Origin of the sequence: Tenacibaculum agarivorans (genome assembly GCF_001936575.1) — a bacterium.
Classification (GTDB): Bacteria; Bacteroidota; Bacteroidia; order Flavobacteriales; family Flavobacteriaceae; genus Polaribacter; species Polaribacter agarivorans.
The window spans coordinates 115,343-173,013 of record NZ_MSMP01000003.1; the positions used below are offsets into that span (position 1 = coordinate 115,343).

Here is a 57,671-nt window from a genome sequence, read left to right on the forward strand (position 1 = left end):
GAGTTGAAATCAGCATCTTGGAAGGCTCTGTTAAAATATTGATTATAGGTAGGGGTATCTAAAAAATCTGTAGTAGATCTTCTAGCAGCCAGTTGTAATTCTATCTTTTTATTGATAGGGAAAGTACCTAAAAGATCAAAGCTTAATAAGTTAAATCCCGCATCAACTTCAACTTCATCAGAAATTTTGTTAGGTAATTGCATATCAATTACTCCAGAAGTATTTTCTCCAAATTTAACATCACTAGCACTTTTAGAAATATTAATATTATAGTTTAGATGTGGATTAAAAGCAGTTATTAAACCAAAAAAATGTCCAGATTTGAACATTCTAATACCATCAAAAAGGATTAAATTTTGATCATGAGTTCCACCTCTTATATTTAAATTTGAAATAGATTCACTAGCACTTACTATTCCAGGTAATGCTTGTACAGATTGTAAGATATCAGGTTCTATTAACCCAGGTAAGATTCCTAAATCTTTAGTCTTTAATTGCAGTGATCCATCTTTATTTTTTGATATTCCTGTAGTTAAGTACCCCATTATGGATACTTCATTAAGTTCTTGAAAGTAAACTTTAGGTAAAGGAAGACGCTGTTCTTTTTTTACAGCAATAAATCGATCATTTAAAATTTCAAATATTAACGTGGAATTATACTCTATGATACTTAATACTTCTTCTAATGTGTTTTCCTTTTTAGGAATGTCTGTAAAAATATTTTCAATAGTCTCATCTACAAAAGAAAAACTGACATTGTATCTTTTTTCTAAAATTTTTAAAACTTTGTAAATAGGTAATTTACTCTTACTTTTCTGTTGTGGGAAAAGTAAAATATGTGAGAAAAGAATGCATAGAATTAAAAAAGACTTACTGAAGGGGGGTGTCATTAAATACTATTTTGTTACCACTTTTACTATAATTTACGTTTAATGGTAAAGTTATAGATTTTAAAGCTAAATCTAAATCATTATGAACAAACTTGCCTGTAAATAATTGTTTAGTATCAATAGTATTTGTGATTATTTCAATATTATATTGTCTTTCAAACTCTTTTAGTACATTAATTAAAGGTTCACTTATAAACTCACTTTCGTTAGATGTCCATGATGGTTCCGTTTTTTTTGTACTATTTTTTACAAGATTTCCAGCTCTAAAAGAATCTCCAGGGGAAAGCTTTACAGTCTTATTTTTATGAGAAACACTAACTAATCCTTCATAACAAACTACCTCAAAAACTTCATCCCTAACTTTCACATTAAATTCAGTTCCTAATACTCTTACATTTCCTTGATTAGTAATTACATCAAATGTAGATCCTTTAGCAACTTTAAAAAATGCTTCACCTTTTAAATTTACTTCTCGTTTAGTGTCCCAATTTTTTTTATCAAAACTTATGGTACTAACAGCATTTAAATTAATAGTAGAATTATCTGGTAATTGAGCTAATGTTTTATCTGCATAATCGGATTGAATAGTAGTAATATCATTTTTAATGAATACCTTATAAATACCTAAACTCACTAATAAAACAGCAGCAATTTTTACGCTAAAATTAATAATCTTTCTAATTGGATTTTGTTTTTGTTTCTTCTGTGAAAGAATTGAATCCAATATTTTTCCTTGATCTATAGTTTGTTCAGCCTTAAACTTTTTAAGACTGTTATTTATTTTTATTAGTTTATCATGGTCATCAAGGTCTTTAAAAGCTTCAAGCTCTTGATCATTGAGATCATAATTCAACCATTTTTTTATTAAATCAGATTTTTCCATGTTCTTTATTTCAATACTATAACAACTAAGCGTATTATTTTCCTACCTTAAAATTATATTTTTTTATAATCCCTCTATATCTTCTCTTAATTTTTTAAGAGCTCCATATATTCTTTTTTCTACAGCTTTTACAGAAATATTGAGAATTTCAGCTATTTCTTTAAATCGTTTTCCTTCAACTCGATTTAATAAAAAAGCAACTCTTTGTGCTTCAGTTAAATTAGCTAGAGCATTTTGGATTTTTTCCATGTACTCATCTTCTTCCATTAAAAATTGTGGAGACTCATTTGTGTGCTCTTTTTGAGGAGCAGAAGCATATTTCAATTTTACCTTTTCATGTTTAACCTGGTTCAGCATTAAGTTATTAGCAGTAGTATATAAAAAGCTTTTAGCTTTGTCTAAAGTGATTTTATGACAATTTTGCCAAATCTTTAAAAAAGCTTCTTGCATTTTATCTTCAGGATTCAATTTGTCTCCAAATTTATAATACAAAAAATTGTATAAATCTTTTGAATGTTTATTAAAAAACGAAGAAAAAAGAGTCTCGTTACAAATATCTTTATGTATGTTTTTACTCATTAAATAAATGGCATAATTTTTATAAAATTAATAAAATTTAAATTCAAAGGTAGGATTTTTTGTAAATCAGTTGTTACATATATAGTAATCAATTGTTTGAATATTTGTTATTATTCTTTCACTAAAAGAAACGTTTTATTAGTAAAATTAAGTATAATAGAAATATTTTAACAATTTTGAATTAACAGATGAGTTATTTATAAGTTTAGTATTTTTTAAAAACTTAAATTACTACCTTGTGGTGGTATTTAGATTATGAAAACAAAAGGAATTCAGAATTTCACTAGTAGTGCATTGATCGCAATTATGATGTTGATCAGTCTTTCTTCATGTCAAGAAGAAAAAATTGAAATTAAAGAATCACAAGATACTCTAAAGGCAGATTCTACTATTGTAAATTTAATGGTAAGAACTGTTACTAATGATGGATCTATTGATAATATAATAGACAAAGCAAATTGTTTAGAAATAAAGTTGCCAGTAACTGTTATCGTTAATAACGTAGAATTAATAGTTGAAAATGTAGATGGATATGCTACAATTGAAGGAGTTTTTGATCAGTTCTCTACTGATCAGGATAAATTAGAAGTTCAATTTCCAATTACTGTAATACAAAATGATTATTCTGAATTAAGGGTAAATAATGAATTGGAATTGGAAGAACTTAAGAAATCGTGTAATGGTGAGAATGAAGAAGATGATGATATAGAATGTATTGATTTTGAATATCCGTTAACTGTATCGGTTTTTAATATTTCTAACTCAGTAACAAATACTCAATCTATAGAAGATGACAAACAATTTTATCAATTATTAACTGATATAGATGATCTTACTTCTGCCGCAATAAACTTTCCAATAAATTTAAAATTACATAACGGTGAAAAAATAACTGTAAATAGTAATAAAGAATTAGAAGAAGCCATAGAAGGTGCAATGAATGGGTGTGATGAAGATGATGATTTTGATTTTGATGATGATGATGAGATTTCTGATTATGAAGTTTATTGTAATGCAGCAGCTTTAACAGAAAAATTAAAGCAGGAGTGTGGTTGGTCTGTTTATGAAACCACAGAAAGTTCAATTACAAATTTTGGATTTAAATTTGATTCAAATTTCACATTTAAGATAGTTGATCCTGTTGGTGGTCAAGTAGGTATAGGAACTTGGGAAATCGAAGATTTAGGATTAAATAAAGCTAAAGTCTTAAAATTAAGAACTAATCCTACAAATCAATTTGAAGATTATATTCAAGGAGATTGGGTAGTAGAAGGGTGTTCTCCAAATTCTATGTATCTATATAGAGGAAATGATTTAATCATCATAACAGGAAATTGTGCACCAGATATAAATGCTGTTGCTATTTTACTAATTAATTGTACTTGGGATTTACCATTATTGAAAAAACAAGGTGTAGATTTATCAATACAATTTTCAGATTTCCATTTTGAATTTTTGTCTTCAGGATTATTTATTTTTACTAACGGAGTTGATAGTTACCAAGGAGCTTGGGGAATTGATGATGTAGGAGGAGGAAATATTGTTGTAGCTATTTCGTCAGCTGAGTTACCTCAAATAAGTGATTATTATTTAGTCACTAGTATTAAAGATGATAAAATTGATCTATTAGGAACATTAGATAGTCAAATAATTCTGAGTAAAAGGGAATGCAAGTAAATTTTTACTGAGTTCTGAGAATCGCGTATATCATAATTTTTTTTTATAAAAGCAAATAAGTCTGTATTAGTATACAGACTTATTTTTTAGGGGATTATCAAAATAACAGTAATTCATAGGGAATTACCTGTCAAATTCATCAAAGGTACCATCATTATAAAGTAAAATAACTTTCACTAATAACTTTTTATTTTCTATCAGTGAGTTATCATTCTTTTTTTCGGGCTTTTCAACGTCTTTTGTAAGTATAGATTCTTCTTTACTAGAAGACTTTACAATTCGTTGACTAAATAGAGATGGGGGACTGTCTTTAGTATCGGAATTTTTTGGAAATGATCCTTCTCCATATAATAACCAGTCTAAATCTACTTCTTCAAATGTTTTATCCACTTTTATTATAAAATCCAGACTAGGTTTATTTCTTCCCGATAAAAGGTGTGATATACTAGATCTTGGTACATCTATTTTTTCCGCAAAATTAGATGATGTTAAATTATAATGATCTAATATGATTTTTAATCGGTCTATCATTTCACAAATGTAAACTAATATTTAATGTTTACAGTTGTAAATATATAAAATTATATAGAATGAGCAAGTAAAGTGGAATATTTTAACATTATAAACTAAGATTACTAGGTATTAATACTTTAATTAAATGTATTTAATATATTGATTACAAGTCGATTAACATTGAATAATAAAATTTATTTATACTGCTCAAATTCGGTTAAATTCGAGCTTTATAAGATTGTAAACCTTAAATGACTAGCATAATTATACAAAATTAGGGTTATATATTGTTATTAAATCTTATAGGAGACCATTTTTAAGTTGATAGAAGACTTATAAAGACATTATACATCTGTAACTTTCATGTAAGTTATGTGATTACAAATGTAAATTAGCTAAAACAAATAAGGTTTACATTTGTAACCATTTATCCTGTTCACATTTGTAAATAAAAAAGACACCTAAAAGGTGCCTTCATAATAATATATGTAAAAATTAGATTAGTTATTATTCTTCTGATCAATCCACTTTTTTGCATTTACAAAAGCTTCCAACCAAGGAGAAACTTCATCTTTCCTATTCTCTGGATAATAAGGCCAATTCCATTGGAATGTTGATCTTTCAATATGTGGCATAGTAACTAAATGTCTTCCAGTTTTATCACAAAGCATAGCTACGTTAAAATCTGAACCATTAGGATTATGAGGATACCCTTCATATGCATATTTAGCAATAATATTATAATCACTTTCTTCTTTAGGTAAATTGAATTTCCCTTCTCCGTGTGAAATCCAAACTCCTAAAGTATTTCCTGCTAAACTAGATAACATAACAGAATTATTTTCACCAATTTTTACAGAAGTAAAAGAACTTTCATGCTTTTTTGAATCATTATGAACCATTTTCCCATGAATATCATGTTCTGGATTGATTAATTCTAATTCCATCCATAATTGACAACCATTACAAATTCCAACTGATAATGTATCTTCTCGTTCAAAAAACTTCTTAAGTGCTTTATTAGCTTTTTCATTATATAAGAAAGCTCCAGCCCAACCTTTAGCAGACCCTAAAACATCAGAATTAGAAAAACCTCCTACAGCTCCAATAAATTGAATATCTTCTAAAGTTTCTCTACCTGATATTAAATCAGTCATATGCACATCCTTAACATCAAAACCAGCCAAATACATAGCATTAGCCATTTCACGTTCAGAATTTGAGCCTTTTTCTCTAATTATTGCTGCTTTAGGTTTTGGTTGTGAACTATCAATTTTAGGTAGTTTCCCTGTAAAGCTTTGAGGGAAAATATATTCTAAAGGTTGATTCTTATAATTATTAAATCTGTCTTCTGCTAAATTATTAGCTGTTTGTTTCTGATCTAATAAATAAGAAGTTTTATACCAGGTATCTCTTAATTCACTTACAGACAATGAATATAAATCATCGTTATTCTTGATGTTCAATCTATCAGCTTCTACAACTGAACCAATTTTAAAGAATTCAATTGTATTTTCATTTAAGATAGATTCTATAGAATCATCTTTAGATTGAATGATAATTCCGTTATTCTCAGAGAATAATAATTTAATAGAATCTTCTTCATTTAATCCAGATAAATCAATGTTCGCACCAGTATTCGTATTAGCGAAACATAATTCAAGTAATGTAGTAATGAAACCACCAGAAGCGATATCATGTCCAGCAACAATTTTGTCATCTTTTATTAATTGCTGAATTACATTGAATGTTTTCTTAAAGAATGAAGCGTCTTTGATTGTAGGAGCTTCATTTCCTATTTTATTAATTACTTGCCCGAACGAACTTCCACCTAATTTGAACGTATCTTGAGATAAGTTGATGTAGTAGATACTTCCTGCATTTTGTTGGAAAACGGGTTCTACTACTTTTGTAATATCATTACAATTTGCAGCAGCAGAAATAACAACAGTACCTGGAGAAATTACATCTTCATTTGGATACTTTTGTTTCATTGATAAAGAGTCTTTTCCAGTAGGGACATTAATTCCTAAATCAATAGAAAACTCAGAAACTGCTTTTACTGCTTTATATAATCTAGCATCTTCACCTTCATTTTTACAAGGCCACATCCAGTTAGCAGATAATGAAACTGATTGTAAACCATCTTTCAATGGAGCCCAAACAATATTAGTTAATGCTTCTCCGATTGAGTTTAAACTTCCTGCTGTAGAATCAATTAAACCAGAAATAGGGGAGTGGCCAATAGAAGTAGCGATCCCTTCTTTTCCTTTAAAATCTAAAGCCATAACACCAAGATTGTTTAAAGGAATTTGTAATTGACCAACACATTGTTGTTTAGCAACTTTACCACCAACACAACGGTCTACCTTATTTGTTAACCAATCTTTACAAGCAACCGCTTCTAATTGTAGTACTTGGTTTAAATAATCGTAGAAATTTTCTTTAGAATAATTTACTTCGCTATAGTTTCTAGAAACTGTTACGTCGTTCATTATGGTTTTTGGTGAGCTTCCGAACATATCGTTCAGTGCTAAGTCCATTGGTTTATTACCTTTCGTTTGAGATTCGAATGTAAATCTATGATCATTAGTAACATCACCAACTGTATACATAGGAGATCTTTCTCTTTCAGCAATTCTCTCTAATGTATTAATATTTTCTTCAGAAATAACTAATCCCATTCTTTCTTGAGATTCATTTCCGATAATTTCTTTATCAGATAAAGTTGGATCACCAACAGGTAACTGGTCTAAATCAATTTTACCACCAGTGTCTTCAACCAATTCAGATAAACAGTTTAAATGCCCACCAGCTCCATGATCATGAATAGAAACGATTAAGTTTTCCTCACTTTCTACCATTCCACGCACTGCATTTGCTGCACGTTTTTGCATTTCAGGATTAGAACGTTGAACTGCATTTAATTCAATCCCAGTAGAGAATTCACCAGTATCAGCAGAAGAAACCGCTGCTCCTCCCATACCAATTCTATAATTTTCTCCACCAAGAATTATAATTTTATCGCCATCTTTTGGAGTATCTTTTAATGCTTGTTCAGCTTTACCATATCCGATTCCTCCAGCTTGCATTATTACTTTATCGAAACCTAATTTACGTGCATCTTCTTCATGTTCAAAAGTTAGAACAGATCCACAAATTAAAGGTTGCCCAAATTTATTTCCAAAATCAGAAGCTCCATTTGAAGCTTTAATTAAAATATCTATTGGGGTTTGATATAACCATTTACGTTCATCCATTCCTTTTTCCCAAGGACGATTTTCTTCTAAACGAGAATAAGATGTCATGTAAACAGCAGTCCCTGCTAAAGGAATAGAGCCTTTACCACCTGCCAATCGATCTCTAATTTCTCCTCCAGATCCTGTAGCAGCACCATTAAAAGGTTCAACTGTAGTAGGGAAGTTATGTGTTTCTGCTTTTAAAGAAATTACAGATTCAAATTCTTTTGTTTCGTAAAAATCTGGTTTATCAGCACTTTTAGGAGCAAACTGTTCAACTTTAGGTCCTTTAATAAAAGCTACATTATCTTTGTATGCAGATACGATATCATTAGGGTTTTGTTTTGAAGTTTCTTTGATCATTTTGAATAGGGAAGTAGGTTGTTCTTCACCATCAATGACAAAAGTCCCATTGAAAATTTTATGTCTACAGTGTTCTGAATTCACCTGAGAAAATCCAAAAACTTCTGAATCTGTTAGTTTTCTTCCAATTCTATCAGAAACTTCATTTAAGTATTCTATTTCTTCATTACTCAAAGCCAATCCTTCTTGTTCGTTATATTGAGCGATATTTTCAATTTCTAAAATTGGCTCTGGTGTAATGTCTATGGTATAAATGTCTTGGTTTAAACCATTATATTTTTGAGAAATCATAGGGTCGAAACCTGTAAAGTTTTTCTCTACTGTTTCAAATTCTTCTATCCTAATAATTCCTTCAACCCCCATGTTTTGAGTAATTTCCACAGCATTGGTACTCCAAGGAGTAATCATTGCTGCTCTAGGACCAACAAAAAAGGCGTCAATTGACGCCGCATCTATTTTAGGTTGATTTCCAAATAACCAAGTTAATTTAGATATATCTTCTGAAGAGAATTCTTTTGATGTTTGAACAGCAAATACTTTACTGTTTGTGTTTCCAAAGAAATGAATCATTCTATATAATTTGTGTTGTTATAAACCGCAAATTTACCTTTTTGATCACAAATAGAAATAAAAAAACTCGTAAAAAATTACGAGTTTTAAATGATTTATTAACATTCTATCTTACTTTACTAGCTCGATAAAATTATGATCTATATACATATCTTGAGAAAATTTAGGTTGTCTAGTTTGTATCAACTCAGCTGAGTTATCTACATTTATTAAAGAACTTCTAGCTGTAATTCCCTTAATATCATCTAAAGCAGCTTTTAATAATACTTCATTTTCATCTCCAAAAGGAAGTATATTTCTCCATGATCTAAATTCTTCTACTTTAATATTGGGTTCAAAACCGTCAGCATAATCGCTTTGCCCTAAACTATTATATATCTGAAAAACAATAGGCTGCATTGCATTTTTATGATTTGGATTAGCAGAGTTTACATCTGTGAAATCTGATGTTGGCGAATCGTATAATGTTATAGAACCTTCATTTTTTCCTGTAGTTTTTACTCCTACTACTTTAACATCTATGAAAGGTCTTAAACCGTTTATAATCATTTCACTCGCAGAAGCCGTACTTCCAGAAGCTAAAACATATAATCTAGTTAAACCACTTACTCTATTGATAGTTTCTGTTCCTAAATTATTTCCATCAGCATCGAATTTAGTTAATGTATTAAAGAAAGGTGCTCTAGCATTTCTATCCGTATGTTTACTGTTATATCTAAGTTCTCCAAAAGTAGTGCCTTCAGTAACTTCAGCTGTGATCATACTGGCTAAATATGCAGATGTTAAAACAGATCCACCTCCGTTAATTCTTAAATCTAATACTAATTCTTGAATACCAGCACTTTTTAACTGTGCAAAAGCAGCATTCAATTCATCATTAAAAGAACTTCTAAATCCATTATAAACTAGATAGCCTACTTTTTTACCGTTTATGTTATCAAAAACTTTGGTTAAATGTACAGGGTTATCAGCAACAGTGGTTCCAGTTATAGTTTTATCTTCTTTAGAAGTAACACCGTCAGTCTCTACAAAGTTAAATGTTGCTGTTTCGGCAGCACTATAAGGTTCTAATACAGTTCTGAAATTAGCGGTAGTCATTTTATTACCATTTATTCCGTTGAATATATCTCCTCTTTTAAAACCAGCTAAGTCAGCAGGTGATCCTGTAGAAACAAATTGAATATAAGCTACTACATCATCAGTACTATCTACTCTTACTAATGCTATTCTAAATCCAAAAGATTTGGTAATTCCCTGAAAAGCTTGTTGTTGCGCAACATAATCTTCTATAAACCAAGAAAAATCGTCAGATGGATGCTTTAAGCTATTGAATAAATCTTCTGGTTTAGAAAAACCATTTAAATACGTATAATATTGATCAGTATTATCATCTTTTGTATCAGCTAAATCAGTAACCTGAGCTTGCCAATTATACCAGCTATTTAAACCTTTCCATACAAAATCGTTAACTTCGTTATTTAAAGTAACAGTTGTACCTCCATCATTTCCATTATCTCCTGACACAACTTCATCCTTACTACAAGAAACTAAAGCTATTAATGCTATTAATACTAATTTCCTCATTTATTAAATATTAAATTATTACTATTTACCTATAAAAATATTAAAAAGAAATCTTATTATTTGTTAATATTATTGAATTACTGTTAATTTTTCTTGACAGGAATTCGATCTCTTTCTATTTTTCCTTTTTGAATAGCCTTATAGTTTTCATAACAATTTAATACAGCTTCAATCAATTGTAAGTCGCTAGCTTTTTTAATAAAATATTCAGAATAATTACAATCTGTAAGTAATTTTGTTAATTGCTGTTTATCCATTTCTAGATATTCCATCATTACTTCTCGATCAAATTTTCCAGCTAACATTTTTCGAAGATCATCTTCTTTTTTAAGTTTTTGTAACTTTTTTAACTGTTTGGGTTTTTTACCAAAAAGATTGTAAACCAAATCAACAGGATTTAAAAGCTTAGCAATAGGAGAGGAGACCTTTTGAGGTCGACCAACTTCGTATGTTTGTGGTAATCCATTCAATTGAATTCTGGTGAATCTATCTTTAGGTACCTGTTTTACATCTACTTCTAATACACCTATTAATTTTGTAGATTTAATAACCACTTCTTTTACTTCTTCTGGCTTTTCATTTAAAGCAATTACTAATTCATTTCCTTTTAATAAATCATTGGTAACTTTTAGTTTTATAGATTCAAAACCTAAATAAGACACTAATACAGTATCATTACTTTTTGCAGTCAATTCAAACAATCCTTTTTCATTGGTGATAGTACCAACTACAGAATTTAAATTAAGTACATGGGCAGCACTTAATGGTTTTTTGGTATCTGAATGAACAATTTGACCTTTTAATTTTTTGTTTTGAGAAAAACTAAATGAAGCAATTAGAATAAAAACTAATAAATGTAAACGTTTAAGCATATGCAATAATACGGATATTTGTTATGATATTTGTCGGTTAAGTGTTAAACAAATTTCAAAAAGTATACCATATTTAAGAACACTTATAGGTTTTGTGCACATAGCGGGAGTCGAACCCGCACGTTCTTACGAACACAGGCCCCTCAAGCCTGCGCGTCTACCAATTCCGCCATACGTGCTAAAACTAAAAAAGTTAAGCATAAGCTTAACTTTGTGACCGGGCTGGGGCTCGAACCCAGGACCCTCTCCTTAAAAGGGAGATGCTCTACCAACTGAGCTACCCGGTCAATTGCTTTCGTGAAAGCGAGTGCAAATATACAGTTACTATTTGAATCTAAAAATATTTTTTTATGTTTTTTTAACTATTTATTATTTTCATATTTGTTGGTATGAAAATAATAGTACTCGGATACATGGGAAGCGGTAAATCTACCGTTGGAAAAAAGTTATCAAATACATTAGATATACCTTTTGTTGATTTAGATAATTATATAGAAGAAAAATTACAAAAGTCTATCAGTGAGATATTTAAAACTGATGGGGAAATTTTCTTCAGATTAAAGGAACATGAATTCTTAAAAGAGTTACTAAATAATGAAAAAGATTTTGTGTTATCATTAGGAGGAGGAACACCTTGTTATGCTGGTAATATGGACATCATTAATAACGCAGAAGATAGTCTATCTATCTATTTAAGAACTTCTGTGAGTGAAATAGCAAGTAGACTACAAAAGGAGAAAGAATCTAGACCGTTAATAGCAAAATTATCTGATAATGAATTACATGAATTCACTGCTAAACATTTGTTTGAACGTAGCTTTTTTTATGAGCAAGCAGAGATTAAGGTAACTACTCATGACAAAACTCAAGAAAAATTAATTACTGAATTGGTTGCTATTCTAAGTAAGCAATAATTTCATCTTCTTTAAAATCAACCACCACATGTTCTTTAATAGATGTAGATAAAGAAATACCTTTAAAATCAGCTTTAACCGGATACTTTTTATGGTTTCTATTAACTAAAACTGCTGTTTTAAACTTCTTTAAAGGCACTTCTAAAAAGTGTTTTATGGCATAAATTAGAGTGGTGCCTGAGTGTAATACATCATCTACAAGTACAAGTGATTTATTCATATAGCTTTTAACATCCATATCAACAGTTACGGCTTCTAAAGGATTCTTCTTATTAATTTTAACTTTACAAAGAACGATAGTAATATCAGAAATCTTTTTAAGTTCTTCCACAATCTTCTCAGCAAAGTAAAATCCATTATTTGCAATACCAGCTACAACAATTTCTTTTTCTTGATAGTTTACCTCATATATTTGGTAAGCTATTCTCTTTATTTTTTGTTGTATTTGTAAATTATCAAGTATAATATTTTCAACTCCTGTCATGCTACAAATTTAATCATCTTATTCATTAGTATCATAATAATCTTCTATATCTCTTCGATCTTTTTTTGTTGGTCTACCAGTACCTTTCTTTCTGTAGTAATCTTTCGCAAATTTTAATAATTCTGTTTTTTCAAATTCTTCTTTTGGTGTTAGATCTTTTCGATATAAATCTACAAGTTTAGCACCAACTCTGCTTTCAGGAATATCCAATACCTTAATTTGATAGTTGATTTGGTTTTTTCTTATGAAAATAGTTTCACTACCGTAGATTTCTCTTGAAGGTTTGCAGTTTATATTTTCAATTTTAACCATTCCTTTTTTGCATGCATTTGTAGCTATACTTCTAGTTTTAAACAATCTGATACACCATAAATACTTATCTATTCTCATACAAAAAGTTAATTTTTTATTGTCTTCTTTCCACAAAGGTATAAAAATGGTAAATTGCAAGCCTAAATTAAATCGAATGAAGAAAATAAAGTATATACTAATTTTAAGTATTATTACAATTTTAGTGTATTCCTGTGGTGATGACGGAGTACCAAGTCTTATTGATCCAAACTTTGATCATGCAGCTCAAGCTGTTAAGGATAATGACTCCTTAGTTTTGTTTTTAAAAAATCATTATTACGATTCTACTGAAGGAATTGTAAAATTAAAGGAAGAAGGTTCAACTGAGACTGCTCTTTTTGATGATAGTAATTTAATTACTCAAGAGGTAAAAGAAATTATTAATGATGAAGAAATTGATTATAAATTATATGTATATAAAAGTAAAGAAGGAGTAATAACTAATCCTAATCCTACATATGTAGATTCTGTTTTAGTTGATTATTCTGGACAATTTATTTTAAATACGACTTCAATTTCAGAAAATAACTTTGATAGTAATACCAATACTTGGTTTGAATTAGGTTCTTCGGTAATTAGAGGTTGGAGTTATGGATTTATAAACTTTAAAACAGGAACAAATAATGGAGCTTCTAATCCAGATGAACCTTTATCGTTTTCTAATCCAGGTGAAGGAATATTATTTATCCCATCAGGATTAGCTTACGGAAACGTAGGTTTTGGGGGAGGAATAATTCCACCGAATCAAATTTTAATGTTTTATATCAAATTAAACGATATGGAGCCAATTATTGATTCAGATGAAGATTCTGTACTTAATAAGGATGAATTTGAAGAAGGTCAAATTCCATGGTTTAATGATACTGATGGAGACGGTATACCAAATTATTTAGATACTGATGACGATAATGATCGTGTACTTACCATTAATGAAGATACGAAAATAGAGGATGGTGATCCAACTAATGATTTTAGTGATCCAAATAACCCAGACCTACCAGACTATTTAAATATAGACATTCGAAAGTCGAAAAACTAAACAATAAAAAAGGACAACTAATTTAGTTGTCCTTTTTTATTTATATAAAGTAGATTATTTAAAATCTGTATGATAATCCAACTATGATTTGATTTACACGAGTATCAAATTTTTGAGCATCTGTTCCAAACGAACTTGAAATTAAATCAGATTCTATATCTGAAAAACCTCTTTCCCAACGTAAATCTAATCCAATCTTACCTAGTTCAATACCACCACCTAACTGTAAACCAACGGTAAATCCATCTGCATTTAAATTACTAACAGTATCAAAACCTAAATCACCATCTAACACATATTGAAAAGAAGGACCAATGTGTGCGTATGCAACTTTTAAAAACTTTTTTCCAATTAAAACAGGAATGTCTATTTTTTGGAAATCATAAGATGCTTTTACATCAGTAGTTGCTGAATTTCTAAAATTTACTTCACTTTTTAATGAAGTATAGACTAATTCAGGTCTAATATACCATCCTATAACAGGTAATTTAAAGCGTAACCAAACTCCACCATGAAATCCAGTTCTACTTGACGCACTACCATTAATAATATCATCAGATACTTCTTTAAAAGAATCTGAATTGTAGTTAATACCCCCTTTAATTCCAAAATGAATTTGCGCATCAGCAAACTGTGAAGCTGCAAAAAATAAGCATAAGGCTAAGATTAGTTTTTTCATATTATTGAATTTTAATGTATTTATAAAACGTAATCGAAATAGTATTATTTTCTTTTTAATACGTCTTTAACAGCTTTAACAACTGCATCTTGATCAATGTTATATTTTTTCATTAATTGAGCAGGAGTTGCTGATTCACCAAAACTATCATTTACTGCTACAAACTCTTGTGGAGTAGGAGAGTGCTGTGCTAAACAACGAGCAACACTTTCACCTAAACCTCCATATTTATTATGCTCCTCAGCAGTAACTATACATTTGGTTTTAGCTACAGACTCAAGAATAGCCTTTTCATCTAATGGCTTTATAGTATGAATATTAATTACTTCAGCAGAAATTCCTTCACTTTCTAATTGTTCAGCAGCTTGTAAAGATTCCCAAACTAAATGTCCAGTAGCCACAATAGTAACATCAGTACCTTCAGTTAATTTAACAGCTTTACCAATTTCGAACTTTTCATCAGTAGGCATAAATACGGGTACTTTTGGTCTACCAAATCTTAAGTAAACAGGACCATCATGCTCAGCTATTGCAATTGTTGCAGCTTTTGTTTGGTTGTAATCACAAGTATTAATTACTGTCATACCTGGTAACATTTTCATTAACCCGATATCCTCTAAAATTTGATGCGTTGCTCCATCTTCTCCTAAGGTTAAACCTGCATGAGAAGCACATATTTTAACATTCTTATGTGAATAAGCAATAGACTGGCGAATTTGATCATAAACTCTACCTGTAGAAAAGTTTGCAAATGTACCTGTAAAAGGAATTTTACCCCCAATTGTTAAACCAGCAGCCATTCCCATCATATTTGCTTCTGCAATACCAACTTGAAAAAAACGTTCTGGATGATTTTTAGCAAATTCATTCATTTTTAATGAACCTGTTAAGTCAGCGCATAAAGCAACTACATCAGGATTGTTCTTACCTAACTCTGTTAAACCATCACCAAAACCTGAACGTGTGTCTTTTTTTTCTGTGTATGTATATTTTTTCATTATTGTGTTGTAATTTCAGTTCAAAAATAGTGTTTTAGGGATTAAGAAGTCTCTAAAAGGAGTAATTCTTTATATAATTTATGAACAGGCAATCCCATTACATTAAAATAACTGCCTTCAATTTTATCAATCCCAATTTTTCCAATCCATTCTTGTATACCATAAGCTCCAGCTTTATCAAAAGGCTGGTAGGTTTTTATGTAATAATCAATTTCTTCGGAAGATATTTCTTTAAAATAGACTTTAGTGATATCATTAATGATATGTTGGAAATCTTTACTTTTAATACTTACTGATGTGATCACATCATGTGTTGTATTAGATAAACTCTTCAACATGTTAAAAGCTTGGTCATAATTTTTTGGTTTTCCTAAAGCTGTATTGTTTAACCAAACAATAGTATCAGAAGTAATTAATAAGTCATTTTTCTTGAGTTCTTGATCAAATGGTTTAGATTTTAAATCAGCCAAAAAATCGGTGATTTCTTCTGCTTTCAAGTGATCTGGAAAAATTTCTTCTACTTCTTTTAATCGAATCTCAAAATCCAAGTCCAAATCTTTAAAAAACTGTTGTCTTCTGGGAGAACCTGAAGCTAGAATAACATTGAAATGTGAAAGTTTTTCTCTTAGCATAAATTTAGAAACTCTTTTTTAAGCGCGCTAAATCTCGCTTATTATCTCTGTCTTTTATGGTTTGACGCTTATCGTGTGTTTTCTTTCCTTTTGCTAAGGCTATATCTAGTTTTGCCCATCCATTTTCATTAATGAATAAGCGTAAAGGAACTATAGTATTACCTTTAGCTTCAACTTCACGTCCTAATTTTTTTAATTCTTGCTTATTGAGTAAAAGTCTTCTTTCACTTTTAGGATTATGATTATAATGGTTACCAAAAGCATATTCTTCTATATACATATTGATAACAAATAGCTCACCTCGTTCATTAAATTCACAAAAACTCTCTGTAATTCTTGCTTTACTTTGACGAATAGATTTTATTTCTGTTCCTGTTAATTGAATTCCAGCGGTATATTTATCTAAAATTTCAAATTCGAAACGAGCTTTTTTATTCTGTATGTTTATTTTTTTCTGCATAAGATTTTAACCAATACAAAACTACATAAAATAAGACTATTTAGCGTTTAAGATGGAAATATTATAATTAATACCGAAGTTGGCAAAAACACTACTTAATTGTCCACCTCTAGCTTTTACATAACCAATCCCGCCTCTTAAGTTTAAGTTATTACTTACTTTAAGGTTAAGACCGACACTTGGTTTAACAATTAAACCTTCACCTGTACTAATTCCACCACCACCTGCGGCACCACCTAATAACTGACCATATATACTTAATGAATTGTTGAAGAATGAATTTGATTGTACTCCTAAACCTACAATTCCTTCAGCATATGCTCCTGCATCTCCGAAGTTAGCAAATGAAGTTTGTCCTGCTGCATATATATATTTGTTTAAAAAGACATTAATTTGCAATGAAATTTGATGCATATCTTGTTCAAAATTTCCATTTCTACTCGCATTTACATACCAATCTTGTTTTATAATAGTTTGCAACCCTTTGAATTTAGCTTTAGAAAACTCTTTAGTATCAGATAGAATTCCATCTTTATCTACATAATATTTTAAACCGATGCCAAAAGTAGAGGAGATAAAATGTGCATCAGGGCTCATTAAGAATCCTTTGTTTATTGAAGCATAGAAGTTGTCGAATAGTTTTTGTTCTAAAGATATATCAGGATAAATTAAAAAACCTCCTTTAGTATCAACACCACCACCGCCTCCAGCACCTATACCGAATTTAGCTTGAATATTAGTTCTGTTTTTATTCATTGATAAATGATATCCTCCACCTAGGAAAATATCCATATAACCTGCGGGAATACCTTTAAAAGCACCATCTGCTCTTACAAAATAGAACCAATCTTCTGAAAGAAATGATATAAATTCAAAACCTGCTAGTCTTATGGTTCTTCCATCTATAGATTCGCCTGTAGAAAATTGAGAGTCACCTTGAACAGATAAATTATTCAGATGTACCATTAAAGAAACTCGATTTGAATTTCTTTTCCAGTCTGAATCCTTAAGATTAAGATCGTCAAATACGAATTTCTTTTCTTTAGCATTAAAGTCTGAATAATCAAAATTTAGAGGAACATGTATAGCTCCATAAAATTGATTACTATTAATAGTACCACCATCAAAGAAATTTACATAACTCCAACCAGTAGTGATAGAAAAATGCTTAAAGTCGTATCCTAAACTAAGGTGAGGTAAAATAAAAGCTCCCCCTCCGTCAGGAGCTGAAGCACCACCGCCACCGCCAAAATGTAAACCTGCATCTACAAAAAAGTGATCGGTAAAATTATGCTGTATACCTGCATTAATACCTAAAGTAAAAAATCCTCCTCGTATTCCTCCTACAGCACCATAAAAACCTAAACCAGTATAAGCCCAGTCATTTAATTTGAAATTATAATGTAAACCTGTAAAATCCATATTAGGTTCATCAGAAGGCATTTTAATACTTAAAAAGTCTAATTGTGCAAAACCAAATTGTGTTTTTTTAGTAGGAATACTATTATTTTCTTGTGCATAAAAAAAATGAACGCTCAGTGCCATTAGGAACACAAGCGTTCTTTTTAAAGATATTTTAATCATAAAATATGTTAGTATGGTTTATGAATTTCTTGTCGTTTTCCGTTTATGTAAGAAGCTACAAATGCATCACTAAATCCGTATTTAATTAATTGACGTCTAAAGTCTTGAGCTTCTTTTAACGTTAAAAATAGACCTATAGAGTAGCGTAAATAATCTTCATCAGATAGAGTACCAGCAATAGTTTTAGATAATAAAGGGTATCTTTTTTCTGTAAAAGCACCAATTTGTACAGAATATACAGTTTCATCTTTTATTCCATCTTTGATAGATTCTATTTTTTCACTTGCAGAAATGGTGTCATCTGAATTGTCTTCACTTTCATTCTCATATTCATTATCATTTTCATCGTCGTAGTCATCAGTATTGTTAGTTATACTTGCTGTTTGACTATTTGAAGTGTCAGAGCCTATTGCAGAAGGATTTTTTTGGAAAGCATAAATTGCAAAAGCTAAACAAATACCAGCTAAAGCACTGAGTAATATGTTTCTATTTCTGGCTACACTTTTTACATCACCTATTTCTTCAATCTTTTCATTGAGTTCATTTTCTAACTCTTCATTTTTAGAATTTAGATTTTTGATTTGATCTTGTAAATCTTCAAATTCTTGATCATTTAAGAATGGCATTGAATACGATTTAATTAATTACTTGTAGCTAAAATACAAATCTTTATTAAATAACTAGAAAAATTATGAAATTGAGGTTATAAAGTAAGGGGACGTAGCCTCACCTAAGAGGCTACGATAGTGTTTCCCCCTTAAAACACTTCTTAGTAGCTACCTTCTACAATAAGTAACTTCTTCAAAGATAAGAAAATCTAATTAACTTTATTGTTGACTATCAAAACTTTAGAATCATCTAATAGTTTTGTGAAGAATATATAACTAGAGCCTCCATCACTTATTTTAGTTTCTTTTCTTATTTGAGCTACTGTTTTAGGAAAATTTCTAGTGGTAATATTAGCTTTTTTAGGAACTTCTTTGGCAATACGTTTTTTATTGTAAGGCAAAACTTTTTCTATTTCAAAAGTTCTACCTGGGAATTCTATTAATTCATCAGAAGTATATAAATGGGTGTGCTGATGTAATTTACTTATGTTTAATTGACGACTAATTTCATTGAATCCACCAGATTTTAAGATAGCTGCATTGGGCTCATATAGATACTTTTTAGGCATGCTGTAATTGACCTCGTTTTTTTCTTCAAAAAGAATAAAATCAAATTTTTGAACAGTGTCCTTTTTAAAGTTTACAGTCTTAACATTTACTGATGCGATATGATTTTTTTCTAGTAAAAACAAAAGCTCCTTTACCTCATTATTTATAGCTACTATATGTACTTCTTTTACATTTTGTAACTCTTTTAAAGCAAGGGAAATATCTAATAGTGGAGATGTTTTGATCAATACTGTTTCAGTCTTTTCAAAAAGAGTTTCTAAATGTTTAGGTATATTTGGAGTACAGTCACTTAATAAAAAAACTTTATTTTTATTTTGGTCTCTTCTTGCAGGATCAGTGTAAATACAATCAAAAGTTGAAGTCTGATTCTTAATGTAATCAATTCCATTTTGATCAATAGTCTTCATATTTTTAACATGAAGTTTGTTTAGATTGTAGGCTACAATTTGAGATAATTCTATGTTTATTTCACAATGTGTAACTTCTTCAAACAGTTTTGAAAAAAAATAAGCATCTACACCAAAGCCTCCGGAAATATCAATAAGATTTTTACCCTTAACTAATTTGGATTTATATAATGCTGTAATTTCAGAGGAAGTCTGTTCAATCGATATTTTTTCAGGATAATAGATATTTTCTGTAGCAAACCATGTAGGTAATTTTTTGCTACATTTTTGCTTTGCTTGTATTTGATTTGCGAGTTCTTGAATACTAATTCCTTGAAAAGGACTTCCTTTCAATATCAATTTGGAAACTTCTTCATTCAAATTGTCATTTATAAATTGTTGTACATCAGTTTGTAAAATATCCGGATTCAAAAAAAAGTAAATTAATGTAATTAAATGACCAAAGTACTGATATTTTTTGGCACTTTTGCAGCCATTTTTTTAACAAGTATTTAAACATTATGAAAAGAATATTATTGATATTAACTATGATTTTTACTGCTAATGCTGGTGCGCAATATTACGTGTCTTTTAGTGGTGGTTACTCATTTGAAGCACATGAGAAAGTTTTAGGGCGAAATATTTCACCTGAAGGTATTACTGATTTAGAAGGCAGTTATGGAGCAGGAGCCAACACTCAAATTAGAGGAGGCTATTATTTTAATGATAAAATTGCTATTGAATTAAGCGTTGGTCATTTATTTGGCCAAGATCAACAAGTAAGGAAAGTAGAAAATGTACCTACATTACCTGAAGTTGATTTAGTAGCAAGAGGAAGAGTTTTTGGAGCCTCTATATCAGGTGTATATAATATTACCAATAACTTTTATGCAAGAGCTGGTTTATTAACGAAGTTAAGAGGAAAAACGGAAGCAAATGGAAGTGTAAATATTGCTATACCAGTTCTTGATCAAACAGGCACAGTAGTTAAAGCTCCTGCACCGACTAGTATTGATTTTACTACAAATTTTAGAGGTGAATTCCCTTTAGGTTTTGTTGGAGCAATAGGGTATAAGTTTAAGATTTCTGAACATTTATCTTTATTTACAGAATTAGAATACATTAATATTAATGTTACTAGAAACAAATCTCAATTAGCTAAATTCAATGCAGTAAGAATAGATGGAGATGTGGTTACAAGAGATGAAATATTAACTACTTTTAATTTATTGGCATCACCTAGTTCTACACTTGCTGATGCTTCAAAAGAAAGCTTAAAACAACTTTCATTTTTATTCAGAGACGAATTTATATGGGGGACAGAAGGCACAGAAAAGCCTGATTCTCCAAACTCATCTATAGGATTTAATTTTGGACTTATGTATAAGTTCTAAAAAAAAGTAAATTATAAAACTAAAAAAGAGGCTAGAAAGCCTCTTTTTTTAGTTTAATCCTTTAGTATTTTTTGTGTCAGATAAATTAAAGTTAGCATTGCTAGTCTTTGCATCAGTAAAATCTGCACCAGCTAAGCTTTTTGCCTTGGTTATTTTTGCATTATCTAAATTTGAATCTCTAAAAACTGTATTTTTTGCACTACCGTTTGAGAATTGAATATTTTTTAGGTTTGATTTAGATAAATCAGCATTATTTAAATTAGCACTATTCAATTCGCAATTCTCTAAATTTGAATGCGATAAATTAATACCGGCTAAATGCTTTCCAGATAAATTAGTATTTCTTAAATCGCAATACGAAAAATCAGCATTATCAAAAATAGCAGTTAACTCAGTTTTTGTAAAATTTGAACCTAAGATAAATAATAATAACTGTGTACGTTCTGGGCTTAACAAAACTGTTTTTTCGCCATCTTCATCTAAATATTCATATGGTTTTAAAACACTAGCTAAGCTTACTATTCTATTTCTTGTTTTTTTATTAAACCCAGTTCCAGGACTTTTATCAATCAAATCAAAAAGACTAGCTAATTGAAAACTATAAGAAGCTCTTCTCGATCCTTCTACAAGTCTATTTTGCGTATGAATTAAAGCATTTTGTTTTACTAATATGTATAATGAAATTAAAGAAGGTACTATTGAAAATAATAATAAAACAAGACTTAATAAACGAACGCGAACAAAACGTTTTACTAAGGCTGTAAGTAAACTAGCTGAAGTATCTGGAGATACATTCTTTTGTGAATGAAATTCAGTAAACCAATTATTAAAACTCTTATTAAGGTTAGCACCTGTAAATAGTTTCCATGTCCAACTTAACGTTTTTTTTCTACGTTCTTCTTTTCTTTTTGTTTTTGAAGCTGCGTCTTCAATTTTAGATCGCAACGCTTCATTTTCTTTTTTTAGTTGTTCTAACTCATTCTCAAAATTATCTTCCATAATTATTTACAAATTAGCTTTTATCATTCTATCGTTACCAAAAAGGTCTTTCTTTAATATACTATTTTTATACCCTTTTTCCATCAATATTTGCTTGGTTTCCTGACCTAAATATTGATTGATTTCAAAAAATAACAATCCGTTTTTATTCAAATGTTTAATACCAAAATCTGCAATTCTTTCATAAAACACCAAAGGATTATCATCTTCAACAAATAACGCTAAATGTGGCTCATTATTTAAAACATTAGCTTTCATTTCTTTTTTTTCCAACTCTCTAACATAAGGAGGGTTAGAAACAATAATATCAAAAGTACAGTCTAATCGCTTGTCTGATAGAATATCATGCTGAATAAATTTAACATCTGCCTGATTAAAATTTGCATTATTTTTAGCTGTCTCTAATGCCTTTTCAGAGATGTCAATCGCATTAACTTCTAAATAAGACAATTCTTTTTTTAATGTAATTGCAATACAACCAGATCCAGTACCTATATCTAAAACCTTAAGTTCTTCTTCTGTGTTTTTAACTTCTTCAAGTACCCAACTTACCAATTCTTCGGTTTCTGGTCTTGGGATCAAGACGTTAGAATTTACGTTGAATTGATATCCATAAAATTCTGTTGCACCTAATATATATTGAATGGGTTCTTCTTTTTGTAAACGACTTACAATTGTTTTTAAAGTTTGAAGATCTTTTTCTTTAATTATTTCATTTTCGTTAGTAAAAAAGTCCATTAATTTTAGTTGTAACAACGCTTCGATTGTTCTGAAGAAAAATGCATCAACCTCTTTTTTAGGGTACAAATTAATGAGTTGGTTATTAAAAAAAGCTCTAAAGTCTTTTAAGGTCATATTTTAATGTAAAAATGGTACTTTTGATGTATCAAATGTATAGAAAACAAATGAAGAAAGTAATTTATTTTATAGCTATATGCTTCTTTTTAATGAATTGTTCTGTTAAAAAGAAACCAACCTTTATAAAAGTTGACGATATTAAGTTTGTTTCCTTGAAGTCAGATACTGTTAGATTACAAGCTAAAGCTTATTTTAAAAATGAAAATGATATCGGTGGTAAATTATCGACTGATGAAATTAAAGTCATTGTTAATGGGGCAGAAGTAGCACAAGTTTCTTCAGATGAATTTAAAGTACCTGCCAATAAAGAATTTCAAATCCCATTGAATGTTGTTATACCAGCAAATAAGGTGTTCGACAATAATAAAGGTGGTATTCTAGGTGGACTTTTAAACTCTATTTTAAATAATAATTTAAAAGTTCAGTTTAAAGGAGATATTAAATATAAAGTTTTTGGAATTTCTAACATCTATACTGTAGATAAAACCGAAGAAATTAAAATTAAGTTATAGTTGTGATTTTTGAGGAAAAATACATGCGTCGATGTCTTGAATTGGCAGAAAAGGGTATAGGTACTGCACGACCTAATCCGTCAGTAGGGGCGGTTATTGTGAATGAAGGTGTTATTATTGGAGAAGGGTTTACCGATGCTTACGGTGGACCACATGCTGAAGTGAATGCTGTTCGTTCGGTAAAAGATGAATCATTATTCAAAACATCTACAATGTATGTCACTTTAGAACCGTGTTCTCATTATGGAAAAACCCCTCCTTGTTCAGATTTAATAATCCAAAAAAAGATTCCAAATGTGGTGATTGGAACTATTGATACGCACAGTATTGTAGCGGGTAGAGGCATAAAAAGATTAAAAGATAATGGGGTAAATGTTGTTGTTGGAGTTTTGGAGGAGGAATGCAAAGAACAACATAAACGTTTTTTTACAGTACAAAACAAAAAAAGACCCTATATAGTTTTAAAATGGGCAGAAACTAAAAATGGTTATATAGCTCCGTTAGAAAAAGAGAAACAAGCTCCTATTTGGATTTCTAATGAATATTCAAAGCAATTAGTTCATAAATGGAGAGCTCAAGAACAAGCTATTTTAGTGGGAACAAATACTGTAATTAGTGATAATCCTAAATTGAATATCCGTAGTTGGACTGGTAATGATCCCGTAAGAGTTATTTTAGATAGAAACTTACGCATTTCTAAAAAAATGAATGTGTTAGACGGTAGTCAAAAAACTATTGTAATTACAGATATTAAAACTTCTACAGAAAAAGTAGCATTATATCGTACAGCCGATTCTAATTATGAACAAGAACTCATTATAGAAGAAATAGATTTTACAACAAACGTTGCATCACAAATTTGTGAAGTATTACTACAACATAAAATTCAATCTGTTTTTATAGAGGGTGGTAAACAAACCTTACAAACTTTCATAGAGGCTAATCTTTGGGATGAAGCTAAAGTTTTTGTAGGAGATTCATATTTTAAATCAGGAGTAGATGCTCCTATATTAGATCATCCTGTAAAAAGAGAAGAACATATAGAAAACAATATTTTAAAATATTATTATAATGATTAAGAATATCATTTTTGATTTTGGTGATGTATTCATCAATTTAGATAAAGAAGCTACATTAAAGGAGTTGGCAAAATTAGGTGTAGAAAATGTTACTGAGGACATGATGAAAGTTTATTATGATTATGAAATGGGGCTGATGACTACACAAGAGTTTGTAGATTTTTTTCATAATGAATTTAAGATTGAAAAAGAGCAATTAATATATGCTTGGAATGCCATACTTTTAGACTTTCCGTTATATAGACTTAGTTTTTTAAAAGAGTTAGTAGCATCAAACCAATACAGACTATTTTTATTGAGTAATACTAATGATTTACATATTTCATGGATTCAAGACTATTGGGGAAGTGAATTATATAATGAGTTTAAAGATTGTTATGAACAATTTTACTTATCTCATGAAATCAATTTAAGAAAGCCTAATACTAATATTTATGAATTTGTTCTGCAAAATAATGATTTAGTAGCAGAAGAAACTTTCTTTATAGATGATACAAAGGAAAATACTGATTCCGCTAGTAGCCTAGGCATAAAAGTTTGGAATATAGACCCTAAGAGTGAAGATGTAGTTAATCTATTGAGTAGAGAAGAATTTAATTTATGATATACTTAGTACTCAGTATTTTAATTTCTAGTGGTTTATATGTGATTTTCAAGCTTTTTGAAAAGTTTAAAATCAATACATTTCAAGCCATAGTGGTAAATTATATTGTAGCTTTCACAATTGGCTATTTATATTCTCCTATAAAAATTCCTGTTACTGAAATCTCAAAACAACCTTGGTTTTTTGGGGCAGTAGCATTAGGCTTATTATTTATTTCTATTTTTAACTTAATGGGATTAACAGCTCAAAAAAATGGACTTTCAGTTGCTTCAGTTTCAGGAAGAATGGCAGTAGTCATACCCATTATTTTTGGAGTGATTTTATACAATGAAAAAATTACTTTCATTAAAGTTACGGGTATCATTTTAGCGCTGTTGGCTGTTTATCTTACCTCAGTAAAAAAAGAAAAACTCAATATAAATAAAAGCTCGTTATTATTTCCTGCAATTCTTTTTTTAGGTTCTGGAGCTATTGATACTCTATTAAAATATGCCGAAGTAAATTTTGTTCCTTCTTCACAAGTATCTATATTTTCTGCTTCAATTTTTGGTATAGCCTTCATACTTGGTTTGATCACAGTAATCATTCAGGGAATTCGAGGTAGAATAACACTCAATTTCAGAAATATAGTAGGAGGAATTGTATTAGGAATACCTAATTACTTTTCTATCGAGTTTTTAATTAGAGCTTTAAAAATAGAAGGTTTTGATAGTGCTATTTTGTTTACCATAAATAATGTTTGTATTGTCTTATTAACAACCATTTCTGGATTAATTCTCTTTAATGAAAAATTAGAAAAAAGAAATTGGATAGGAATTGCAATAGCGGTTTTGAGTATTGTTCTAATTACGATTAAATAATGGAGAAAGACATTTATAAAACAATTACAGAACCATCAGAAGAAACACTCTTTAAAGATAGAAACAGTAAGTTTTTTGGTTATGCTTTTCCTGTAATATCAGAGGATGATATTAAAATAAAACTAGAAGAAATTAGAAAAAAACACCACACAGCTGGTCACCATTGCTATGCTTGGAAACTAGGAACCGATACTATTCGATTCAGAGCAAACGATGATGGAGAGCCAAATAATTCTGCTGGCCAACCTATTTATGGGCAAATTCAAGCCTTTGATTTGACAAATGTTCTAGTAATTTCTGTTCGGTATTTTGGTGGTACAAAATTAGGAGTAGGAGGTTTAATTAATGCGTATAGAACTTCTGCTCAATTAGCTTTAGAAGCTTCAAAAATTATAGAAAAAACAATTGATATTCAATATCAACTGACATTTGACTATGATATGATGAATAAAGTACAACGTATTATAAAAGAACGAAATATTACTATTGTTACTCAAAAATTAGAACTGAATTGTCAGTACATCATCTCAGTGCGTAAAAAAGAATCAACAGCAGTATTTGAAGCTTTTACAACTTTGTTTAAAGTCAAAATTGAGGAAGTTAAAAGTTAAAAAATTTTAGATTGAAAATAGTATACAACATCTGATATTTATTAATTAAATTAGTTTCCAGTTAAACCAAATAATAAAATGGAAGATTTTTTCACGTTTTTATCAACGCACTCCAATGGTATACTAATGCTTATTTTATTAGTTTTCTCTGCAATATATGCACTAAACTGGTTAGCTAAAATTTTCAAATGGGGGAGATATAACATTAGTAAATTAGATAATGACGAAGCAACTCAGGCGGCCTATGGAGATATGAGTTATGTTTTTACACAATTTTTGGTAAAAATAATAAGCGATTTTAAACATTTACTTGCATTGGTAATTGTATTGATTTTTACTGGACTCATCATTTTTTCTATGGCAACAACCCCTGAATTTGATGAAAAAATGGAAGCATTACAATTAGTTATTGCATCGTTAGGGGGGCTTTTAGGAACTGTAATTGGTTATTATTTTGGAGAATCTGCATCTAATAAACAAGAATCAATATCTACAACGGAAGAAGAAACTCAAGATAATGTAAGAAATGAAATCTTTGAAGAGGAAATGCAAGTTGCTCCAAATCCAGATATTAACTTTGATGAAGAAGAGCAACCATGAGTTTAAAAAGAAGAACATACGACATAAGAGTTAAGGATTCAATTTTTAATCCTCATACCAATGAAAGAAAAGAAGGTATTGCTTTTTTTAGAAAAAAAGGGAAAACCATGTTTTATAAGGTTAATCTCTATTTAGAAGGTAATGATTTACCATTCATAAAAAAAGTGACATATCATTTACATAAAACATTTAAGAATAGGGAACGCGTAATAGAGAGAACTCCTGGTAATTTTAATTGTAAATTAGTATTATGGACATGGGGGTTGTTTACTGTAAAAATTGAAATAGAAGATATTACAGGACGAAAATTTCATTTAACTCACTACTTAACTTATGGCAATGAGATCACAAAAGGTCAAGTAAAATGGAAAAAAGAGTAGTTTTAAATAACTTAAGTTACTCTTAATCAAAACTTTTTTAGGAAATCTTAATATTTAAACGTAAATTTGCACTCCTTTTTACGAGAGCAGATTTAAAAAAGGTGTTACAAAATTTTTTTTACGTTTAATTTCTCTTGGCGTTAGTATCGTTAAAAATCTGGCTAACAAAAAGATACAAAATTATTCTCAGACATGTCTGAAGAAACAAAAACAACTGCAGAAGCAGTTAACCCACAAGAATTTTTAGCAAACTTTAACTGGCATAAATACGAAGAAGGTATTGATGAAGTTGATGAGTCTAAATTAAAGGAATTCGAAAAAGCGTTAGAAGGAACTGTAGGTTTCGTTAATGAGCGTGACGTAATTGAAGGTGAAGTAGTTCGAGTAACTGATCGTGATGCCATTATTGATATCAACTCTAAATCTGAAGGAGTTATTTCATTAAACGAATTCCGTTATAACCCAAATTTAGCTGTGGGTGATAAAGTAGAAGTATTAGTTGACAAAAGAGAAGATTCTTCAGGTCAATTAGTATTATCTCACAAAAAAGCACGTGTAATTAAAGCTTGGGATAGAGTTAACAACGCACATGAAACTGGAGAAATCGTTAACGGTTTTGTAAAGTGTAGAACTAGAGGTGGTATGATTGTAGATGTTTTCGGAATCGAAGCATTCTTACCAGGTTCTCAAATTGATGTTAAGCCTATCCGTGATTACGATCAATACGTTGAAAAAACTATGGAATTCAAGGTTGTTAAAATTAACCACGAATTTAAGAACGTAGTTGTATCTCATAAAGCATTAATCGAAGCTGATTTAGAAGAGCAAAAACGTGAAATCATCGGTCAATTAGAAAAAGGACAAGTATTAGAAGGAGTTGTTAAAAACGTAACTTCTTATGGTGTATTTGTTGACTTAGGAGGTGTTGACGGATTAATTCACATTACAGATTTATCTTGGTCTCGTATCAACCACCCAAGTGAAGTTGTTGAATTAGATCAAAAATTAAATGTTGTAATCTTAGACTTTGATGATAACAAGTCTAGAATTCAATTAGGATTAAAGCAATTATCTGCTCATCCTTGGGAAGCTTTAGATTCTAACTTAAAAGTAGGAGATAAAGTAAAAGGTAAAGTAGTTGTATTAGCAGACTATGGTGCGTTTGTAGAAGTAGAAGATGGAGTAGAAGGATTAATCCACGTATCTGAAATGTCATGGTCTACTCACTTACGTTCAGCTCAAGATTTCGTACAAGTAGGTGACGAAGTTGAAGCTCAAATCTTAACTTTAGATAGAGAAGAGCGTAAGATGTCTTTAGGTATGAAGCAATTACACCCAGATCCATGGACAGATATTACTTCTAAGTTCCCTGTTGGTTCTCAACACGAAGGAACTGTTCGTAACTATACTAACTTTGGTGTATTTGTTGAATTAGAGGAAGGTATTGATGGATTAGTTTACATCTCTGATTTATCTTGGACTAAGAAAGTTAAGCACCCATCAGAGTTTGTTACTGTAGGTGATAAATTAGCTGTACAAGTATTAGAATTAGATGTTGAAAACCGTAAGTTAAACTTAGGACACAAGCAAACTCAAGATAATCCTTGGGATGCTCATGAAGCTAAATATGCTATCGGAAACAAATTTGAAGGTACTATTACTGCTAAGAATGATAAAGGAGCTACAGTTACTTTTGAAGATGGAGTTGAAGCATTTGCACCTTCTCGTTTCTTAGAAAAAGAAGACGGTGGTAAATTAGCAAAAGGAGATACTGTAGAATTTGTTGTTACTGAATTCAGCAAAGAATACCGTAAGATTGTTGTTTCTCATACTTCTATCTTCAGAGAAGAAGAGCAAAGAAATGTGAAAGCAGCAGCTAAGAAAGCTCAAGAATCTGAAAAAACTACTTTAGGTGATATCGGAGGATTAGCTGAATTAAAGAAGAAAATGGAACAAGGTAAATAATCACCTTTTTCATTATAAATTTATAAAAACCATTACTTTTTTAGTAATGGTTTTTTTTATTGATAAAAAGTTATACTTTGGTACCAAATTTGTCGTTTTACTAAACGAATCTAAAATTAAAAACAAATGAAAAAAATTTTATGTTTAGTAGCTTTTTTAGCTATGGCGTCTAGTGCTTTTGCACAAGATGGAAAATTAAGAATTGGAGCAAATATAGGTTTTACTACAGGAAGTGGTGATTCATCTTTTGTTATAGGAGGTGATGTAGACTATTTATTCAATGTAGATAGCAGATTTGATGTTGGTGCTGCAACTGGTTTAGCTGTGGTTACAACAGGAAATTCAATTATTCTTCCGTTAGCTGGAGCAGGAAGATTTAAAGCTACTGATAAAATTGATTTAGGTTTAGATATGGGATATGCAATAGGAATTAACAATGCTGGAAATGGTTTTTATTTCAGACCTATATTTGAATATAAATTACAAAGTAATATTGCTTTAAGAGCTTCGTATAGTGGAGTAGATTCAGGAGGATTCTTAAATGCAGGAGTGATGTTTAGTTTATAAAAACAATCACCTTGAAAAATTAGTAAACACTGCTTTTGCAGTGTTTTTTTATACTTAAAAATAAGAAGTTTTATATTTGCTAAAAATAGAAGGAAGACATGACATTAATTAAATCTATATCTGGAATTAGAGGAACAATAGGTGGAAACACCGGTGATAATTTAACTCCAGTAGATGCAGTGAAATTTGCTGCTGCATATGGAACATTTATAAAAAATAAAAACTCAGAAAAAGAAACTATAAAGATTGTGATTGGTAGAGATGCTAGAATCTCCGGAAAAATGATAAGTGGACTAGTATCTGATACTTTAATAGGTCTAGGAATAGATGTCATTGACTTAGGTTTATCTACAACTCCTACTGTTGAAATAACAGTACCAATAGAAAATGCTGATGGAGGAATTATTTTAACAGCTTCACATAATCCTAAGCAATGGAATGCATTAAAGCTATTAAATGAAAAAGGAGAGTTTTTAAGTGGACAAGATGGTGAAAAAATTCTTGAAATAGCAGAAAAAGAAGATTTTAACTTTGCTGAAGTAGATGATTTAGGAGTATATAGAAAAAAGAAAAATTATATAAAAAAACATATAAAAGAAGTTTTAAAACTTCCTTTAGTTGATAAAAAAGCAATTAAAAAAGCAAAATTTAAAGTTGTTGTAGATGGTGTAAACTCTACTGGAGGAATTGCTATTCCTGCTTTATTGAAAGCATTAAATGTAAAGTGTATAGAATTATATTGTGAGCCTAATGGAGAGTTTCCACATAATCCTGAACCCTTAAAAGAACATTTAACTGATATTTCAAAATTAGTTGTCAAAAAGAAAGCTGATTTAGGTATTGTTGTTGATCCTGATGTTGATCGTTTAGCATTAATCTGTGAAGATGGTTCTATGTTTGGTGAAGAATACACACTTGTAGCTTGTGCAGATTATGTATTAAGTAAAAATAAAGGAGGAAATACAGTCTCTAATTTATCGTCTTCAAGAGCTTTAAGAGACATTACTGAGATTCATGGAGGTACTTATACCGCAAGTGCTGTTGGTGAAGTGAATGTAGTACAAATGATGAAAGACACCAACACGGTAATAGGAGGAGAAGGTAATGGAGGTATTATCTATCCAGAGTCGCATTATGGTAGAGATTCTTTAGTAGGTGTAGCCTTGTTTTTATCACATTTAGCAAATAAAAAAATATCTTGTAAAAAACTTAGAGAAAGTTACCCAAGTTATTTTATGAGTAAGAATAAAATTCAATTAACACCTCAAATAGATGTTGACAAAATTTTAGCGACAATGGCAGATAAATATAAAAACGAGGATGTGAACACTATAGATGGAGTTAAAATTGATTTTGCTCAAGAATGGATACATTTACGTAAATCTAATACAGAACCTATTATCCGAATATATACCGAAGCAAAGTCACAAGAAAAAGCTGATGATTTAGCTAAACGATTTATTAAGGAAATAAAAGAAATTATATAAGTTAAAAAATCCCGCAATTGCGGGGTTTTTAATTTCCATACTATTTTACTAGGATTGTTAAATCTAGTATAGATTATATGTCAATCCATTTTTTTTACAGAAATTCGTTTATATAAGTAGAAAAATTATGAATTTAGAGCACTATTTTCAACAGTTTAGAAAACATATTATAGGAATAGATCAAGAATTTACTTCTCCGTACGGTGTTCAAAAATTATTATACACCGATTGGACAGCTAGTGGAAGATTATATAGACCAATAGAAGAAAAATTAATTAATAAATTTGGTCCTTTTGTAGCCAATACACATACTGAAACATCTACAACAGGTGCAGCTATGACATTGGCATATCATCAAGCTAGAAAGATTATAAAAGAACATGTAAATGCTTCTAAAGATGATGTGCTAATCACAGAAGGTTCTGGAATGACTGGAGTTGTAAATAAATTTCAACGAATTTTAGGGCTAAAAGTCTCTGAAAACTTAAAGGATCATACAGAAATTCCTGTAGACAAAAGACCAATTGTTTTTATTAGTCATATGGAGCACCACTCTAATCAAACTTCGTGGTTAGAAACTATAGCAGATGTTGAAGTCGTAGAATGTAATAATGAAGGATTAATATGTTTAGATATATTTGAAAAAACAATTCAAAAATATCAAGATCGCCCTATAAAAATAGCTTCAATTATTGCTGGATCTAATGTAACAGGTATAAAAACAGATTATCATAAAGTTGCAGCGTTAATTCATAAGTATAATGGACTATGTTTTGTGGACTTTGCTTGTTCTGCACCATATGTAGATATTAATATGTATCCTGATAATGAGGATGAATATTTAGATGCTATTTTCTTTTCTCCTCATAAATTTTTAGGAGGACCAGGTAGTTCTGGAGTACTTATTTTTAATAAAAAACTATATAAAAATATGGTACCTGATAATCCTGGTGGAGGAACTGTTACTTATACAAATCCTTGGGGACAGAATGATTACATAGATGATGTTGAAACTAGGGAAGACGGAGGTACCCCAGCATTTTTACAAACCATACGAATTGCTTTGGCTATGCAGCTAAAAGATCAAATGGGTACTGAGAATATCAAAAAAAGGGAAGATGAAATTAATAAAGTAATATTCAATTGTCTAGAAAATTTAGAAGGAGTACACATACTAGCTCCAAAGCATAAAGAACGGCTAAGTATATTTTCCTTTTATTTTGAAAAATATCATTACAATTTAATAGTAAAAGTATTAAATGATCGTTTTGGTATACAAACTAGGGGCGGATGTTCTTGTGCAGGTACTTACGGGCATTTTTTATTAAATGTTACTGAAAGTAAATCGAAATCAATAAAAGAATTACTTTTAGATGGTTGTTCTTTTGAAAAACCTGGCTGGGTTCGCCTATCAATACATCCCACAATTGCATCTGAAGAACTGACTTACATATGCGAATCACTTAAAAGTGTATCTGAACATATAAAAGAATGGTCAAAAGACTATCAATATGATCCCATCAAAAATGACTACATCCATAAATCAGTAAAACCTATTGAGCAAGAATTAGTTAAAAACTGGTTTTCAATTTAAGTATGACAAAAAATATCAATATCAATTTTCTTGAGGAAATATATTCACAAATAAAAGAAGATTCTTTATTTGGAAAATGGATTACTTTACCTCATATCAAGCCTTTAATCGAGAATTTAAATACAACTATATTCCAGATAGAACCATTAGGTAAATCTGAAGAAAATAGAGATATATACAAGTTAAAAATAGGAAAAGGAGAGAAGCGAATATTAATATGGAGTCAAATGCATGGTAACGAAAGTACAGGAACCAAGGCATTATTTGACTTTTTCAATTTTTTAGATCAATTTAAAGAACATCAAATAACTAAAACTATTCTTGATAATTGTTCTATAGTAATCATTCCTATGCTAAATCCAGATGGTGCATTAGCATATACAAGAGTGAATGCTAAAAAAATAGATTTGAATCGTGATGCTGTAGATATTCAAGCATGTGAAAGTAAACTTTTGAGAACTACTTTAGATAATTTTAATCCTCATTTTTGTTTTAACCTTCATGATCAGCGTACTATTTTTGGAGTAGAAGGTACCAAAAATCCAGCCACTATATCATTTTTAGCACCATCAGAAGAAATTACAAGAGAAATTACTACAGGTAGAAAAGAGACTATGAATGTAATTGTAGCAATGAATAATTTACTACAAGAGATTATTCCTAACCATGTAGGACGATATAGTGATGAATTTTATCCAACAGCAACTGGAGATAATTTTCAAAAACTAGGGCATAACACTATTTTAATAGAAGCAGGTCATTTTACAAACGATTATGTTCGGGAAGAGGCTAGGAAATTTAATTTCTATGCATTAATTCAAGGAATATTGCATATAGCTTGTACAAATGATTTTTCTGATCACACTGAATATTTTTCTATACCTAATAACAACAAAATATTTTTTGATGTTATCCATAGAAATAAAAATAAAAATGATGTTGCTTTTCAGTATGAAGATAAAATTATTGATAATCAATTTACTTCCATGTTAAATAAACATAAAGAAGGTGATCTTGATGGGTATATTGGACACCACGAAATCGATTGCGATCATTAAATTTTTATTAAATATTAAATTTTGTCTATATTTAATCACTATTGATTGAAAATAATTTATACTTTTGTTGAATACTATGAATTATATTAAAAAATGAAGAAATTTGTATTAGACGAAATCGATCATCAAATATTAGATATTTTAATCGAGAATGCGCGTACACCATTTACTGACATAGCGAAAAAATTATTAGTATCAGCAGGTACTATACACGTTCGTGTTAAGAAAATGGAAGATGAAGGTATTATCCAAGGTTCTACATTAACCTTAGATTACGAAAAAATGGGATATGCATTTATTGCACATGTTGGAATTTTCCTAGAGAAAACTTCTATGACACAACATGTTATTGATAATTTGCGTTTAATTCCTAATGTAACAGTTGCTTATGTAACTGCTGGAAAGTATAATATTTTCTGTAAGGTTAGAGCCAAAGATACTAATGATGCTAAAGATATTATTTACAAAATAGATGAAATTCACGGCGTAAATAGAACAGAAACTATGATTTCTTTAGAAGAAAGCATCAATGATAAAAAGAGAATGATGCATGCAATCTTCCAAGATTTCTAAATCATAATTTAAAAATTTTATAACCGTCTTAATACTACTTTTGTATTATAGACGGTTTTTTTATAGGTATTAATTTAAATGAGAAATTTAACTCTAGAAGTTATTTACGAGGATGACTTTTGTATTTGTGTAACCAAACCAAATGACATGGTTGTACATCATGCATTTCATTCAAGAAATGTAAGAGAAGAAACATCTTTACTACAATTATTAGATATACAATTCCAAGAGAAATTTTACCCCGTACATCGACTAGATAGACGTACTTCAGGAATAATTTTATTAAGTAAAGAAACACAGCATGTAGCTAAGTTTCAAAAGTTGTTTACAGAAAACGAAATACAAAAAAAGTATTTAGGAGTTGTTAGAGGGTTTTCTCCTGATACAAGAGTTATAGACTCTCCTGTAAAAGGAAAAGATAGTAAGGTTTATAAAGAAGCAGAAACACATTTAAAAACATTACAAAATATAACCTTAAACGTACCTGTTAAACCATATGACACTTCTAGGTATAGCTTAGTAGAACTAACTCCAAAAACAGGAAGATTACACCAGCTACGCATTCATATGAATAAAATTAGCCATCCACTAATTGGTGATGGTAAATATGGAGATAAAAATCATAATGCCATGTTTGAAGATAATTTTGGTTGGTTTAATTTATTTTTACATGCAAACGAACTTAATTTTGTACATCCTTTTTTAAATGAAGAATTAAATTTAAAGGCGAAACTTCCAGAAAATTGGTTAGAACTATTTCAAAAGTTCAACTGGAATTATCTATAACCAAATTAATTTGCTAAATAAACTCTTACTTATATCTTTATACTATGGAAAAAAAGCTTCCAAGAATAAATTTTGACACAAAAAGAGTTTTTGATATAGAAGTAATGACTCTCAAGGAAACGTTCAGTAAACTTGAGAAGATAAATAACCATGATCCTTATAAATCACATAAAATAAAATTTTACCTTATTTTATATGTCACAAAAGATGCATATGAACATTATGTGGATTTTAAATACTACAATTTAACAGCAGGAAGTATTTTATTTATAGCCAAAAATCAAGTACACCACTTCACCAAGAAATTAGAATTAGCAGAAGGTTATTGTATTGTTTTAAACAGTAATTTTTTAGAAAAAAGATTTTTTTTATCTGAAAACATTAAATTGAATAGGTTATATAATTACCATTTAGAAAATCCAGCTATCAATGGTAATGAAATTGAAGAAGATGACTTTAGTAATTTAATTAAACAACTATATAAAGAATATACGAATTCAGAATTATTTGCTAAAAAAGAAATACTTAGTACTTTACTTCATTTATTTCTTCTTAAAGCTGAAAGGGTACAACAAAAACGTTCTTTCACACAAATTAAAACGAATAGAATAGTTATTTTTAATAGATTTATAGAGTTTATTGAAAATGAGTATTCTACTACTAGAAGTTCAAGGTATTATGCATCTAAATTAAACATTTCATACAAGCTTTTAAATGAAATAGTTAAGGAGTTAACAAAAAAAACAGTTAAAGAGTTTATTGACGATTTTGTTACCGTTGAAATCAAAAGATATCTTGTATCTACATCATTATCGATAAAAGAAATTAGTTATAAAACTGGCTTTGATGAGCCTTCAAATATGGTTAAATTCTTCAAACGTAATACACTTCAGACTCCAATTCAATTCAGAAATAAAATATAAAAAGTTACACTTTTACCATTTTTATCATTAGTTTGATAACTAACATGCTCTATAAAAATTTCAATTTTGTAGTATAATTAAAATACCGTTAAAATGAAATTTTTAAACTTTAAATAACTTGATTTAATATTTTGAAAATCAATACTATTTAAAAGGTTTGTCAAATTGGTTATTAGGGTTCACTTTTACTATTATTAGCGCAACTTTCACCATTAATTGTTAAAACTTTTTCTTGAATTTTAAAGTTTAAATCAATCCAAACATTAAAATGAAAAATTTTTCAAAGATTCTTATTATGTCGATAGTTTTAGGACTAAGTAGTTGTGAAACTCCAAAAAAAGAAGTAATAGTAGAAGTTACTACATTTAAAACTAAATCTACTACTAATAATCAAACTTTTAATACGCTAGATAGTGAAGTTGAAAATAATTTTACTAGTAAGCAAAAAGGGTTTATTAAACGAGAAAGTACTACAAACGGAAATGGTGAATATACTGTTATAGTATATTGGGAAACACTACCGGATGCGGATGCATCTATGCAAAAATTTATGGGAGATACTTCTGTAGCTGGTTATGCAGCTATGATTGATCCTTCTACAATGAAAATGAATAGATATGTTACTACCGATGAGTTTAAAGCAGATGGTAGTGAATTTGTAGAAATTATGTCGTTTAATACGAATTCTGATGTAGACATTGAAAAGTTCAATGCAACCAACAAAGAAGTAGAAACAGCTTTTACAAGTAAACAAAAAGGTTTTTTACAAAGAGCTGTTGGGAAAAATGATAAAGGAGAGCAAATTGTTTTAGTGTATTGGGATACCAAAGAAAACTCAGATAATGTATTACAATCTTTTATGTCTCAACCCATTGCTAAAGAATTTATGGGAATGATGGATCAGTCATCTATCCGAATGAATCGTTTTTCAACAATTAAATCTATAAAAAACAACAACATGGAATTATCAAACAAAGACAAAGTAGTAGCCTTATTAAATAGCTTTAATACAGGGGCTAAAGAACCAATCTCTTATATTAATCCTGAAAAATACATTCAACATAACTTAGCCGTAGCAGATGGTTTACAAGGGTTTGGAGAAGTAATGCAACATGCCCCACCACAAGGATTCAAAGCTAATGTAGTTAGAGCATTTGAAGATGGAGATTATGTATTTACACATACAGAATATGATTTTTTTGGTCCTAAAGCAGGTTTTGACGTCTTTCGTTTTGAAAATGGGAAAATAGTAGAACACTGGGATAATTTATTAGAAACTCAAAAACCTAATCCTAGTGGAAGAACTCAATTTGATGGAGCTACTGAAATTACTGATTTAGACAAAACTGAAGCTAATAAAAATACAGTAAAAGAATTTATAGAGAAAGTATTATTAGGACATGAAATGGATAAACTAACCACATACATAAATCCTAAAAAATACATTCAACATAATCCAGCTGTAGCAGATGGTTTAGAAGGCTTTGGAGCAGCAATGAAATACTTTGCTGAAAATGGATTAATAATGGAGTATACTAAACTACACAAAGTATTAGGCCAAGGTAATTTTGTATTAACAATGAGCGAAGGAAAATTCGGAAAAGGAGAGCTTACTTCTTTTTACGATTTGTTTAGATTGGAAAATGGTCAGATTGTTGAACATTGGGATGTGATTGCTCCAATTCCACCAAAATCAGAGTGGAAGAACGAAAATGGAAAGTTTTAAGTTTAGATTGTAGTATAACTATAAAAAGGGGCATCTAAATGAAGATGCTCCTTTTTTAATCAAAAAAGTATGGCTGAATTAAATGCAATAGAAAATACAATAGAAGAATTATATAATGATTCTAAAAATGATTACATAAAAATGGTTAAAAGTGTCGCTAAAAGAGTTTTTAGACCGCTTAAACCTGAAGATTTTAAAGAGGTATATTTATCCATTTCTAGAGAACAAGGAAAAGATTTAGTTACACTTATTAAAAAGGAGCAATGCAAAAATATTGTAGAATTTGGTACTTCTTTCGGAATATCAACATTATTTCTAGCACAAGGAATTATCGAAACCAAGGGTAATATAGTTACCACTGAATTAATAGAAGGCAAAGCTCTAAAAGCCATAGAAAACTTTAAAAAGGCAGGTGTAAATGATTATATAGAAGTTCGAATAGGAGATGCATTACAAACATTAAAAAATTATGCTTCTTCAATTGATCTGCTGGTTTTAGATGGTTGGAAAGATCTATACCTACCAGTTTTTAAATTATTAGAGCCTAATTTTCATAAAAAGACCATTATTTATGTTGATAATGCTGATATGTTAGAAAGTAAAGTATTTCTTGAAATAGTGGCTAAAGATGATACATATCAATTAGAATCAATGTATGGAGGAAAAGTATATTTAATTACTATAAAAAATGAGGAATAACTAGTTTTAATGTATTGAGGTATTCAGTACGCTTGTATAGTATTTATTAGGCCTTCCATGAAAATTTAATTGTAGTGCCTATACCTTTTTTAGATTCCACAGATATAGTTCCCTGATTTTCTGAAACTAGTTTTTTAACGATTGAAAGTCCAATACCTGTACTTTCAATTTCGTCATTATCGTTTAATTTATTAAACATTTCAAAGATCTTTGTATGATATTGAGGATCGATACCTGGACCATTATCTTTTACTGAAAATACATATTGTTTAGGAAACTCTTCTACATCTATAGTAACAATAGCTTTCTCTTTATCATTGTACTTAATAGCATTACTAATTAAATTTTGAAATACATGTTCTAGTTCAATTCTATTGGTATAAATCTCGATATTACTTTTAGGGAAAATAATAGTATTTTCATTTTTATGATTTACAACATCATTAAGTTCTTGTAATAAATCATTTAGTTTAAAAATTTCTTTTCCTTTATTGCCTTTGGCAGCTTTAGAATATGCTAATAAACCGTTAATTAAAGCATTCATTTTGCTAATTCTATCTTTTAATAACACAAAATGCTGTTCAGTCTCTTCATTTATTTTAGTATCTAAATCTTCTTCAATAAAAGTTACCAAAGTATGCATGGCTATAAGCGGTGCTTTTAGATCATGTGATACAATATGATTAAAACTATCTAATTCTGCATTAGAGCTTTCTAATTGACGCAAATTTTCTTTAAGTTCTATATTCATTTTAGAAAGTTCTTGAGATTTTACGGAAAGTTGCTTTTTTTGATCAACTTCAACTTCTTTAGCGATTTCCAATTCTTTAAAAGAATCAGAAAATCTAGCCATAAGTAACATAGACAATAACAAGAAAATGGCTACATAACCAAAATTTACATATATGATAGCATGACCTCTTTCTCCAATGAAGAAAAAAATATGGAATGAAAATACAATTGAACCTAATAATGTACTTGCTAACATTAAAATAGAATCATGACGATTACCCGTGATTGCTTTCATAATAGTAAAAACAACATAAATGATATTTACAATCATATATATCAAAAAAGGTAATATTAATTGAGTAAAATAGGGTGGTGGTAATACAATTACAAGAGCACTTAATAGCAAAAAGCCATATTTTAAAATTTTTATATACCATTGATGTACATAGTCGGAAAAAATTACAGAGAAAAATAAACTAGCACTAGTACCTGCCAAAAATAAAGACACGTATTCTATTTTAGTTAATAAACACCAACTTGCAGTTTTAAAAATAGTGGCAAAAGGTGCGTATCGATCACTTAAACCCATGTAAGCTAAAAAAACACAGGCAATACCAAAATATAGTATGGCTTTATCTTTATTCCAATACATCGAAAAGAAAATAAGAAAGAAAATCCCAATAAAACTCAGACAACCTATAAAAAGTACATCAGCTATAATTCTAACTGATTTTTTATAATTAAGATAATTACTAGGTCCAACAATTAAAGCTTCATTAATTCCTCCTTTATTATGATAAAAATTTGCTACTTGAATTACAATTTCAAAATTTGTTTCGTTGGTATGTAAAGGAATCATTTGAGAAAACCTTCTATGCAAAGTTGTTGATTCTGAAACGCCAGCATGACCGATTTCTGATATTAGTTTTCCATTAATCCATAATTTAGACGAGGAATATAATTTAGGTATGTATAAAGAAAGAGGTGGTGTGTTTTTAAGAATGGTAAACTGTAATCTGTAGGTAGCATAACCAAAAGAAGGAAATTTTTTACCTTGAGGAGATGTATATTTTGTCCAGCTGTCAGTACCAACTTTTATAAACGTTTTATTTTTAAATTGACCTGGTTCTATGAATTCACTCCAATAAAATTCCCAATCAGATTCTAATTTAATCTGAGTATCATTATTAAAAACAGTATTTTCTAAGTTCAATACATTAATATCATCTGATTGAAAGTCAAGACTGAACACTTGATTCACAGACAACAATAATGTCACAAAAAAACATACCAATTTTAATTTTTTATGGTTTAGCAACCAATACGTCATTGGGAACACTTGTTAATTCAAATTCAAACAACCAAAATACTTAATATAAATGACTTTAAAAATAGTAAACTTAGACATTATGCTAATTTTTTTAACTTTATTTTGAGTACTTCAATATTTCATAGACTTTTAAAATGTGATTGTTTATTTTTAGTATTTCCGTTTATTATTACTGATAATTGAAAGTATTTAGTAGGCAACTGGAATAGTAAGGGATTATTATAATCATATTCATAACAAGCTGAAAAAACTTTTGATAAATTAAACTTTATAGAATAGCATTTCGCTATTCTATAAAATCTAAAGGATCTAAATGTTTACCATTTTGCTTTACTTCATAATGTAAATGAGGACCAGTAGATCTTCCTGTATTTCCTACATAGCCAATAACCTCTCCCTTTTTAACTTTAGTATTCTGAGTTACTTTAAAACTATCCAAATGCGCATACCAGGTTTCATAGCCATTATCATGAATTATAATAATTAAATTCCCCCAAACACCTTCAGAGCTTGCTTTAGCAATAACCCCGTTTTCAGTAGCTATTACAGGAGTTCCTATTTTAGCTTTAATATCTATACCTGTGTGAATAACACCTTTATTTACTTTCGGATGTCTACCTTTCTGACCAAAGTAAGCCGTTATATTTTCTGCAGAAGTATTTTGTAATGGAAATAAAGAAGGAGGCGTATTATAAGTACGTTTCATTCCAATAGGAATATTAAATGGAATTTCTTCTATTGGTGTTGTGAATGCAGAAACTAAAATCAGACACAGAGGTAATAATAAAAAGTACTTTATTTTATGTAATTGATTTGATTTTTGTTTAGTAATCATGACAATTCGTTGTTTTAAAATTGGGTTATTAAAATAATTATAAGCGTTATTTGTTTTTTGATTATCAATGGTATCCATTAACAATTTCAAATACATTGAAGGCTTAACGTTAGAAGTTAGGACAGCTTTATCTGCTTGAAACTCATGAATGGATTTAATTGATTTTCTGTAGAAATATGACAATGGATTAAACCAAAAAAACGAAAAATAGATTTCATAAAAAAGGATATCATAAGAGTGTTTGAGTCTTATATGAGCTTTTTCATGAGCAACAATTAGATCGTTATGCTTCATTTTTTTGGGGATAAAAATCCAATTGATAAAGGAGAATATTTCTTTAGTATCTATAAAGACTAAATGATAGCCATTACCTTGTTTTTTTGCAGTATTTTTCTGTAAACGAATTAACTCTAAAACGCTAAAAAAAAATTTTGAAATACTTATGATTACCCCTAAAACATAAATTACTAGTAAAAACTGATGGTAATTAATATCAGTAAACTTTTGTTTGACTTGTTGAACAGTAGTATTTTGCTCAAAGCTGTATGAGTTTACCTCTTCTAAGATAGGAACCTCTACAATAACTTGACTTAATTGAGGAAGTAAAGTATTTGATAAAGGTAGACAAATAGATAAAGGAATGATTGTTAATAAAATTGCTCTATTGATACCATAAAAGGTATGTGATTTTAAAAACAAAACATAAAAAAGATATAGTAAACCAAAAACTACAGTTACCTGTATAAGATATAAAAGCATACTATTTATTTTTATCCTTTAATGTATCAATTTTATCCTCTAACATTTTTTTCATTTGTTCCAATTCAGTTAAGCTTAAATCTTCATCTGATGTAAAAAAAGAGGCAAACTTACTTGTAGAACCATTGAAAAAGTTTCCAATTACATTTTTCATATGATTTCTAAAATATACTTCCTTTGAAATAGCAGGATAATATTGACGAACTTTACCATAAGTTTCGAATTTTAAAAAATTCTTTTTAACCAAAACTCTCACTACAGTTGAAATTGTTGTATAAGCAGGTTTAGGTTCAGGAAATTCATTTACAATGTCTTTTAAGAAAACTTTGTCTAATTTCCATACATATTTCATGATTTGCTCTTCAGCTTTAGTTAGTTCATTCATAGTACAAATATATAAATATTTTTTGTATAACTATAAAAATAGTAATAAAACTATTTTTATAGTTGTTTGATTGCATTTCAACTAAGTTTAACGACAATTCAAAATTTTATATCTCAAATATTTCAAAATAGTCTGATATTTAACCATCTATTAATCAAAAAAATATATTTATGACACCAACAGAAGTTTTTTCAATCGCAGGTATGCTTACTATGCCTATGTGGATTTTAATGATCTTTTTACCTAAATGGTCAGTAACCAGGTTCTTAATTGATTTTAAAATTATTCCTCTGTTATTATCAGTAATCTATGCTATTTATATATTCATAGCCATACGAGAGGGAGGAATGATGGATTTTGGGAGTCTTGGATCCGTAATGGAATTATTTACTGTAGAAAATGCAGTATTAGCTGGATCGGTACATTACTTGGCTTTTGATTTATTGATAGGGATGTGGATGCTGGATTTGAATAAAAAATTGAATATTCACCAAGTACTTATGGCACCTTGTTTATTTGGTACTTTCATGTTTGGGCCTATTGGTTTTTTATTGTTTATGATTATTAAAACTACTAAAAGCATTCAAGAAAAGTAATATGAAGTATATTAAACAAGTATTTACTACCGTAAAAAAAGAGAGTCCAATACTGTATGGAATTGTAATGATTCATTTCTTATTCGCTATAGTAGCATTAATTGAACTTTTTGTAGACACAAGAACTTTAATGGGGATAAGTGTTTGGATTAAACCCTTAAAATTTTTGATATCAGATGGAATATTTCTTTTAACTATAGGTTTTCTCATCACGTTATATCCGTTTTCTAAAAGAAAAAAGAATATCATTAATAATTTGTCTTCTTTTACTATTTTTTTTGAAACAGCAATTATTGTAATGCAAGGAGCCCGTGGTGTTAAATCACATTATAACCAATCTTCAGTTTTAGATGGTGTTCTTTTCGGTATTATGGGGTTGTTAATTGCAGTAAATGTAATTATTATGGTTTTGCTTGTGATCGAGACTATACGATTAAAATTAAACACGAAAAAATCAATACAATGGGCCATATTATTAGGGTTTATAATTATGATTTTTGGTAGTTGGGTAGGAGGACAAATGATTGGTCAATTGTCTCATAGTATTGGAGTGGCAGATGGTGGTGCAGGCTTACCTTTAGTAAATTGGAGTACTATTGCAGGAGATTTAAGAGTAGCACATTTCTTTGGTTTACACGGTATACAGCTTATTCCAATATTTGCATTTATACTGTCAAAAAAATGGAAAACGAATGCTAAAAATCAAATTATTGCTGTTACTATATTTGGATTATTATACGCATCTTGGATTGGTTTTGTATTTTACCAAGCCAAACAGGGTATTCCATTAATTAGAGTATAACCAATGAAAGTATTCAATATAAAAAGACGCATAGAATATTTAGGATTTAATGATTTTTGGTTTAGTGTTATTGGAATTTTTCTCATTAGCTTTATTACGGCTTTTCTTTTTAATGACATGTCGTTAAAAAACCCACCGATAATCTTACTGATCAGATGGGTTTCTTGTTTATTTTTTACTGCATTAGACTGGCTTATCATTAGAGCTGTTTTAATTTTTTTGAGAATAAGATTTCTTGATTTTAAAGATGATTTTAAACGTATTATTTTTCTATTCTTTGCCATCATCGCGATAATCTTGACAGTTGATTATTTAGGAGGAAGTTTTTTAACGCTATTTTTTAGACTTTTTGATATAAATTCTACCTATTCCATGAAGTTTAAGGTACTTTTACCTGTAATAATTATAGTGGTAATGGATATGGCTATATATGAAGCTATTTATTACCATATCCGCCTTAAAAACTCAATACGAGAAGAAGAACAAACAAAACAAGTGATAATCCAAGCACAATTAGATACACTTAGAAATCAAGCTCGTCCTCATTTTTTGTTTAATAGTTTAAATACATTGCGTGATATTATTGATCAAGATCCTAAGGAAAATGCAAAAGCTTTTGTAGATAATTTGTCAGATGTATATCGATTTATACTAGAGTCGAGTAATGCTAATTTAATTTCATTACAAGAAGAACTCAAATTTGTGAATGCTTATATCCATATTCAAAAGGAACGATTTGGCGATAATCTACAAGTTCAATTTGAAATAGAGGAACCTAAGTTATATAAAATGATCGTTCCGATGAGCTTACAACTTTTAGTAGAAAATGCGATTAAACATAATGTAGTTTCTAGAAATAAGCCTTTAAAAATAATAGTTGAAACTAAAGAGAATAGGTTAATTATTCGAAATAAAATTCAGCAAAAATCAACACAATTACCATCTACAGGAATAGGATTAAAAAATATTGAAAAACGATACACCTTACTTAGCAATAAACCGGTTATAATTGATAATGATAATGAATACTTCACTGTTTCATTACCTTTACTACAAATATCAGATCAAAAATAAAGACTATGAAAATATTAATAATTGAAGATGAACCTCGTGCTGCTAGGCAGTTAGAGAACTTATTACAAAAAAGTAATTTTGATTTTGAATTGTTAGACATTATTGATACAGTAGAAGATGCTATACTTTGGTTTAAGAATAATAATTTACCAGATTTAGTATTTATGGATATCCAATTGGCTGATGGATTAAGTTTTGAAATTTTTCAGAATACCCATGTGGAAGCACCTATTATATTCACTACCGCTTTCGATCAATATGCTATTCAAGCTTTCAAAGTAAATAGTGTAGACTATTTATTAAAACCAATACAACAAAATGATTTACAAGCTGCATTAACTAAATTTAAAAAGTCAAATTCAAATAAGGTTATTGAGCCTTTAATTTTAAAAGAACTTCTAAATAGTGTCCAAGCGCCTCAAAAAAGATCCGGTATTTTAGTGAAAGAGGGAAGTGGTTTTGTACAGATTAGAATTTCAGAATTGGTATACATATATTCTCAAGATAGTATTACGTTTGGCGTAACACTGCAGAATAAAAGGTATATTATTGATGAAACTATGGATCAACTATTCAATTCTTTAGATGAAACTAAGTTCTATAGGATTAACCGTGGTCAAATTATCGCAAAACTAGCTATAGAAAAAATAGATCCTTATTTTAACCATCGTGTGAAGTTATCTATTGCAAATCCAAGAGATCAAGAGTTTATTGTAAGTAGACAAAAAACTAGTGATTTTAAGCAATGGATGAACCAATAATGATTTTTATAACGTTTCAAGTGGTAAAAACTACGTTTCAATAGAAACGACTATTCTTAAGTATTAAATAAAACAATATTTGTGGTATAATAAACTTAAAAGGAAATGAATACCATGAAAAAAACAACAACTTTACTGCTATTATTATTGTTTTCACAATTACCTGCTCAACAACCTATTTCTAAATCACAATGGCAAGAAGATCTTCGTTTTTTACAGCAAAAAATACATAAAGACCATTCTTTTTTATTTAAAAAAATAACGCCAGTACAATGGGATGCTGAAGTAGAAGAATTGTATCAACAAATCCCTAATTTACAAGAACATGAAATTAAAGTAGGCTTATCACGTATTATTTCTTTGTTTCAATATGGACATACTCAAATTCCATTTAGTACTGTGGTAGAAAATGGAGTGCTACCTGTTCATTTATATCATTTTAAAGATGGAATTTATATTGAAGGAGTTGAGAAAACTCATCGAAAAACATTAGGAGCAAAGGTTTTAAAAGTAGCTGGGATAGAAATTAAAGAAGCACTTGCCAAAATTCGTCCGGTAGTTCCGGTTGAAAATGATCAGTATTTTAAGGCTTACGGTTTACGGTTTTTAACTGTTCCATCAGTACTTCATGCTCAAAAAGTAACATCAAAACTTGAAAATGAAATAATACTAACCTTGGAAAAGAATGGAGAAACTTTTGAATATACTTTCCCTACAGTTCCATTAAAAAAAATGTCTAGAGGTTTTGATTTTACTATACCTAATGAAACGTGGTTAAGTGTTAGGAATACTAATAAAACACCTCTATATCTTAAATATTTAAATGAAAAATTCTATTTTTTTGAGTATTTATCTGATACTAAAACTTTATATGTTCGTCAAAGTTCCGTTTTTAATCATGATTCAGAAACACTTAAGGATTTTTACAAACGACTTTTTAAATTTATAGATGCTAATGATGTTGAAAAGCTTATTTATGATGTACGTTTAAATGGAGGTGGAAATAATTACAACAATAAACCTTTAATAAAAGGATTATTAGCTAGACCAAAAATCAATAAAAAAGGGCATTTTTTCTACATTACAGGTCGTTTTACGTATTCAGCATGTCAAAATTTAACGAATGAAATCGAAAACTATACAGAAGCCGTTATAATTGGTGAAGCAACAGCTGAAAACAAGAATTTTTATGGTGATGCTACTAAAGTGACTTTACCGAATTCAAAGATAAATACTTACTTGTCATTTGCATGGTGGCAAGATATGTCTCCGTGGGAAAATGCAGATGCTACATCACCGCATTTTTATAAAGAAATGACTTTTGATGAATACAGAACAAATCAAGATCCAGTATTAGATCTAGCTATGAATCTGGATGTAAAAGATGTTATTGTTGATCCTATAGACCATTTTACGCAACTTTTTTTATCAGGTAAAATGCAACAGTTAGAAAAAGATGTAGCACGTCTTATAAAAGATCCATTATACCAACATATTCCATTTGAAAAAGAATTTGATCGTGTAGGAAAGTTGCTATTAAAACAAGGTCAATTAGATGGAGCATTATACATTTATTCCATGACTACAAAGTTTTATCCTAATGTTCCTGAAATTTGGAAAGGTTTAGGAAGAGCCCTTGAAGCATCTGGCAAAACTAAAGAAGCGAAGGGAGCATTTGTAAAAGCAGAACAATTAAGTAAATAAAAGTGAAAGAAATTAAAAAACGTCATTCTTAACTGCATTGGGAATGACGTTTTTAGTTTTTTAATAGTGTACAAACTTAACCACTGGTTTGTTTTAGGGGGTAGGTAATAGATTTTGCACCCCATTTTCCAGTTCATATAAAGTTTTTATTTCTTTATCAGTAAGATTTCTATTGAAAATAGATAATTCATCCATTAATCCTATATATCCAAGTCCTAAGTAAATATTAGATTTTGACAATTCCCAAGTAAAAGGAGTGTTAATATTCGTACGAGTACCTTTTAACTCTCCATTCATGTACAATGATGCTTGTCCATTTTCTGTATTTAAGTCTGAAAAATTAATTAAAACATGTGTCCATTGTCCACTACCAAAAGGAGGATTTTTTACACCTGTAAGACGTTCATTAAAAATTGGATTTTCGTTGTCTGGGCCTTCTGGGGTTGGATTCCAAACCTTACGATCCCCAATCACTCCTAATCTAAAGTCACGAGGATTCTCTTTTGTAAAATCTACCCAAATAGCTGCATCATTGTAACTTACATCAGTAATTTGAATAGGATCACAATATCCTGGTTCTAAATCAGTAGCTGGATCCAAGCTTAACCAAAAAGAAATAGCGCCACTCCATTTTATAGTATCATAAGCTATATTCTTTGTACTTGGATAATAAATATAGCCTTTACTACGCTCAGTAAAAACTAGACCAGCTCCATATTTTCCTTTGCCGTCTTGCCTAAGAACATCTGGTTTATGTAAACCTACTTTAGCAGAATCTACCGCTTTTCTATTAGGTACTGTGTACAGATTGGCATCTCCTAAAGAAAAATCTGCTTTTACATCTTTGTCAAATGAAGCATAAAAAGTTAATGCTTTTTTTAAATCAGTAGTTGTGGTATCTACCGGTGGCACTTCTTTTTTTGCTTTCTGTTCTGGTTTACACGAAACTAAAAAAGAGATTCCTATAATTACAACCAATCTAGTAATTGCTGATATGTTATACATAATGTGTTTGATTTATTATGGTGATTCTTCAAATTTAAGAAAATGTAACATATAACATTTTAACGGGTCCTGTTAAATTTACTCACACTTTCTGACAATGCTTAGATTCTTTAGTATCTTAGAAAACTTAACTAAATAATGATACTCAAAACAATGAAAAAAATAGTTCTATATCTATCTTTTATTATAATTTCTGTTCAACAGATAAATGCGCAAGATCGAATTACAGGAGAAACATTTGCTACTCGATCTGAAGTATTAGGACAGAATGGAATGGTAGCTACTAGCCATCCTTTAGCTACACAAATTGGACTTGATATTTTAAAACAAGGAGGAAATGCTATTGATGCTGCTATTGCAGCCAATGCTGCACTTGGACTAATGGAACCTACCGGTTGTGGTATTGGTGGTGATTTATTTGCTATTGTATGGGACGGTAAAACAAAAAAGATCTACGGATTAAATGCCAGCGGACGTTCACCTAAGAAACTTACTTTAGAATATTTTGAAAAACAGAATATGAGTAAAATACCATCACATGGACCTATTCCTATAAGTGTACCAGGTGCCGTAGATGGATGGTTTGAATTACACAAAAAATTTGGATCAAAGCCTATGTCTGAAATTTTAGCACCAGCTATTGATTATGCAGACAAAGGCTTTCCTTTAACTGAACTTATTGCTTGGTATTTGCAACGTAGTATTCGTTTTTATAATTTTAAAAAGTTTCCTAACATAACAGATACTTACATTACACAAAACGGAGGACAATTACCAAATGAAGGTGAAATATATAAAAATCCATATTTGGCAAATACATATAGGAAAATAGCAAAAGGTGGGAGAGATGCCTTCTATAAAGGAGATATTGCTAAAACCATAGGGAAATTCATCAAACAACAAGGAGGTTTTTTATCAGCTGATGACTTAAAAAATCATAGATCTGAATGGGTAGAACCAGTTTCTGTAAATTATAGAGGATATGATGTTTGGGAATTACCACCGAATGGACAAGGTATAGCTGCGTTACAAATGCTTCAAATATTAAAAGGATATGATTTTTCTACTATCGAATTTGGTAGTGCAGAACACTTACATTTATTTACTGAAGCGAAAAAATTAGCTTTTGAAGATCGTGCAAAATACTATGCGGATATGGACTTTTTTAAAGTTCCTGTGGAAGAGTTATTATCTGATGCATATGCGGAAAAAAGAAGAGCTCAGATTGGTAAAAGAGCAGGTACATATAATGCAGGTAAAATTTCTGCAGGTGAAACTATTTATATGACTGTAGCTGACAAAGAAGGAACTATGATTTCATTAATTCAGAGTAATTATAGAGGAATGGGCTCAGGAATGGTACCTCCTAAATTAGGTTTTATGTTACAAGATAGAGGAGAGTTATTCAGTCTTAAAAAAGGACAAGCAAATACCTACGAACCTGAAAAGCGTCCATTTCATACTATTATTCCTGCTTTTATTACCAAAGATGGTAAACCTTTTGTAAGTTTTGGTGTTATGGGTGGTGATTTCCAACCTATGGGACATACACAAATAGTTATGAATCTGGTTGATTTTGGTATGAATTTACAAGAAGCAGGAGATGCTCCAAGATGGGATCATACAGGTGGTGCAAGCCCGATGGGAGAAACTACTACCAATACAGGAACAATTCGTACAGAATCTGGAATTCCTTATACTACCATACGTGGATTAATGGATAAAGGACATAGAATGGGGACTGCTAGAGGAATTTATGGTGGTTACCAAGGTATTTTATGGGATGATAAAAACAAAGTATATCATGGAGCTTCTGAAAGTCGAAAAGATGGACAAGCTGCAGGGTACTAAACAATAAACAATTATCAGTGATCAATTATCAATGTATTTAATTGATCACTGATAAATTAAGTTAATTATCTTCTTCTTCTAGATTTGTATCTCAAATCTTGAGCTTTAATCTTCTTGGTCCATAATTCTTTTCCATCCTTATCAAAGATATTTATCGTTAATACACGATCTTTACGAGGACCACTTACATTTAACATTCCAAAGTTATGTTCACCTACTAGTGTTTCTTCTAATTTATACACATTTAATGCTTCTTTATTATAATGTGCACCTGCTGTTAATGAAGAACATGTTAAATCATATAACGGATAAACGCTATCACTTTCTTGCATTTTACTAAGTCCTGTATGATGTCTATCTCCATCTAAGAAAACAACTCCTTCAATTTTAGCTTCACGTATTTTCTTAATCAAGTAATTTCTTTCATTCTGAAAAGTAGCATGATTTTCATACATAGCTTCAGAGCTTATAAATTGTCCACCTACTGCAATAAACTTAAAAGGAGCTCTACTTGATGCTAAAGCATTAATTAACCAATCAATTTGGTCTTTACCTAACATTTCTCTTTTCTCTGTATAATTGTTATTAGAAGTTCTGTAATAGCGGTTGTCTAATAAGAAAAATTCTAAATCTGCCCATTGGAAAAAACCAGTAATTCCTCCTTTATCAATAACATCGTAATTTGGATTTCCCCAGAACAACTTAAACATTTCTGATGCTGTTTTTTTCATCCAGAAACTTCCATCAGAATTATTTGGTCCAAAATCATGGTCATCCCAAATCGCATAATGATGTGTAGAAGCCAATAACGGTTGCATTTCTGGTAAAGAACGAGTATGTGTATATCTATGTAAAAAACCAGTACGTGTATTCCAATCAGGTTCTCTTAAATAAGTATTATCTCCAAGCCATAACATAAATTCTGGTCTTTTTTTGTGAATAGATTCAAAGATTTCATATTCACTACCGTATCCTTTTCCAGGTCTATCAAAACGTTCTTCATTCACATAATTACAACTCCCTACTGCAAAATTAACTTCTGGAGGATCAGTTCTCCATTGCCAAAGCGCTTGTGATTGAAATTCCATTGGGTAATTTCTTTTCACTTTTTTTCCATTTACATATACCTCATAAGTATATTTTTTACCCGGTAAAATTTCATCAGCAATTAATTTTGCTACAAAACCATATTGCTTTTCAGTAGTATATTTTTCTGTTTTATACTTTTTTTTAGGGTTTGCAGTATCAAAATACACAAAATGTACTTCAGCTGCTTTAGTAGTTTGTACCCATAATAAAGCTTCTCTCATTGTAGAATATCCAATCATAGGACCAGATTGAACTAAATCTTGTGCTATTCCCATATAACTATTGATAAGTAATATGGCCACAAAGAATATTTTCTTCATCATCTAAATAGAATTAAATAGTTAGTAATTCTAGCAAAGATAATAGTACTCCAGTAACTAACGTTTTTAAATCCTAAAGAAATTATTATTTCCCTATTAAAATGAATTTGTAACTATCCAAGATTTAAACCGACAATTACTATCTTTATAACAAATAAATCTTACCGTAATGAAAGTACTAAAAACTACTATTATATTCGTTTTTGCATTACTATTACTACTAGCGTGTAAAACAGAAAATAGTTCAAAATCTAAAGAGAAAACAGTTTCAAAAGATCAACCAATAAAAGTAAAGGGTGAAGAAATTACATATGCTTCTGATTCTACTAACTTAAAAGGATATATAGCTTTTGATGAAAATAAAAAAGGAAAACGTCCGGGTGTATTAATTGTACACGAATGGTGGGGACATAATGATTATGTAAGAAAACGTGCAGATATGTTAGCTAGTCTTGGATATACAGCAATTGCTATAGATATGTATGGAGATGGAAAACAAGCTAACCATCCTAGTGATGCGGGTAAATTTGCACAAAGTGTGATGTCTAATTTACCCGAGGCTAAAGCTCGTTTCAATGCTGCTGTAGATGTATTAAAAAAACATGAATCCGTAGATAATGATAAAATTGCAGCTATCGGATATTGCTTTGGAGGAAGTGTTGCATTAACCATGGCAAATAGTGGACAAGACTTAGATGCTGTTGCTGCTTTTCATAGTGGAGTACAACTTCCAGTAATGCCTAATAAAGATTTAAAAGCACGTGTATTAGTTTGTAATGGTGCGGAAGATCCATTCATTAGTCCTGAATCTGTAAAAGCATTTACATCAGCTTTAGATTCTCTGGGTAAAAAGTATGAATATATAGCGTATCCCGGAGCAAAGCATAGTTTCACTTCTAAAGAAGCAGATGCTAACGGAGAAAAATTCAAGTTACCTTTGGCATATAATGCTGAAGCAGATCAAAAATCTTGGGAAAGTTTACAACAATTATTAAACGATGCTTTTACAAGCAACTAAAAATTAATCAATAATTCTTTATAATCTAAATTTCATGAAAAAAGTACTCATCATATTTTTGAGTATTTTTTTGGGCGCCAATCAGTTTAGTAGTGCTCAAAAAAAACAAAGTAAAAAATCAACGTTAAGTAAAATTAATATTTCAGGACTTAAATGGCGTAATGTTGGACCGGCGTTAACTTCAGGTCGTATTTCTGATTTTGTATTTAATCCTAAAAACCCATTTGAATACTATGTAGCTACTGCGGCAGGTGGGGTTTGGAAAACAGTAAACTCAGGAGTTACTTATGAGCCAATTTTCGATGCTCAAGGATCATATTCTATTGGTTGTGTAACTGTAGATCCTAATAATCCGAATGCTATTTGGGTAGGTACTGGTGAAAATAACAATCAACGTTCAGTATCTTATGGAGATGGTATTTATAAATCGTTAGATGGAGGAAAGTCTTGGCAACATATGGGACTTAAAAACTCTGAACATATCGGAAAAATTATAGTACATCCAGAAAATTCTAATATTGTTTATGTAGCTGCTATCGGACCTTTATGGAGTAAAGGCGGAGATAGAGGTTTGTATAAAACAGAAGACGGTGGGAAAACTTGGAAATCTGTCATTAAAGTAGACGAACACACTGGTGTAAATGATGTGGTTATGGATCCAAGAGATCCTAATGTACTTTACGCATCTACATTACAAAGAAGACGTCATGTATATACGTATGTTGGTGGAGGGCCAGGTTCAGCAATGCATAAAAGTGAAGATGGTGGTAAAACTTGGACTAAGATTAACAAGGGATTACCAAATGTAGAATTAGGTCGTATTGGTTTAGCTATCTCTCCAGCAAATCCAGAAATTATTTATGCAATTGTAGAAGCTGCGAATAAAAAAGGAGGATTCTTTGCTTCAACCAATAGAGGGGCTAGTTGGGAAAAGCGTAGTTCTCATGTAACAAGCGGGAACTATTATCAGGAAATTATTGCGGATCCTATAGATGAAAATACGGTATATTCTATGGATACATGGATGTCTGTAACACATAATGGAGGAAAAAGCTTCCAATTAGTGGGAGAGGATACTAAACATGTTGATAATCATTGTATGTGGATTGATCCCAATAATAACAAACACTGGTTAGTTGGATGTGATGGTGGAATATATGAAACATTTGATGCGGCTAAAACTTGGGATTTTAAAAAGAATCTTCCGGTAACACAGTTTTACAAAGTAGCTGTAGATAATGATGCTCCTTTTTATAATATTTATGGAGGTACTCAAGATAACTTTAGTTTAGGAGGACCATCACGTGTGTTAACTGAACACGGAATTCGTAATTCAGAATGGTTTATTACCAATGGAGGTGATGGATTTGAATCTCAAATAGATCCCAATAACCCAAATATTGTGTATGCGCAGTCTCAATATGGTGGACTGGTACGTTTTGACAAAAAGAGTGGTGAAAAAGTAGGAATTAAACCTAAAGCTAGAAAAGGAGAAAATGCCTATAGATTTAACTGGGATGCTCCTTTAGTAGTAAGTAGACATGTTCCTGGAAGATTATATTTTTCAGCAAATAAGGTATTTAAATCTGATGATTATGGAAATAGTTGGGAAGTAATTAGTGATGATTTATCACAACAAATAGATCGAAATGCATTAAAAGTATATGGACGTGTAGTGAGTATAGATGCAGTAATGAAAAATGGTTCTACTTCGTTATTCGGTAGTATAGTTGCTTTTTCTGAATCTCCATTAAACAAAAATCTATTAGCTGCTGGTACAGATGACGGAGTAATTCACATCTCTGAAGATGGTGGGCAAAACTGGAGAAAAATCAGTAAAATTCCTGGAGTTCCAAGTCAATCTTATGTCAATAGTGTTTACTTATCTAGACATAATGAAAATGTAATATATGCAGCCTTTAATCATCATAAATATGGTGATTTTAAACCGTATATATTCAAATCTATCAATAAAGGAAAGAGCTGGACAGCTATTCAATCGAATCTTCCTGAAAGAGGAAGTATATATGCAATAGAAGAAGATCACATTGATAAAAATCTACTATTTGTTGGTACAGAATTTGGAGCGTTCTTTTCGCCAGATCAAGGATTACATTGGAAACAGTTAAAAAATGGACTACCTACTATTGCCGTAAGAGATATTGCTATCCAAGAACGCGAAAATGATTTAATTCTGGGAACATTTGGACGTGGTTTTTATGTTATGGATGATTATTCAGTATTAAGAAATGTTGAAAATGCTGAGCCTATAGAAAAGGCAAAAATTTATCCAATACGTACTGCATTAATGTGGGAAGAAAGTAGTCCACTTGGTTTACCGGGAAAGTCTTTTCAAGGAGATAACTTTTTTACTGCTCCAAATTTAGGTCCAGAAGCATTAATTACATATTATTATAACTCAAGTTATACATCTTTAAAAAGTAAACGTCAAAAAAAGGATAAAGAACTTGTTAAATCTGATTCAGATACCCCTTATCCAAGTTATAATGCGTTAAAGGCAGAGTCAGAAGATCGTAAAGAAGAATTAGTATTTACGATTAAAGATGCTGCTGGTACTGTTATTAAAAAACAATTTCAACCAGCTAAAAAAGGAATTCAAAGATTCCATTGGGATTTAAGGTATACTCCACAAAATCCAATTAATTTAAAGAAACCTGCTTTTTACAATCCGTTTAGAGGAAAAGATGAAGGTACGTTAGTATCTCCAGGTAAATACACTGTGGAAATGGCTTTACTAAAAGATGGAAAGTTAAGTATACTAACTGAACCTGTAAACTTTGAAGTAAAAGAACTAAATAATGTAGAAATGCCTGCTAAAAATCGTGCTGAAAAAGTTGCTTTTCAAAAGGAATTGGCAAAACTTCAGGCAGATATGGGTATTGTAAGAAATTTAATGTCTGAATCTAATAATAAATTGCGTTACATTAAAGTAGGTTTAAAACGATCTGAGCAACCTTATGGTGAATTAATGTCAAATGTATTATCAATTGAAAAACAATTGAAAGAAGTACAGTTAGCATTATATGGGGACCCTATTAAACGTAGGTTAGATATAGATCAACCATTACCTACAGCTAGTCGTTTAGGAGCTATTGGATATGAACAAAAATATTCTACAGCAACACCTACAAAAACTCATAGAGATAACTATGCTATAGCTAAAGAGGAAATCACAACACTTAAGAAAAAAGTTGAGCAGATATATAATATCGATATTAAAACATTAGAACAAAAACTTATTAAAGCTGGTGTTCCTTACACGCCTGGAAGAGGGTATGAAAATGAACACTAAGGAAACTCAATAATTTTTAATTAAATACGATTATCTATCCTGATAATCGTATTTTTTTTGTCAAAACCTTATTTTCGTAAAAATGATTTTATAACAAACATGTCTAAACTACCCAATACTTCTGCTAGTATATTTTCAGTAATGTCTCAATTAGCAAACCAACACAATGCAATTAATTTATCACAAGGGTTTCCTAATTTTCCTGTAGATACAAGATTATTACAGATTTCAGAGCGTTTGTTAACTGAAAATGTTCATCAATATACGCCAATGGCTGGTTTACCTTCTTTGTTAGAAAAAATAGCTCTATTAACTAAAAAACATTATCAAAGAACAATTAATACAACCAACGAGTTATTAATTACTACAGGAGCTACGCAAGGAATTTTTACTGCGATTAATACACTTGTTAGTAGTGGAGATGAAGTACTTATTTTAGATCCAAGTTATGATAGTTATGAACCTTCTGTATTGGTAGCGGGAGGGAGGCCTGTTCGAATTTCTTTGAATGATGATTATTCTCCAAATTTTAATAGAATAGAAGCTGCTATTACAGCAAAAACAAGGTTGATTGTTGTAAATAATCCACACAATCCAACTGGAAAAATTTGGTCAGAAAATGATTTTGAAGCGTTAGAAACTATAGTAGAAAAACATCCTCAAATACTAATATTAAGTGATGAAGTTTATGAATATATTTCATTTAAACATTCACATATTTCTGTGAATACACGACCAAAATTAAGAGAAAGAGCAGTTATAACTTCCTCTTTTGGAAAATCACTGCATGTAACCGGATGGAAAGTTGGTTATTTAATAGCTCCAGAACATTTGATGAAAGAGATTAAAAAGATCCATCAATTTCTAGTATTTAGTGTCAATAGCATTTCACAATATGTAATTGCTGAATATTTAGATATAGTTGATTTTGATGAAATAGCTAAAAT

The 57,671-nt window shown here is 30.0% G+C and carries 53 protein-coding genes and 2 tRNA genes (2 of these 55 running past the window's edge); 30 read left to right on the forward strand and 25 right to left on the reverse strand.

The window, feature by feature from the left end; genetic code table 11:
• From BVC87_RS03270 to BVC87_RS03280, 3 genes are all read right to left on the reverse strand, one after another.
• On the reverse strand, positions 1 to 890 hold the start of the coding sequence (locus BVC87_RS03270) for a TonB-dependent receptor plug domain-containing protein (protein ID WP_075340920.1). The gene continues 1,477 nt to the left of window position 1, outside the view; only the first 890 of its 2,367 coding nucleotides appear in the window; it begins with the start codon at positions 888 to 890; its stop codon lies off the left edge, out of view.
• A complete protein-coding gene (locus tag BVC87_RS03275; protein WP_075340921.1) occupies positions 871 to 1,773 on the reverse strand; it encodes a FecR family protein in 903 nt (300 codons plus the stop codon). The genes BVC87_RS03270 and BVC87_RS03275 overlap by 20 nt, the downstream gene beginning before the upstream one ends.
• Positions 1,774 to 1,836: 63 nt before the next feature.
• A complete protein-coding gene (locus tag BVC87_RS03280; protein ID WP_075340922.1) occupies positions 1,837 to 2,352 on the reverse strand; it encodes an RNA polymerase sigma factor in 516 nt (171 codons plus the stop codon).
• Between the two features lie 255 nt (positions 2,353 to 2,607).
• Here BVC87_RS03280 and BVC87_RS03285 point away from each other — a divergent pair, with 255 nt between their 5' ends.
• Positions 2,608 to 4,029 (forward strand): hypothetical protein, encoded by a 1,422-nt coding sequence (locus BVC87_RS03285; RefSeq protein WP_075340923.1) that lies wholly within the window; start codon positions 2,608 to 2,610, stop codon positions 4,027 to 4,029.
• A 123-nt stretch (positions 4,030 to 4,152) separates the two neighbouring features.
• Here the strand turns inward: BVC87_RS03285 and BVC87_RS03290 are convergent, their stop codons facing one another.
• From BVC87_RS03290 to BVC87_RS03315, 6 genes are all read right to left on the reverse strand, one after another.
• Entirely contained in the window at positions 4,153 to 4,560 is a 408-nt protein-coding gene (locus tag BVC87_RS03290; protein WP_075340924.1) for a helix-turn-helix transcriptional regulator, read from the reverse strand.
• Between the two features lie 482 nt (positions 4,561 to 5,042).
• Positions 5,043 to 8,714, reverse strand: a complete 3,672-nt coding sequence (gene purL, locus BVC87_RS03295) for a phosphoribosylformylglycinamidine synthase (RefSeq protein WP_075340925.1) — start codon at positions 8,712 to 8,714, stop codon at positions 5,043 to 5,045.
• Positions 8,715 to 8,825: 111 nt separating this feature from the next.
• The gene (locus BVC87_RS03300; protein WP_075340926.1) at positions 8,826 to 10,298 is read right to left on the reverse strand and encodes a S41 family peptidase; all 1,473 of its coding nucleotides are present in this window, start codon (positions 10,296 to 10,298) and stop codon (positions 8,826 to 8,828) included.
• A gap of 83 nt (positions 10,299 to 10,381) precedes the next feature.
• On the reverse strand, positions 10,382 to 11,170 hold the full coding sequence (locus BVC87_RS03305; protein WP_075340927.1) for a carboxypeptidase-like regulatory domain-containing protein: 789 nt from the start codon (positions 11,168 to 11,170) through the stop codon (positions 10,382 to 10,384).
• A gap of 95 nt (positions 11,171 to 11,265) precedes the next feature.
• Positions 11,266 to 11,349, reverse strand: a tRNA-Leu gene (locus tag BVC87_RS03310).
• Between the two features lie 35 nt (positions 11,350 to 11,384).
• Positions 11,385 to 11,457: transfer RNA gene (locus tag BVC87_RS03315), tRNA-Lys, on the reverse strand.
• Between the two features lie 102 nt (positions 11,458 to 11,559).
• Here BVC87_RS03315 and BVC87_RS03320 point away from each other — a divergent pair.
• Positions 11,560 to 12,084, forward strand: coding sequence for a shikimate kinase (locus tag BVC87_RS03320; protein WP_075340928.1), 525 nt, complete (start codon positions 11,560 to 11,562; stop codon positions 12,082 to 12,084).
• Here BVC87_RS03320 and BVC87_RS03325 read toward each other — a convergent pair.
• Together BVC87_RS03325 and BVC87_RS03330 are read right to left on the reverse strand one after the other, a co-directional pair.
• Positions 12,065 to 12,568, reverse strand: a complete 504-nt coding sequence (locus tag BVC87_RS03325; RefSeq protein WP_075340929.1) for a phosphoribosyltransferase family protein — start codon at positions 12,566 to 12,568, stop codon at positions 12,065 to 12,067. The genes BVC87_RS03320 and BVC87_RS03325 overlap by 20 nt on opposite strands.
• An 18-nt stretch (positions 12,569 to 12,586) precedes the next feature.
• Complete coding sequence (locus BVC87_RS03330; protein ID WP_075341023.1) at positions 12,587 to 12,958, reverse strand: RNA-binding S4 domain-containing protein; 372 nt, start codon at positions 12,956 to 12,958, stop codon at positions 12,587 to 12,589.
• Positions 12,959 to 13,034: 76 nt separating this feature from the next.
• On the opposite strand from BVC87_RS03330, the gene BVC87_RS03335 reads away from it, so the two are divergent.
• Positions 13,035 to 13,958: an FKBP-type peptidyl-prolyl cis-trans isomerase gene (locus BVC87_RS03335; protein WP_075341024.1), complete on the forward strand. Its 924-nt coding sequence runs from the start codon at positions 13,035 to 13,037 to the stop codon at positions 13,956 to 13,958.
• Between the two features lie 58 nt (positions 13,959 to 14,016).
• Here BVC87_RS03335 and BVC87_RS03340 read toward each other — a convergent pair whose 3' ends face one another.
• The 7 genes from BVC87_RS03340 to BVC87_RS03370 form a co-directional block, all read right to left on the reverse strand.
• Entirely contained in the window at positions 14,017 to 14,637 is a 621-nt protein-coding gene (locus BVC87_RS03340; RefSeq protein WP_075340930.1) for a porin family protein, read from the reverse strand.
• Between the two features lie 44 nt (positions 14,638 to 14,681).
• On the reverse strand, positions 14,682 to 15,635 hold the full coding sequence (locus tag BVC87_RS03345; protein ID WP_075340931.1) for a transketolase family protein: 954 nt from the start codon (positions 15,633 to 15,635) through the stop codon (positions 14,682 to 14,684).
• A 41-nt stretch (positions 15,636 to 15,676) separates the two neighbouring features.
• Entirely contained in the window at positions 15,677 to 16,267 is a 591-nt protein-coding gene (locus tag BVC87_RS03350; protein WP_075340932.1) for a Maf family nucleotide pyrophosphatase, read from the reverse strand.
• A 4-nt stretch (positions 16,268 to 16,271) separates the two neighbouring features.
• Positions 16,272 to 16,727 (reverse strand): SsrA-binding protein SmpB, encoded by a 456-nt coding sequence (gene smpB / locus BVC87_RS03355; protein ID WP_075340933.1) that lies wholly within the window; start codon positions 16,725 to 16,727, stop codon positions 16,272 to 16,274.
• Positions 16,728 to 16,763: 36 nt separating this feature from the next.
• Entirely contained in the window at positions 16,764 to 18,311 is a 1,548-nt protein-coding gene (locus BVC87_RS03360; RefSeq protein ID WP_075340934.1) for a hypothetical protein, read from the reverse strand.
• 8 nt (positions 18,312 to 18,319) lie between these two features.
• Positions 18,320 to 18,937, reverse strand: a complete 618-nt coding sequence (locus BVC87_RS03365; protein ID WP_075340935.1) for a hypothetical protein — start codon at positions 18,935 to 18,937, stop codon at positions 18,320 to 18,322.
• A 191-nt stretch (positions 18,938 to 19,128) separates the two neighbouring features.
• On the reverse strand, positions 19,129 to 20,307 hold the full coding sequence (locus tag BVC87_RS03370; protein WP_075340936.1) for a THUMP-like domain-containing protein: 1,179 nt from the start codon (positions 20,305 to 20,307) through the stop codon (positions 19,129 to 19,131).
• An 89-nt stretch (positions 20,308 to 20,396) separates the two neighbouring features.
• Here BVC87_RS03370 and BVC87_RS03375 point away from each other — a divergent pair, with 89 nt between their 5' ends.
• The gene (locus BVC87_RS03375; protein ID WP_075340937.1) at positions 20,397 to 21,269 is read left to right on the forward strand and encodes an outer membrane beta-barrel protein; all 873 of its coding nucleotides are present in this window, start codon (positions 20,397 to 20,399) and stop codon (positions 21,267 to 21,269) included.
• 48 nt (positions 21,270 to 21,317) lie between these two features.
• On the opposite strand, the gene BVC87_RS03380 is transcribed toward BVC87_RS03375, so the two are convergent.
• Both BVC87_RS03380 and prmC read right to left on the reverse strand, forming a co-directional pair.
• On the reverse strand, positions 21,318 to 22,268 hold the full coding sequence (locus tag BVC87_RS03380; RefSeq protein WP_075340938.1) for a pentapeptide repeat-containing protein: 951 nt from the start codon (positions 22,266 to 22,268) through the stop codon (positions 21,318 to 21,320).
• Positions 22,269 to 22,274: 6 nt separating this feature from the next.
• Positions 22,275 to 23,123: a peptide chain release factor N(5)-glutamine methyltransferase gene (gene prmC, locus BVC87_RS03385; RefSeq protein WP_075340939.1), complete on the reverse strand. Its 849-nt coding sequence runs from the start codon at positions 23,121 to 23,123 to the stop codon at positions 22,275 to 22,277.
• A 50-nt stretch (positions 23,124 to 23,173) separates the two neighbouring features.
• Between prmC and BVC87_RS03390 the strand changes: the two genes are divergently transcribed.
• The 17 genes from BVC87_RS03390 (at position 23,174) to BVC87_RS03470 (ending at position 39,150) form a co-directional block, all read left to right on the forward strand.
• Entirely contained in the window at positions 23,174 to 23,638 is a 465-nt protein-coding gene (locus BVC87_RS03390; RefSeq protein WP_075341025.1) for an LEA type 2 family protein, read from the forward strand.
• A gap of 23 nt (positions 23,639 to 23,661) precedes the next feature.
• Positions 23,662 to 24,717 carry a bifunctional diaminohydroxyphosphoribosylaminopyrimidine deaminase/5-amino-6-(5-phosphoribosylamino)uracil reductase RibD gene (ribD, locus tag BVC87_RS03395; RefSeq protein WP_234974627.1) on the forward strand — a complete coding sequence of 352 codons (1,056 nt, stop codon included), beginning with the start codon at positions 23,662 to 23,664 and terminating at the stop codon, positions 24,715 to 24,717.
• Complete coding sequence (locus BVC87_RS03400) at positions 24,710 to 25,321, forward strand: HAD hydrolase-like protein (protein WP_075340941.1); 612 nt, start codon at positions 24,710 to 24,712, stop codon at positions 25,319 to 25,321. The genes ribD and BVC87_RS03400 overlap by 8 nt, the downstream gene beginning before the upstream one ends.
• Positions 25,318 to 26,181 carry a DMT family transporter gene (locus tag BVC87_RS03405; protein WP_075340942.1) on the forward strand — a complete coding sequence of 288 codons (864 nt, stop codon included), beginning with the start codon at positions 25,318 to 25,320 and terminating at the stop codon, positions 26,179 to 26,181. The genes BVC87_RS03400 and BVC87_RS03405 overlap by 4 nt, the downstream gene beginning before the upstream one ends.
• Entirely contained in the window at positions 26,181 to 26,792 is a 612-nt protein-coding gene (locus tag BVC87_RS03410) for an IMPACT family protein (RefSeq protein ID WP_075340943.1), read from the forward strand. Before BVC87_RS03405 ends, BVC87_RS03410 begins: the two co-directional genes overlap by 1 nt.
• A 78-nt stretch (positions 26,793 to 26,870) precedes the next feature.
• Positions 26,871 to 27,392 carry a hypothetical protein gene (locus tag BVC87_RS03415; RefSeq protein ID WP_143569704.1) on the forward strand — a complete coding sequence of 174 codons (522 nt, stop codon included), beginning with the start codon at positions 26,871 to 26,873 and terminating at the stop codon, positions 27,390 to 27,392.
• A complete protein-coding gene (locus tag BVC87_RS03420) occupies positions 27,389 to 27,772 on the forward strand; it encodes a pYEATS domain-containing protein (protein ID WP_075340945.1) in 384 nt (127 codons plus the stop codon). Before BVC87_RS03415 ends, BVC87_RS03420 begins: the two co-directional genes overlap by 4 nt.
• A gap of 192 nt (positions 27,773 to 27,964) precedes the next feature.
• Positions 27,965 to 29,737, forward strand: a complete 1,773-nt coding sequence (rpsA, locus tag BVC87_RS03425; RefSeq protein ID WP_075340946.1) for a 30S ribosomal protein S1 — start codon at positions 27,965 to 27,967, stop codon at positions 29,735 to 29,737.
• A 126-nt stretch (positions 29,738 to 29,863) separates the two neighbouring features.
• Positions 29,864 to 30,304 (forward strand): outer membrane beta-barrel protein, encoded by a 441-nt coding sequence (locus BVC87_RS03430; protein WP_075340947.1) that lies wholly within the window; start codon positions 29,864 to 29,866, stop codon positions 30,302 to 30,304.
• 98 nt (positions 30,305 to 30,402) lie between these two features.
• Positions 30,403 to 31,791 (forward strand): phosphoglucosamine mutase, encoded by a 1,389-nt coding sequence (gene glmM / locus BVC87_RS03435; protein WP_075340948.1) that lies wholly within the window; start codon positions 30,403 to 30,405, stop codon positions 31,789 to 31,791.
• 127 nt (positions 31,792 to 31,918) lie between these two features.
• Positions 31,919 to 33,385: an aminotransferase class V-fold PLP-dependent enzyme gene (locus tag BVC87_RS03440; protein ID WP_075340949.1), complete on the forward strand. Its 1,467-nt coding sequence runs from the start codon at positions 31,919 to 31,921 to the stop codon at positions 33,383 to 33,385.
• Between the two features lie 2 nt (positions 33,386 to 33,387).
• Positions 33,388 to 34,443: a M14 family zinc carboxypeptidase gene (locus BVC87_RS03445; protein ID WP_075340950.1), complete on the forward strand. Its 1,056-nt coding sequence runs from the start codon at positions 33,388 to 33,390 to the stop codon at positions 34,441 to 34,443.
• Positions 34,444 to 34,536: 93 nt separating this feature from the next.
• Positions 34,537 to 35,016, forward strand: coding sequence for an Lrp/AsnC family transcriptional regulator (locus BVC87_RS03450; RefSeq protein ID WP_075340951.1), 480 nt, complete (start codon positions 34,537 to 34,539; stop codon positions 35,014 to 35,016).
• Between the two features lie 78 nt (positions 35,017 to 35,094).
• Positions 35,095 to 35,802: a pseudouridine synthase gene (locus BVC87_RS03455; protein ID WP_075340952.1), complete on the forward strand. Its 708-nt coding sequence runs from the start codon at positions 35,095 to 35,097 to the stop codon at positions 35,800 to 35,802.
• Positions 35,803 to 35,846: 44 nt separating this feature from the next.
• On the forward strand, positions 35,847 to 36,725 hold the full coding sequence (locus tag BVC87_RS03460) for a helix-turn-helix domain-containing protein (protein WP_075340953.1): 879 nt from the start codon (positions 35,847 to 35,849) through the stop codon (positions 36,723 to 36,725).
• Between the two features lie 295 nt (positions 36,726 to 37,020).
• Complete coding sequence (locus BVC87_RS23750; protein WP_234974628.1) at positions 37,021 to 38,451, forward strand: nuclear transport factor 2 family protein; 1,431 nt, start codon at positions 37,021 to 37,023, stop codon at positions 38,449 to 38,451.
• Between the two features lie 69 nt (positions 38,452 to 38,520).
• Positions 38,521 to 39,150 (forward strand): O-methyltransferase, encoded by a 630-nt coding sequence (locus BVC87_RS03470; RefSeq protein WP_075340954.1) that lies wholly within the window; start codon positions 38,521 to 38,523, stop codon positions 39,148 to 39,150.
• A gap of 46 nt (positions 39,151 to 39,196) precedes the next feature.
• On the opposite strand, the gene BVC87_RS03475 is transcribed toward BVC87_RS03470, so the two are convergent.
• The 3 genes from BVC87_RS03475 to BVC87_RS03485 all read right to left on the reverse strand — a co-directional run bounded on the left by BVC87_RS03475 (position 39,197) and on the right by BVC87_RS03485 (position 43,191).
• Positions 39,197 to 41,212 carry an ATP-binding protein gene (locus BVC87_RS03475; RefSeq protein WP_075340955.1) on the reverse strand — a complete coding sequence of 672 codons (2,016 nt, stop codon included), beginning with the start codon at positions 41,210 to 41,212 and terminating at the stop codon, positions 39,197 to 39,199.
• A gap of 286 nt (positions 41,213 to 41,498) precedes the next feature.
• Positions 41,499 to 42,806, reverse strand: a complete 1,308-nt coding sequence (locus tag BVC87_RS03480) for a peptidoglycan DD-metalloendopeptidase family protein (protein WP_075340956.1) — start codon at positions 42,804 to 42,806, stop codon at positions 41,499 to 41,501.
• 1 nt (position 42,807) lies between these two features.
• Positions 42,808 to 43,191: a BlaI/MecI/CopY family transcriptional regulator gene (locus tag BVC87_RS03485; RefSeq protein WP_075340957.1), complete on the reverse strand. Its 384-nt coding sequence runs from the start codon at positions 43,189 to 43,191 to the stop codon at positions 42,808 to 42,810.
• 170 nt (positions 43,192 to 43,361) lie between these two features.
• Between BVC87_RS03485 and BVC87_RS03490 the strand changes: the two genes are divergently transcribed.
• The 5 genes from BVC87_RS03490 to BVC87_RS03510 all read left to right on the forward strand — a co-directional run bounded on the left by BVC87_RS03490 (position 43,362) and on the right by BVC87_RS03510 (position 48,128).
• Positions 43,362 to 43,787: an ABA4-like family protein gene (locus BVC87_RS03490; RefSeq protein WP_075340958.1), complete on the forward strand. Its 426-nt coding sequence runs from the start codon at positions 43,362 to 43,364 to the stop codon at positions 43,785 to 43,787.
• A 1-nt stretch (position 43,788) separates the two neighbouring features.
• Positions 43,789 to 44,589: a hypothetical protein gene (locus BVC87_RS03495; protein ID WP_075340959.1), complete on the forward strand. Its 801-nt coding sequence runs from the start codon at positions 43,789 to 43,791 to the stop codon at positions 44,587 to 44,589.
• A 3-nt stretch (positions 44,590 to 44,592) separates the two neighbouring features.
• A complete protein-coding gene (locus BVC87_RS03500) occupies positions 44,593 to 45,663 on the forward strand; it encodes a sensor histidine kinase (protein WP_075340960.1) in 1,071 nt (356 codons plus the stop codon).
• A 5-nt stretch (positions 45,664 to 45,668) separates the two neighbouring features.
• On the forward strand, positions 45,669 to 46,424 hold the full coding sequence (locus BVC87_RS03505; RefSeq protein WP_075340961.1) for a LytR/AlgR family response regulator transcription factor: 756 nt from the start codon (positions 45,669 to 45,671) through the stop codon (positions 46,422 to 46,424).
• Positions 46,425 to 46,538: 114 nt separating this feature from the next.
• Positions 46,539 to 48,128 (forward strand): tetratricopeptide repeat protein, encoded by a 1,590-nt coding sequence (locus BVC87_RS03510; RefSeq protein WP_075340962.1) that lies wholly within the window; start codon positions 46,539 to 46,541, stop codon positions 48,126 to 48,128.
• Positions 48,129 to 48,221: 93 nt separating this feature from the next.
• Here BVC87_RS03510 and BVC87_RS03515 read toward each other — a convergent pair whose 3' ends face one another.
• The gene (locus tag BVC87_RS03515) at positions 48,222 to 49,133 is read right to left on the reverse strand and encodes a LamG-like jellyroll fold domain-containing protein (protein ID WP_083629233.1); all 912 of its coding nucleotides are present in this window, start codon (positions 49,131 to 49,133) and stop codon (positions 48,222 to 48,224) included.
• Between the two features lie 153 nt (positions 49,134 to 49,286).
• Here BVC87_RS03515 and ggt point away from each other — a divergent pair, with 153 nt between their 5' ends.
• Positions 49,287 to 50,984 carry a gamma-glutamyltransferase gene (ggt, locus tag BVC87_RS03520; protein WP_075341028.1) on the forward strand — a complete coding sequence of 566 codons (1,698 nt, stop codon included), beginning with the start codon at positions 49,287 to 49,289 and terminating at the stop codon, positions 50,982 to 50,984.
• Between the two features lie 65 nt (positions 50,985 to 51,049).
• Here ggt and BVC87_RS03525 read toward each other — a convergent pair whose 3' ends face one another.
• Positions 51,050 to 52,396 carry an alkaline phosphatase D family protein gene (locus BVC87_RS03525; protein WP_200799159.1) on the reverse strand — a complete coding sequence of 449 codons (1,347 nt, stop codon included), beginning with the start codon at positions 52,394 to 52,396 and terminating at the stop codon, positions 51,050 to 51,052.
• A gap of 166 nt (positions 52,397 to 52,562) precedes the next feature.
• Here BVC87_RS03525 and BVC87_RS03530 point away from each other — a divergent pair, with 166 nt between their 5' ends.
• The 3 genes from BVC87_RS03530 to BVC87_RS03540 form a co-directional block, all read left to right on the forward strand.
• The gene (locus BVC87_RS03530) at positions 52,563 to 53,411 is read left to right on the forward strand and encodes a dienelactone hydrolase family protein (RefSeq protein ID WP_075340964.1); all 849 of its coding nucleotides are present in this window, start codon (positions 52,563 to 52,565) and stop codon (positions 53,409 to 53,411) included.
• A 34-nt stretch (positions 53,412 to 53,445) separates the two neighbouring features.
• On the forward strand, positions 53,446 to 56,724 hold the full coding sequence (locus tag BVC87_RS03535) for a glycosyl hydrolase (RefSeq protein ID WP_075340965.1): 3,279 nt from the start codon (positions 53,446 to 53,448) through the stop codon (positions 56,722 to 56,724).
• A 99-nt stretch (positions 56,725 to 56,823) separates the two neighbouring features.
• On the forward strand, positions 56,824 to 57,671 hold the 5' portion of the coding sequence (locus BVC87_RS03540) for a methionine aminotransferase (RefSeq protein ID WP_075340966.1). 280 nt of this gene lie beyond the right edge of the window; the window shows 848 of its 1,128 coding nt (coding positions 1-848); the start codon lies at positions 56,824 to 56,826; the stop codon falls past the right edge of the window.

Excerpts from the sequence above, each read along its gene's own strand:
- BVC87_RS03455 (WP_075340952.1), top strand. The coding sequence starts at position 35,095 with ATGAGAAATTTAACTCTAGAAGTTATTTACGAGGATGACTTTTGTATT.
- prmC (WP_075340939.1), bottom strand. The coding sequence starts at position 23,123 with ATGACCTTAAAAGACTTTAGAGCTTTTTTTAATAACCAACTCATTAAT.
- BVC87_RS03495 (WP_075340959.1), top strand. The coding sequence starts at position 43,789 with ATGAAGTATATTAAACAAGTATTTACTACCGTAAAAAAAGAGAGTCCA.
- BVC87_RS03515 (WP_083629233.1), bottom strand. The coding sequence starts at position 49,133 with ATGTATAACATATCAGCAATTACTAGATTGGTTGTAATTATAGGAATC.
- BVC87_RS03300 (WP_075340926.1), bottom strand. The coding sequence starts at position 10,298 with ATGAGGAAATTAGTATTAATAGCATTAATAGCTTTAGTTTCTTGTAGT.
- BVC87_RS03530 (WP_075340964.1), top strand. The coding sequence starts at position 52,563 with ATGAAAGTACTAAAAACTACTATTATATTCGTTTTTGCATTACTATTA.
- BVC87_RS03285 (WP_075340923.1), top strand. The coding sequence starts at position 2,608 with ATGAAAACAAAAGGAATTCAGAATTTCACTAGTAGTGCATTGATCGCA.
- BVC87_RS03390 (WP_075341025.1), top strand. The coding sequence starts at position 23,174 with ATGAAGAAAGTAATTTATTTTATAGCTATATGCTTCTTTTTAATGAAT.
- BVC87_RS23750 (WP_234974628.1), top strand. The coding sequence starts at position 37,021 with ATGTCGATAGTTTTAGGACTAAGTAGTTGTGAAACTCCAAAAAAAGAA.
- BVC87_RS03490 (WP_075340958.1), top strand. The coding sequence starts at position 43,362 with ATGACACCAACAGAAGTTTTTTCAATCGCAGGTATGCTTACTATGCCT.
- BVC87_RS03535 (WP_075340965.1), top strand. The coding sequence starts at position 53,446 with ATGAAAAAAGTACTCATCATATTTTTGAGTATTTTTTTGGGCGCCAAT.
- BVC87_RS03485 (WP_075340957.1), bottom strand. The coding sequence starts at position 43,191 with ATGAATGAACTAACTAAAGCTGAAGAGCAAATCATGAAATATGTATGG.
- BVC87_RS03405 (WP_075340942.1), top strand. The coding sequence starts at position 25,318 with ATGATATACTTAGTACTCAGTATTTTAATTTCTAGTGGTTTATATGTG.
- BVC87_RS03420 (WP_075340945.1), top strand. The coding sequence starts at position 27,389 with ATGAGTTTAAAAAGAAGAACATACGACATAAGAGTTAAGGATTCAATT.
- BVC87_RS03500 (WP_075340960.1), top strand. The coding sequence starts at position 44,593 with ATGAAAGTATTCAATATAAAAAGACGCATAGAATATTTAGGATTTAAT.
- BVC87_RS03360 (WP_075340934.1), bottom strand. The coding sequence starts at position 18,311 with ATGATTAAAATATCTTTAAAAAGAACGCTTGTGTTCCTAATGGCACTG.
- ribD (WP_234974627.1), top strand. The coding sequence starts at position 23,662 with ATGCGTCGATGTCTTGAATTGGCAGAAAAGGGTATAGGTACTGCACGA.
- BVC87_RS03365 (WP_075340935.1), bottom strand. The coding sequence starts at position 18,937 with ATGCCATTCTTAAATGATCAAGAATTTGAAGATTTACAAGATCAAATC.
- BVC87_RS03480 (WP_075340956.1), bottom strand. The coding sequence starts at position 42,806 with ATGCTTTTATATCTTATACAGGTAACTGTAGTTTTTGGTTTACTATAT.
- BVC87_RS03340 (WP_075340930.1), bottom strand. The coding sequence starts at position 14,637 with ATGAAAAAACTAATCTTAGCCTTATGCTTATTTTTTGCAGCTTCACAG.
- BVC87_RS03325 (WP_075340929.1), bottom strand. The coding sequence starts at position 12,568 with ATGACAGGAGTTGAAAATATTATACTTGATAATTTACAAATACAACAA.
- BVC87_RS03440 (WP_075340949.1), top strand. The coding sequence starts at position 31,919 with ATGAATTTAGAGCACTATTTTCAACAGTTTAGAAAACATATTATAGGA.
- BVC87_RS03350 (WP_075340932.1), bottom strand. The coding sequence starts at position 16,267 with ATGCTAAGAGAAAAACTTTCACATTTCAATGTTATTCTAGCTTCAGGT.
- BVC87_RS03320 (WP_075340928.1), top strand. The coding sequence starts at position 11,560 with ATGAAAATAATAGTACTCGGATACATGGGAAGCGGTAAATCTACCGTT.
- BVC87_RS03505 (WP_075340961.1), top strand. The coding sequence starts at position 45,669 with ATGAAAATATTAATAATTGAAGATGAACCTCGTGCTGCTAGGCAGTTA.
- rpsA (WP_075340946.1), top strand. The coding sequence starts at position 27,965 with ATGTCTGAAGAAACAAAAACAACTGCAGAAGCAGTTAACCCACAAGAA.
- BVC87_RS03305 (WP_075340927.1), bottom strand. The coding sequence starts at position 11,170 with ATGCTTAAACGTTTACATTTATTAGTTTTTATTCTAATTGCTTCATTT.
- BVC87_RS03330 (WP_075341023.1), bottom strand. The coding sequence starts at position 12,958 with ATGAGAATAGATAAGTATTTATGGTGTATCAGATTGTTTAAAACTAGA.
- BVC87_RS03375 (WP_075340937.1), top strand. The coding sequence starts at position 20,397 with ATGAAAAGAATATTATTGATATTAACTATGATTTTTACTGCTAATGCT.
- BVC87_RS03335 (WP_075341024.1), top strand. The coding sequence starts at position 13,035 with ATGAAGAAAATAAAGTATATACTAATTTTAAGTATTATTACAATTTTA.
- BVC87_RS03380 (WP_075340938.1), bottom strand. The coding sequence starts at position 22,268 with ATGGAAGATAATTTTGAGAATGAGTTAGAACAACTAAAAAAAGAAAAT.
- BVC87_RS03475 (WP_075340955.1), bottom strand. The coding sequence starts at position 41,212 with ATGACGTATTGGTTGCTAAACCATAAAAAATTAAAATTGGTATGTTTT.
- BVC87_RS03280 (WP_075340922.1), bottom strand. The coding sequence starts at position 2,352 with ATGAGTAAAAACATACATAAAGATATTTGTAACGAGACTCTTTTTTCT.
- BVC87_RS03450 (WP_075340951.1), top strand. The coding sequence starts at position 34,537 with ATGAAGAAATTTGTATTAGACGAAATCGATCATCAAATATTAGATATT.
- BVC87_RS03470 (WP_075340954.1), top strand. The coding sequence starts at position 38,521 with ATGGCTGAATTAAATGCAATAGAAAATACAATAGAAGAATTATATAAT.
- BVC87_RS03460 (WP_075340953.1), top strand. The coding sequence starts at position 35,847 with ATGGAAAAAAAGCTTCCAAGAATAAATTTTGACACAAAAAGAGTTTTT.
- BVC87_RS03445 (WP_075340950.1), top strand. The coding sequence starts at position 33,388 with ATGACAAAAAATATCAATATCAATTTTCTTGAGGAAATATATTCACAA.
- BVC87_RS03275 (WP_075340921.1), bottom strand. The coding sequence starts at position 1,773 with ATGGAAAAATCTGATTTAATAAAAAAATGGTTGAATTATGATCTCAAT.
- smpB (WP_075340933.1), bottom strand. The coding sequence starts at position 16,727 with ATGCAGAAAAAAATAAACATACAGAATAAAAAAGCTCGTTTCGAATTT.
- ggt (WP_075341028.1), top strand. The coding sequence starts at position 49,287 with ATGAAAAAAATAGTTCTATATCTATCTTTTATTATAATTTCTGTTCAA.
- BVC87_RS03290 (WP_075340924.1), bottom strand. The coding sequence starts at position 4,560 with ATGATAGACCGATTAAAAATCATATTAGATCATTATAATTTAACATCA.
- BVC87_RS03510 (WP_075340962.1), top strand. The coding sequence starts at position 46,539 with ATGAAAAAAACAACAACTTTACTGCTATTATTATTGTTTTCACAATTA.
- BVC87_RS03345 (WP_075340931.1), bottom strand. The coding sequence starts at position 15,635 with ATGAAAAAATATACATACACAGAAAAAAAAGACACACGTTCAGGTTTT.
- BVC87_RS03430 (WP_075340947.1), top strand. The coding sequence starts at position 29,864 with ATGAAAAAAATTTTATGTTTAGTAGCTTTTTTAGCTATGGCGTCTAGT.
- BVC87_RS03525 (WP_200799159.1), bottom strand. The coding sequence starts at position 52,396 with ATGATGAAGAAAATATTCTTTGTGGCCATATTACTTATCAATAGTTAT.
- glmM (WP_075340948.1), top strand. The coding sequence starts at position 30,403 with ATGACATTAATTAAATCTATATCTGGAATTAGAGGAACAATAGGTGGA.
- purL (WP_075340925.1), bottom strand. The coding sequence starts at position 8,714 with ATGATTCATTTCTTTGGAAACACAAACAGTAAAGTATTTGCTGTTCAA.
- BVC87_RS03400 (WP_075340941.1), top strand. The coding sequence starts at position 24,710 with ATGATTAAGAATATCATTTTTGATTTTGGTGATGTATTCATCAATTTA.
- BVC87_RS03415 (WP_143569704.1), top strand. The coding sequence starts at position 26,871 with ATGGAAGATTTTTTCACGTTTTTATCAACGCACTCCAATGGTATACTA.
- BVC87_RS03410 (WP_075340943.1), top strand. The coding sequence starts at position 26,181 with ATGGAGAAAGACATTTATAAAACAATTACAGAACCATCAGAAGAAACA.